Annotated in this window: 53 protein-coding genes, 3 pseudogenes and 1 riboswitch (1 of these 57 running past the window's edge); of the genes and pseudogenes, 32 read left to right on the top strand and 24 right to left on the bottom strand. The window is 56.2% G+C overall.

Annotated features, from left to right (window positions below; all coding sequences use genetic code 11):
- Together ACUTJJ_RS06135 and ACUTJJ_RS06130 are read left to right on the top strand one after the other, a co-directional pair.
- Positions 1-360 (top strand): annotated as a pseudogene (locus ACUTJJ_RS06135) (recombinase family protein) (its annotated part extends 260 nt beyond the left edge of the window); the annotation flags it as partial.
- Between the two features lie 298 nt (positions 361-658).
- Positions 659-1459 carry a HipA family kinase gene (locus tag ACUTJJ_RS06130; RefSeq protein WP_445541639.1) on the top strand — a complete coding sequence of 267 codons (801 nt, stop codon included), beginning with the start codon at positions 659-661 and terminating at the stop codon, positions 1457-1459.
- A gap of 438 nt (positions 1460-1897) precedes the next feature.
- Here ACUTJJ_RS06130 and ACUTJJ_RS06125 read toward each other — a convergent pair whose 3' ends face one another.
- From ACUTJJ_RS06125 to repA, 5 genes are all read right to left on the bottom strand, one after another.
- On the bottom strand, positions 1898-2752 hold the full coding sequence (locus ACUTJJ_RS06125; protein ID WP_445541638.1) for an HNH endonuclease: 855 nt from the start codon (positions 2750-2752) through the stop codon (positions 1898-1900).
- Positions 2752-4314, bottom strand: coding sequence for an ATP-dependent nuclease (locus tag ACUTJJ_RS06120; RefSeq protein WP_445541637.1), 1563 nt, complete (start codon positions 4312-4314; stop codon positions 2752-2754). Before ACUTJJ_RS06120 ends, ACUTJJ_RS06125 begins: the two co-directional genes overlap by 1 nt.
- A 259-nt stretch (positions 4315-4573) precedes the next feature.
- Positions 4574-5788: a plasmid replication protein RepC gene (repC, locus tag ACUTJJ_RS06115; protein ID WP_445541636.1), complete on the bottom strand. Its 1215-nt coding sequence runs from the start codon at positions 5786-5788 to the stop codon at positions 4574-4576.
- A gap of 154 nt (positions 5789-5942) precedes the next feature.
- Positions 5943-6929, bottom strand: a complete 987-nt coding sequence (repB, locus tag ACUTJJ_RS06110; protein ID WP_445541635.1) for a plasmid partitioning protein RepB — start codon at positions 6927-6929, stop codon at positions 5943-5945.
- Between the two features lie 74 nt (positions 6930-7003).
- Positions 7004-8191: a plasmid partitioning protein RepA gene (gene repA / locus ACUTJJ_RS06105; protein ID WP_445541634.1), complete on the bottom strand. Its 1188-nt coding sequence runs from the start codon at positions 8189-8191 to the stop codon at positions 7004-7006.
- 367 nt (positions 8192-8558) lie between these two features.
- On the opposite strand from repA, the gene ACUTJJ_RS06100 reads away from it, so the two are divergent.
- The 12 genes from ACUTJJ_RS06100 to trbI are packed head-to-tail and all read left to right on the top strand — an operon-like array spanning position 8559 to position 18872.
- Positions 8559-9197: an acyl-homoserine-lactone synthase gene (locus tag ACUTJJ_RS06100; RefSeq protein WP_445541633.1), complete on the top strand. Its 639-nt coding sequence runs from the start codon at positions 8559-8561 to the stop codon at positions 9195-9197.
- Positions 9169-10164, top strand: coding sequence for a P-type conjugative transfer ATPase TrbB (trbB, locus tag ACUTJJ_RS06095; protein ID WP_445541632.1), 996 nt, complete (start codon positions 9169-9171; stop codon positions 10162-10164). Before ACUTJJ_RS06100 ends, trbB begins: the two co-directional genes overlap by 29 nt.
- Positions 10154-10564: a conjugal transfer pilin TrbC gene (gene trbC, locus ACUTJJ_RS06090; protein ID WP_111841035.1), complete on the top strand. Its 411-nt coding sequence runs from the start codon at positions 10154-10156 to the stop codon at positions 10562-10564. Before trbB ends, trbC begins: the two co-directional genes overlap by 11 nt.
- The gene (locus tag ACUTJJ_RS06085) at positions 10557-10856 is read left to right on the top strand and encodes a conjugal transfer protein TrbD (protein ID WP_113081752.1); all 300 of its coding nucleotides are present in this window, start codon (positions 10557-10559) and stop codon (positions 10854-10856) included. Before trbC ends, ACUTJJ_RS06085 begins: the two co-directional genes overlap by 8 nt.
- Positions 10857-10866: 10 nt before the next feature.
- Positions 10867-13329, top strand: coding sequence for a conjugal transfer protein TrbE (locus ACUTJJ_RS06080; RefSeq protein WP_445541631.1), 2463 nt, complete (start codon positions 10867-10869; stop codon positions 13327-13329).
- Complete coding sequence (gene trbJ / locus ACUTJJ_RS06075) at positions 13301-14110, top strand: P-type conjugative transfer protein TrbJ (protein WP_144578878.1); 810 nt, start codon at positions 13301-13303, stop codon at positions 14108-14110. The genes ACUTJJ_RS06080 and trbJ overlap by 29 nt, the downstream gene beginning before the upstream one ends.
- Positions 14107-14340 carry an entry exclusion protein TrbK gene (trbK, locus tag ACUTJJ_RS06070; RefSeq protein WP_445541630.1) on the top strand — a complete coding sequence of 78 codons (234 nt, stop codon included), beginning with the start codon at positions 14107-14109 and terminating at the stop codon, positions 14338-14340. The genes trbJ and trbK overlap by 4 nt, the downstream gene beginning before the upstream one ends.
- The gene (gene trbL, locus ACUTJJ_RS06065; protein WP_445541629.1) at positions 14334-15524 is read left to right on the top strand and encodes a P-type conjugative transfer protein TrbL; all 1191 of its coding nucleotides are present in this window, start codon (positions 14334-14336) and stop codon (positions 15522-15524) included. The genes trbK and trbL overlap by 7 nt, the downstream gene beginning before the upstream one ends.
- A gap of 15 nt (positions 15525-15539) precedes the next feature.
- A complete protein-coding gene (locus ACUTJJ_RS06060) occupies positions 15540-16202 on the top strand; it encodes a conjugal transfer protein TrbF (protein WP_445541628.1) in 663 nt (220 codons plus the stop codon).
- Between the two features lie 17 nt (positions 16203-16219).
- Positions 16220-17074, top strand: a complete 855-nt coding sequence (gene trbG, locus ACUTJJ_RS06055) for a P-type conjugative transfer protein TrbG (RefSeq protein WP_445541627.1) — start codon at positions 16220-16222, stop codon at positions 17072-17074.
- Positions 17074-17553 carry a conjugal transfer protein TrbH gene (gene trbH / locus ACUTJJ_RS06050; RefSeq protein WP_445541626.1) on the top strand — a complete coding sequence of 160 codons (480 nt, stop codon included), beginning with the start codon at positions 17074-17076 and terminating at the stop codon, positions 17551-17553. The genes trbG and trbH overlap by 1 nt, the downstream gene beginning before the upstream one ends.
- Before the next feature lie 11 nt (positions 17554-17564).
- Positions 17565-18872, top strand: a complete 1308-nt coding sequence (gene trbI / locus ACUTJJ_RS06045; protein WP_445541625.1) for an IncP-type conjugal transfer protein TrbI — start codon at positions 17565-17567, stop codon at positions 18870-18872.
- A gap of 24 nt (positions 18873-18896) precedes the next feature.
- Here trbI and ACUTJJ_RS06040 read toward each other — a convergent pair whose 3' ends face one another.
- A complete protein-coding gene (locus ACUTJJ_RS06040; RefSeq protein ID WP_445541624.1) occupies positions 18897-19238 on the bottom strand; it encodes a cupin domain-containing protein in 342 nt (113 codons plus the stop codon).
- A 290-nt stretch (positions 19239-19528) separates the two neighbouring features.
- Entirely contained in the window at positions 19529-20737 is a 1209-nt protein-coding gene (locus ACUTJJ_RS06035; RefSeq protein WP_445541623.1) for a citrate synthase family protein, read from the bottom strand.
- Between ACUTJJ_RS06035 and ACUTJJ_RS06030 the strand changes: the two genes are divergently transcribed.
- From ACUTJJ_RS06030 to ACUTJJ_RS06005, 6 genes and pseudogenes are all read left to right on the top strand, one after another.
- Complete coding sequence (locus ACUTJJ_RS06030) at positions 20737-22284, top strand: CoA transferase (RefSeq protein WP_445541622.1); 1548 nt, start codon at positions 20737-20739, stop codon at positions 22282-22284. The genes ACUTJJ_RS06035 and ACUTJJ_RS06030 overlap by 1 nt on opposite strands.
- Positions 22281-23051 (top strand): SDR family NAD(P)-dependent oxidoreductase, encoded by a 771-nt coding sequence (locus ACUTJJ_RS06025; RefSeq protein ID WP_445541621.1) that lies wholly within the window; start codon positions 22281-22283, stop codon positions 23049-23051. Before ACUTJJ_RS06030 ends, ACUTJJ_RS06025 begins: the two co-directional genes overlap by 4 nt.
- A gap of 280 nt (positions 23052-23331) precedes the next feature.
- A riboswitch (TPP riboswitch) is annotated at positions 23332-23428 on the top strand.
- 50 nt (positions 23429-23478) lie between these two features.
- Positions 23479-24279 carry a hydroxyethylthiazole kinase gene (thiM, locus tag ACUTJJ_RS06020; protein WP_445541620.1) on the top strand — a complete coding sequence of 267 codons (801 nt, stop codon included), beginning with the start codon at positions 23479-23481 and terminating at the stop codon, positions 24277-24279.
- Positions 24276-24911 (top strand): thiamine phosphate synthase, encoded by a 636-nt coding sequence (gene thiE, locus ACUTJJ_RS06015; protein ID WP_445541619.1) that lies wholly within the window; start codon positions 24276-24278, stop codon positions 24909-24911. Before thiM ends, thiE begins: the two co-directional genes overlap by 4 nt.
- 47 nt (positions 24912-24958) lie before the next feature.
- Positions 24959-25157, top strand: a pseudogene (locus ACUTJJ_RS06010) (bifunctional hydroxymethylpyrimidine kinase/phosphomethylpyrimidine kinase); the annotation flags it as partial.
- 23 nt (positions 25158-25180) lie between these two features.
- Positions 25181-25945, top strand: coding sequence for a 3-oxoacyl-ACP reductase (locus ACUTJJ_RS06005; RefSeq protein ID WP_445541618.1), 765 nt, complete (start codon positions 25181-25183; stop codon positions 25943-25945).
- Positions 25946-26051: 106 nt separating this feature from the next.
- On the opposite strand, the gene ACUTJJ_RS06000 is transcribed toward ACUTJJ_RS06005, so the two are convergent.
- Entirely contained in the window at positions 26052-26744 is a 693-nt protein-coding gene (locus ACUTJJ_RS06000; RefSeq protein ID WP_445541617.1) for an alpha/beta fold hydrolase, read from the bottom strand.
- A gap of 268 nt (positions 26745-27012) precedes the next feature.
- On the opposite strand from ACUTJJ_RS06000, the gene ACUTJJ_RS05995 reads away from it, so the two are divergent.
- Complete coding sequence (locus ACUTJJ_RS05995; RefSeq protein WP_445541616.1) at positions 27013-27885, top strand: LysR family transcriptional regulator; 873 nt, start codon at positions 27013-27015, stop codon at positions 27883-27885.
- A 965-nt stretch (positions 27886-28850) separates the two neighbouring features.
- Here the strand turns inward: ACUTJJ_RS05995 and ACUTJJ_RS05990 are convergent.
- The 3 genes from ACUTJJ_RS05990 to ACUTJJ_RS05980 form a co-directional block, all read right to left on the bottom strand.
- Entirely contained in the window at positions 28851-29342 is a 492-nt protein-coding gene (locus tag ACUTJJ_RS05990) for a YcxB family protein (protein ID WP_445541615.1), read from the bottom strand.
- 225 nt (positions 29343-29567) lie between these two features.
- Complete coding sequence (locus ACUTJJ_RS05985) at positions 29568-30170, bottom strand: VOC family protein (protein WP_445541614.1); 603 nt, start codon at positions 30168-30170, stop codon at positions 29568-29570.
- A 308-nt stretch (positions 30171-30478) separates the two neighbouring features.
- Complete coding sequence (locus ACUTJJ_RS05980) at positions 30479-30967, bottom strand: MarR family winged helix-turn-helix transcriptional regulator (RefSeq protein WP_445541613.1); 489 nt, start codon at positions 30965-30967, stop codon at positions 30479-30481.
- Between the two features lie 100 nt (positions 30968-31067).
- Here ACUTJJ_RS05980 and ACUTJJ_RS05975 point away from each other — a divergent pair, with 100 nt between their 5' ends.
- Positions 31068-32237: an MFS transporter gene (locus tag ACUTJJ_RS05975; RefSeq protein WP_445541612.1), complete on the top strand. Its 1170-nt coding sequence runs from the start codon at positions 31068-31070 to the stop codon at positions 32235-32237.
- Positions 32238-32320: 83 nt separating this feature from the next.
- Positions 32321-32776 (top strand): GNAT family N-acetyltransferase, encoded by a 456-nt coding sequence (locus tag ACUTJJ_RS05970; RefSeq protein ID WP_445541611.1) that lies wholly within the window; start codon positions 32321-32323, stop codon positions 32774-32776.
- Positions 32777-33481: 705 nt separating this feature from the next.
- Here ACUTJJ_RS05970 and ACUTJJ_RS05965 read toward each other — a convergent pair.
- Entirely contained in the window at positions 33482-34417 is a 936-nt protein-coding gene (locus ACUTJJ_RS05965) for a LysR family transcriptional regulator (protein WP_445541610.1), read from the bottom strand.
- 52 nt (positions 34418-34469) lie between these two features.
- Between ACUTJJ_RS05965 and ACUTJJ_RS05960 the strand changes: the two genes are divergently transcribed.
- The 5 genes and pseudogenes from ACUTJJ_RS05960 (at position 34470) to ACUTJJ_RS05940 (ending at position 38121) form a co-directional block, all read left to right on the top strand.
- Entirely contained in the window at positions 34470-34904 is a 435-nt protein-coding gene (locus tag ACUTJJ_RS05960) for a VOC family protein (protein ID WP_445541609.1), read from the top strand.
- Between the two features lie 86 nt (positions 34905-34990).
- Positions 34991-35428, top strand: a complete 438-nt coding sequence (locus ACUTJJ_RS05955; protein ID WP_445541608.1) for an acetyltransferase — start codon at positions 34991-34993, stop codon at positions 35426-35428.
- A 244-nt stretch (positions 35429-35672) separates the two neighbouring features.
- On the top strand, positions 35673-36551 hold the full coding sequence (gene bla, locus ACUTJJ_RS05950) for a class A beta-lactamase (protein WP_445541607.1): 879 nt from the start codon (positions 35673-35675) through the stop codon (positions 36549-36551).
- Between the two features lie 153 nt (positions 36552-36704).
- Positions 36705-36880 (top strand): annotated as a pseudogene (locus ACUTJJ_RS05945) (IS3 family transposase); the annotation flags it as partial.
- A gap of 416 nt (positions 36881-37296) precedes the next feature.
- Positions 37297-38121, top strand: a complete 825-nt coding sequence (locus ACUTJJ_RS05940) for an alpha/beta fold hydrolase (protein ID WP_445541606.1) — start codon at positions 37297-37299, stop codon at positions 38119-38121.
- Positions 38122-38694: 573 nt separating this feature from the next.
- Here the strand turns inward: ACUTJJ_RS05940 and maiA are convergent.
- The 3 genes from maiA to ACUTJJ_RS05925 form a co-directional block, all read right to left on the bottom strand.
- Entirely contained in the window at positions 38695-39336 is a 642-nt protein-coding gene (gene maiA / locus ACUTJJ_RS05935; RefSeq protein WP_445541653.1) for a maleylacetoacetate isomerase, read from the bottom strand.
- A gap of 68 nt (positions 39337-39404) precedes the next feature.
- Positions 39405-40394 carry a pyruvate dehydrogenase (acetyl-transferring) E1 component subunit alpha gene (gene pdhA, locus ACUTJJ_RS05930; RefSeq protein WP_367187369.1) on the bottom strand — a complete coding sequence of 330 codons (990 nt, stop codon included), beginning with the start codon at positions 40392-40394 and terminating at the stop codon, positions 39405-39407.
- A 42-nt stretch (positions 40395-40436) separates the two neighbouring features.
- Positions 40437-40754: a DMT family transporter gene (locus tag ACUTJJ_RS05925; protein WP_445541605.1), complete on the bottom strand. Its 318-nt coding sequence runs from the start codon at positions 40752-40754 to the stop codon at positions 40437-40439.
- 328 nt (positions 40755-41082) lie between these two features.
- Between ACUTJJ_RS05925 and ACUTJJ_RS05920 the strand changes: the two genes are divergently transcribed.
- The gene (locus tag ACUTJJ_RS05920; protein WP_445541604.1) at positions 41083-42054 is read left to right on the top strand and encodes a LysR family transcriptional regulator; all 972 of its coding nucleotides are present in this window, start codon (positions 41083-41085) and stop codon (positions 42052-42054) included.
- Here ACUTJJ_RS05920 and gstA read toward each other — a convergent pair.
- Positions 42043-42660, bottom strand: coding sequence for a glutathione transferase GstA (gstA, locus tag ACUTJJ_RS05915; RefSeq protein WP_445541603.1), 618 nt, complete (start codon positions 42658-42660; stop codon positions 42043-42045). The two genes, ACUTJJ_RS05920 and gstA, sit on opposite strands and share 12 nt — an antisense overlap.
- Positions 42661-42947: 287 nt before the next feature.
- Positions 42948-44021, bottom strand: a complete 1074-nt coding sequence (locus ACUTJJ_RS05910; protein WP_445541602.1) for a DJ-1/PfpI family protein — start codon at positions 44019-44021, stop codon at positions 42948-42950.
- A 122-nt stretch (positions 44022-44143) separates the two neighbouring features.
- Between ACUTJJ_RS05910 and ACUTJJ_RS05905 the strand changes: the two genes are divergently transcribed.
- Complete coding sequence (locus ACUTJJ_RS05905) at positions 44144-45103, top strand: GlxA family transcriptional regulator (protein ID WP_445541601.1); 960 nt, start codon at positions 44144-44146, stop codon at positions 45101-45103.
- A 132-nt stretch (positions 45104-45235) separates the two neighbouring features.
- On the opposite strand, the gene ACUTJJ_RS05900 is transcribed toward ACUTJJ_RS05905, so the two are convergent.
- From ACUTJJ_RS05900 to ACUTJJ_RS05870, 7 genes are all read right to left on the bottom strand, one after another.
- A complete protein-coding gene (locus tag ACUTJJ_RS05900) occupies positions 45236-45517 on the bottom strand; it encodes a hypothetical protein (protein WP_445541600.1) in 282 nt (93 codons plus the stop codon).
- A 333-nt stretch (positions 45518-45850) separates the two neighbouring features.
- Entirely contained in the window at positions 45851-49951 is a 4101-nt protein-coding gene (locus tag ACUTJJ_RS05895) for a putative Ig domain-containing protein (RefSeq protein WP_445541599.1), read from the bottom strand.
- 17 nt (positions 49952-49968) lie between these two features.
- Positions 49969-50832 carry a diaminopimelate epimerase gene (gene dapF / locus ACUTJJ_RS05890; RefSeq protein WP_445541598.1) on the bottom strand — a complete coding sequence of 288 codons (864 nt, stop codon included), beginning with the start codon at positions 50830-50832 and terminating at the stop codon, positions 49969-49971.
- Positions 50822-51622 carry an alpha/beta fold hydrolase gene (locus ACUTJJ_RS05885; protein WP_445541597.1) on the bottom strand — a complete coding sequence of 267 codons (801 nt, stop codon included), beginning with the start codon at positions 51620-51622 and terminating at the stop codon, positions 50822-50824. Before ACUTJJ_RS05885 ends, dapF begins: the two co-directional genes overlap by 11 nt.
- Positions 51623-51660: 38 nt before the next feature.
- The gene (locus tag ACUTJJ_RS05880; RefSeq protein ID WP_445541596.1) at positions 51661-52536 is read right to left on the bottom strand and encodes an NAD(P)-dependent oxidoreductase; all 876 of its coding nucleotides are present in this window, start codon (positions 52534-52536) and stop codon (positions 51661-51663) included.
- Positions 52537-52682: 146 nt separating this feature from the next.
- A complete protein-coding gene (locus ACUTJJ_RS05875; protein WP_445541595.1) occupies positions 52683-53828 on the bottom strand; it encodes a M20 aminoacylase family protein in 1146 nt (381 codons plus the stop codon).
- Positions 53829-54055: 227 nt separating this feature from the next.
- Entirely contained in the window at positions 54056-55153 is a 1098-nt protein-coding gene (locus ACUTJJ_RS05870) for a CapA family protein (protein ID WP_445541594.1), read from the bottom strand.
- A 209-nt stretch (positions 55154-55362) separates the two neighbouring features.
- Between ACUTJJ_RS05870 and ACUTJJ_RS05865 the strand changes: the two genes are divergently transcribed.
- A complete protein-coding gene (locus tag ACUTJJ_RS05865) occupies positions 55363-56706 on the top strand; it encodes an MFS transporter (protein WP_445541593.1) in 1344 nt (447 codons plus the stop codon).
- 160 nt (positions 56707-56866) lie between these two features.
- Positions 56867-57559 carry a GntR family transcriptional regulator gene (locus ACUTJJ_RS05860; protein WP_445541592.1) on the top strand — a complete coding sequence of 231 codons (693 nt, stop codon included), beginning with the start codon at positions 56867-56869 and terminating at the stop codon, positions 57557-57559.
- The last annotated feature ends 112 nt before the right edge of the window (positions 57560-57671 follow it).

Raw genomic sequence — 57671 nt, 5'->3', positions numbered from 1 at the left:
CTGCCGATAGTGCGGCAACTCCGGCCACAGCACAGCTGGGACAATGTCGTCCGGGTGCTCACTCGTCGCGGCGATGACTGGACGGTGGAACGCCTGCGCCGCACGGTGCATCGGATGGTCCGCGAGAAGCTGGCCGAGCCCGAGCTTTTGGCCCGCTCGCCCCGCCGTGCCCAAGAAGATCGTCTGATGAAGATCGTGGCGGCAATTGCCATTGCGGATCCTAGTTTGTCGCTACGCGACATTGCCGCGCAATTGGATCAGATGGGAGAGCGGCCGGCGCGAGGTGGGCGCAAATGGCAGCCTTCCTCTGTTCGCCACCTGCTTGATGAGGCACATCGGTTCGGTCTCATTCGTCATTGAGAGCACGTAGCATCAACTCGCCGATTGCCCGGCTTCTTGTACGTCCTGTTTTTGCCTTATCTAGCGGTGAGCTAGTAACTGGTTATCGACAAGCTTTGCCACATGCCCTTTGGCTTGTTGGGGGGCGCCGCTTGGGCATTTCGTGCCGCAAAGCAGACCGGCCAGTCCATCGACTGACGCCTGTGGCGACATCCCGTAGTCGCAACGATGCTTAAGTCAGGTCTATAGCTAATTAACACTCATAATTTACATGCGCCGTTTAAAGGTGGCGCAAATCCCAAGCGGAAGGCTATTCACAATGACTATATGGACGATCTCCGAACTCCGAAGATCTCTGCAAAATCGAGATCACCGGCCGACCTCTTGCCAGACGTGGCTTGCAGATATTATTAACGGTGACGCGCACGTATCGGTCGCGCTGAAAGACATGCCCCGTGAAAGGATGATCGCCGAATTCTTCAGTGCAGCGGTTGCAGCACTTTTAGGGGTCCGCGTACCGAATAGCTATATCGCCGCCCCGCAGGCCGAATTGGCCCACAATTTTGAGAATGGTAGCCTGTCTAAGAATGATGGTGCCACTAGGCTTTTTTATGCCAGCCAGTATCTGGCACTCCCAAGTTTTGCAGATGACCCGCGACGGCTTCTTCCAAGTGACATGGAACGGGTAGCGAACCTTCCAACGTTTCAACAGGTAATTGTATTTGACCTTCTGATCGCAAACACTGATCGCCAAGACAGAAATCTTCTTGTTGACGGAGAGAGGTTTGTCCCCTTCGATCACGATCAAGCATTGTTCGGGCTTCATTGGACGATCGAGAGCCTTCAGGCTAAAAAGTTTTCACCAAATCAGTCGACATTGGACCTAAATCTGATGTGGTGTGGCCGGGAGGCTAGAGCCCAGTTGATCAATTTGGCTACCCAGTGGAAACAGATAGTGCTGGAGGGGCAAGCAAATTTCGCTGCATTTTCGACGGAAATTGACATTTCACCAATTGAACAAGAGGGGCTCATGGATTTTCTCGTAAGCCGTGCCGGTATATTGCCAACGCTTTTGGAGAGCCGCTTAAAGAGCCTACCCTATCGCGGTTACGGCAGTTGACCTAAGCGTTTGGCAGTGCAGAGCCACCACCACAGTGGGGCGCGGAGAATACGCCGAACTAGGGAGAGACCGGCGAATTGGGGAAATGGCGTGTCTTCCGGAATCAATGAGATGCAATCCATTTGATCAAGATCGCCGATACGCCTGGTCTGGGCCATATCCCGCGCCGCAAAAGCCGTGCTCGTGGAATATTGCGTCCGCTTCGCCCTCGAAAGCTGCTTAATGTCGCTCACCATGATACTCCCCACAGCCGCCACCGTGTCGCCAATTTGTTGCTTGCCTGGTGAAAAGCCGAGGTGGATGGCGGTTTCGATCTGACCGACCCTCCCAATGTTGACCCGACGATCGCTGAAGGCATGGCGACGATTTTTTGTTCATCGCTCGCTGGCGGCCACAGTCCGAGTATCCCGGCTAAAGAGAGCTCCCGCTTAATAAGCCTCATTTACCAAGGCGAAAACCGCCTTCGCAAAACCAGTCGCTGTTATGCAGCGCGTCATAGAGTGCCGTTTGCCATGAATTTGGCATATCGTCGCTTCTTGATTCCCATTGGTGCCGCAGCTCACGCTTGACCGCGGCAGCACCGTTCGCGCTGGCTTCATGAACTCTGATGAGATTGCGTCTGATCCCACTCATTTCTCTCGCGGCTTGCTGAGTGTATAGGCGGCCAAGGCCTAACGCCTTGAACTGATCTGAAAGGCGATCGTTCAACGCGTCGGACCATTGCTGCTGACGCTCGGCCCGAAATAATACGGCACAAACTTGCTGCTCCACCACGCGAGCGCGCAGCCAGATCGCTGACGATAGGTCATCGTAATAAGGGTGCAAAACTGAATCGGACGCTGAGGTGGGAGCGGCTGTTAACTTCGCCTTGTTGCAATCCTTGCAGCTACCCACGAGATTATTCGGGGTTACCGCAAGCGCTGGAAACAGCGTCTTAGGCAGCACGTGATCCAAGGTAGAAACATCCCGATGATCGCAATAGGGACATCTTCCATCCCTCGGGAGGAGCTGGAGCGCCGAGTAGATCGAGCGGCCCGGCCCCGTTTTTCCAGCAAATCGGCTATCATAAAGAGCGACCATTTCATCTTTGCTGACCTGCCCATCAACGTTGTCCGCCTGTGCGATCAAGTGTAGCTCTTCCGCCGTTGCACGATCATTTAGCTCTGCGGAGCCGTCCACGACCGTCTGTCGTATTCCAGCGAAGCGGGCTTTGAGCGCCTTGTTCTTAACTTTAGAAATGCAGGTGTCGAACGTGTCGCCGGGGTCGAAATTGGGTTTCTCTACCGACCACATCAATTCACATCCTCAGCGCCCGCTTGATCTCGCTCTGCGATCAAGCTTGCAATCAACGCACGGCCCTCTGTTCCAATCTTATCGTCAAATTTGCCGAGCACATCGTCGAAGTCATCGTTGGGACCGATTGCTTCTTGGAGCAGGCGCTGGAACCCCGACCGCGTCACTTCCAGGCCAAATACCTCGTGGGTAAGCACACCTACATGCTCGGCAAATGTCTCTTGCAATGGACGCTCAGCGACCGCAGCTCCACCGTGGCGCCGCAGCTTCCAGACACATTCTTTTGGTACCTCTTGAAGAACAACAGGCGAATGGGTCGCTATTATCGCGACGCCATTTCGGTTCACGAGCAAATCCGAGATCGCTCTGATCAAGGCTGATAAGAGTGGTGGATGGAGGTGCGCTTCGGGCTCATCCATCAAAACTAACGTGCGTTCCTCAACCTTCTCGACGAGCTTTGTTATCGTAAGCAGCACAATCTTGTGGCCAGAACTCAACCGGCGAAATCGCCGTCCAGCTTCCCGGCCGAAATCATCGTCGTTCTGGTCAAGAAGGTTAGCGATCTCCGCCTCCTCAAAGATCGGATCACTCTCCAAAGTACGTAACGCGGTCCGCCAGCGGACCCGACGTTGACCGACTGCGCAGACTTTGGCGCTTGCAATGAATTCCTTCGCTAACTCCCGCGGCTGCTGGGTGATGGTGACCCATTCGCCATTCGCATCTTTGACCCGCTTGCGGAGCCCGACATTTGTATATTGCACACCCTTAAGGCTATTCCGGCTTTCATCGATCATTGCGAAGTCATCGAACGCGCTGAAGGTCACTGAGAGCACACCGGCAAAAGGACTCTCGAAATCAAGTCCGATCACATCATCCGGATCTGAAAACTCTCCGTCAGTTGCGACATCTCCGTTTGGTCGGACGAGCGCACGGGACATGGCGTTGAGGTAGAATGATTTTCCTACACCGTTTCTGCCGACGATCACCTGGACGTTCGTTGGCGGCTTTGACAGAGGGCTGACTTCGAAATCCAGCTCGACGGGTGCGAAACTGGGGTCGAGTTGGGCAGGGGATCGATAGTGAAACCGGTATTTCGTTAGGCTAACTCCCCCGGACAGGATACGCCGAAATTGTTGGGAAACTGTCCGTCGTGCCACCGAGCGCATCAATGATCGCCCTGTGACCCTTTCAGCCGAAGCGCGCGCAAAAAGATCTTCGTCCCGGACGACATCATTGAGCGCCGCCAAGATGCCATCCGAGACCTTTTCTCCCAACGCCAGGATCGTCTCGTAGTAAGATACGTCCTGACCGAGCGAAAAGAACTCAGGCCCAAGCTGCGTGAAAGTATCAGGCAAGGCAGGACGTACTTGATCGCTTGCCATGTTGAATTGGCCTATCTTAATGCCTCCGATCGGATGCTCGGTGCCTTCAGCGTCGAAATAGGTCAATGAGTAAAGGGTCTTGAACTCCCACCAGTCGTTCCAGTTGTCGGTCCAAAGATAGGCGATATCGTTCCCTTCATCGGGGACGGACTGCGAGGTGGCCAAAACCTTGAATTCCAAACGTATCCCTCCGGAGGCATCGCGAATGTCCGCGGCCAAGAGTTTGTTATGATTACCACATCATCGTAAACTGGAAACTATAGCCAAGAAAATTGCGTCGACCATTCAGAGCCCGAAATGAGGGCCGATCGCGGATAAGGAAAATCGCATTATCCCATTGTATTTTCTTCGCAAAATAGATGTTTGTACCGCTGACAATTAATCCACCTAGGGGTAATGATCCGGGAGCTGGCAACGCTATTCATGGCGCGGCCGTCTCCTACGCCGAACGCCTCGCCTTCGTCTCCTGTCCTCTGAGCAGGGCCATCAGCATCGGGCCGAGCGAAAACTCGCCTTTCTCACTTCGCTTCGTCAAGTCTCGCAGATATCCGCCCGGCGACGTGATGTGCCCAGCTCGTTCAAGGACACAAGCCATGGCCACCGCCGCGTTCTCAGGTCCCATGATGTCACACGCGTCCTGATAAGCTGACGGACTTACCCCAAGCATGGTGCGGACGACCACAGCCGCGGCCATCAGCTCACGCCAATGCGAGATCGTCCCCCCAATCGCATAGTCAGAAATCTGCGGACAAGCCCGAAGAACCATACCCAACGGGAAAGCCTTTGTCGGCTCGGCAGGCCCTCTCGGCTTTTGCACCGCCCCCTCCCCCTGCTCTTTTTCGGAGCTAGGTTCAAATTCAATTAGGGATTCGGTTTTTGAATTCTGTATGTGCTGCCGGTTTTCGCTATCATTGGCGCCGGATTTTTGAGGAATGAGCTGAAGCTCCAGCATGTTAACCGCTTCTTTACTCAGCAGCGTCAGTTCGTCGAGGCAAGCCTCCAGAGATGCGGCTGTCTTTGCGGTCTTGAGGCGCGCAATGGCAGACACCAAGGCGTCTTCGACCGACTGCCAATTCCCCGCCGCACCTTCTTCCATTGCTGCTGAGATGAGTTTGCGGATGTCACGACGCGTGATCGTGATGCGCTCTTTGATGATGCGTAGCCGCCGGCTCTCCTCGGCAACCTGGTGAGCCATCACCGCAAGTTCTTCCGCGCGGGCAAGAAGCGGCGCAAGGCTGAACCCGTATGCAGTTTCTATTCCACCATCGTTGCCTTTGCGAGCGTAACGCTTGCCGTTCGGACTGTCGTTGCGCTGGATAAGTCCAGCCTCGACGAGAAGGGCCAAGTTTTCACGCAGGGTGGTGCCTGCAATACCATTGGCACGGATAGCCAGCTGCGCATTTGAAGGGAAGACAATGAGATTGCTTTCCTCGCGCAGCTCCTGTTCGGGGTAAAACGTCAGCAAGGCGTTTAAGACAGCAAGCGCACGATCTCGGAGACCGAGCAGCGCTCTCGCCTCGCAAGCGCTCCGATAAACCTTCCACTTGTCGACGGATTTTCCCGCCTTGATCTTCGCCGTTGCCAGTTGACCTTTCACCAAGGCAAGCGTCATCGGCCGCCGCCCGAACGGCGTCGTCACATTTCCTGTCTGCATTTTCCTCTCACCTTTCGAAAGGCAAAGGAAATCCGCTCACCAAACTGGCGCCAAAGACTCTTGACTGCGATTCATGGAAATGCGATTCTCAGGCTGCTTAGACATGAGGAAGGCTTCCACGACGGCGACGTTTGGGGGCCTTTTTCTTTTGCCGCTACTTTTCCTCTGCTCTGGTTGATGTCAGGAACTCTTGATGCAAGCGGTCTAGGTTATCGGCAATGAACCGCCCAAACCTGCCGGCGTCGTTCGCTTTGAGGGCGATAGAATAGCTCTTCCCGCTTCCTTTGAATTCCGCACGCACGCTTGAGTCCTCAGCTTGCCATTCGCTAGCCTTGGTGGGACGTTTTGCGGGTTTCGTGGCATTTTTGATCTCGGCCAAAAGTCTCTCGAACCGGGCATCGGATTCCAGCGACGAAAATGCCTCATCACCAATGAACGTTCGTGCAAGTTCGAGCGTCGACGGCTTCTCGATCAATTGAGCGAATTCGGTCCAGCGATTGCGGCCGACAGACTTTGCTGCACCAATCGCATTTGCGATGTCCGCTGGAACGCGACTCGCTACCGACAGCATTCGCGTCAACATCGGCGCATCAACGGAAAGCGCTACCTGAATTACGGGTTTTTCGTGTGAAAGTTCCAGTAGCCTCTGCGCAAACATTGCGCGCTCGATAAAGGAGAGGTTTTCACGGGCTGAGTTTTCCTGCCCCTGAGCAATGATATGATCCGCGTCGGACAACTGTTTTACGACAGCGCGGACTGGGCGACCGAGTTCCTTTGCGGCGCGCGCTCGGCGATGTCCAAAGACGATCTGATAGCGGCCATCGGCAGTCGGGTGAGGGCGCACCATTATCGGTGTGTCCTGCCCGCGCTCCCGGATACCCTCGACAAGCTCGCCATAGGCAAGGTCGTCTGCTCCAATTCGATCGGAGACGAAGGAAGAATCCAAGAGTTCAGGATTGAGATCGATGATCGTCTCGCCGGTAATCTGCTGTTCGGCCTGCGCGACTTTCTCGCGCAGTTCGCTCAACGAGCTAATCATCGATCGTGACGCCCCATGCGTCGCGTAGCCAGGCGTTGCGCGCCGTTCGGTGCCAGAATTTGCCGGCGACGTTATGTTTGCGAAAACATCTTTACGTGCCATTGGATGACGCCTCAGTTTTGATCAAACCGCTGTTTTCACTTTGGAAAATCATAATTTGTACCGCTGACAATCTACTAAGCATGGCGTCTCCCCCATGCCTTCTGCAGGAGTTCGATGACTTCGTTGTTCACGGCATCCATCGATTCCCGCGCACGGTCGTATGTAGACGCTGTAAACTGCGCGCGCTCGACCTCATACAGGCTCTGCTTCGTCAAGCCTGCGTCCGATACAGCAGTCGACTTGACCATATGGTTTTTCATCATCTGCTGCGCAAACATCGACTGCATAAAGCCGACCATCTGCTGTTGCGGGATATCGGTGGGCTCGTAGCGAGTCACAAGATAGCGGAACCAGTCGAGCGACACGTCGACGCCTACGCTCTCGACACTCTTGAGGATCTCGCCAAGCATCAACAGGAACTGGGACATCGACATGATGTCGAGCATCTGGGGATGCACAGTAATGAGGACCGATGTTGCTGCCGTCAGTGCTGTCAGCGTTAGATAGCCGAGCTGGGGAGGGCAGTCGACCACGACGACGTCATATTGGTCATCGACCTCGGCCAAAGCATCACCGATGCGGGTGTAGAAAAGTTTGCCTGCTGTCGAATCCTTGCGCTGCATAGCAATCGGAGTGTCATACTCGTATTCTTGCAGTTCGAGGTTGGCTGGCACCACATCCAGATTTGGAAAGTTCGTGGGCTGGATGACGTCTTTGATCGACTTGCGCTGATCGTCGTAACGCAGTGCCTCGTAGAAAGACTTTTTCTCGTCCAGCTCTGGCTGGATGCCATAGAGCGCTGTCAGGGAGGCTTGGGGGTCGAGATCAACGGCAAGCACGCGATAGCCCTTTAGCGCCAGGAACTGTGCAAGGTGAGCGGACGTCGTGGTCTTGCCCGAGCCGCCCTTGAAGTTAACGACCGCGATGACCTGTAGTTTTTCATGAGCCTGGCGATGTGGAACACGATCAAGAAGTTGGCGGAGCTCGTTGACCTGGGCGGCAGTATAGTAGCGGCGGCCAGTCGAAGTGGTAGTCGGCTCCACGCCTTTCCCCTGGAGGTGGAGCTTCTTCAAATAACTCTGCGAGACGCCGACAAAATCGGCGACTTCCGCCAGCGAAAATTGGCGAAGAGTCTTTTGCGCGTTCGGCGGGAATTTCTCCTGCCTCAGCATGTCGAGCTTCGAGGATATATCCCCGCCCTGTGCGAGGATGGTATCCGCGAAACTCGTCACTTTCTCCAGAGCGGCCATTTTCACGTTCATTAAGCTATTCGCCTTTAGTCACGATAATTTTCAGGATTTGATCCAATTATCGTGACAATTGCCCGATTCCCGAACCGTGGCAAGGAAAATAAGGTTAACAATGGGTTAACAAGTTCGCCCCGACAGGCCCACCTCTGCCGAATCCGCGAAGTGTTACTTAGAGTTAGCCAGAAATGACCCAAGAGGTAAACACGGGGGAAACTGCAGATCTGCAGAAAATACGGCCGGGTTTTGCACACCCAAGCTGGCTCGATCTACCCGCTCAGCGACCCGACTCACCAGAATCACCCTCTGCAGATCTGCAGATAGCCAACCGTGGATTGAGGTGATCTTCATCCCGCCTGACGAAGTTCAAGCGGAGATAAGAATGCAGGTTCTTGCAATCTCGCCCGACCGATATGTCGAGCATCAAAATCTTCTCAAGCAGATGCATCAGCGGCGCGCCAACGTCTTTGCCGGGCGGCTCGAATGGGACGTCACCATCACGGATGGTGGCGAGAGGGATCAGTACGACGATCTGAACCCGACCTACATCCTCGCCACCTTCGGCGGAAATAACGTCGTCGGCTGCGCGCGCCTCCTTCCCGCGGCCGGCCCAACCATGCTGGAACGGACCTTCCCGCAGCTGCTCGCCGATGGTTCGCTCCATGCGACCAGTGCGATGATCGAGAGCTCCCGCTTCTGCGTCGATACGACCTTGCCCGCCGGCAGGGGAGGGAACCAGCTCCACCATGCAACACTGACCCTGTTCGCCGGAATCATCGAATGGTCGATGGCGAACGGCTACGACAAGATCGTTACCGCCACCGACCTGCGCTTTGAGCGCATCCTGAACCGGGCGGGATGGCCGATGACGCGACTGGGTGAACCCGTGGCAATTGGCAACACCAACGCAATTGCCGGCACACTCCCAGCGGACGAGAAGAGCTTCGAACGGGTTCGCCCACCGCACTATCGGTCCGCTGTGACTTGTGCTGATGCCTATTCCGAGAGGAGCGCAGCGTGAACCAGCTCGTTCCCATCCAAGGCTTGTCCGCAAACTGCAGGACGCGCTTGGCGACAAGCTGTGCGTCGCGCTCGACGATGCCTCAGTCGTCGAGATCATGCTCAATCCGGACGGCCGGTTGTTCATCGAACGTCTCGGTCATGGCTTGGCTCCGGCCGGCGCCATGAGTTCTGCCGCCGCGGAAGTCGTTATCGGCAGTGTCGCCCATGCCCTGCAGTCGGAAGCGGACGACGAACGCCCGATCATTTCCGGCGAACTGCCGATCGGTGGCCATCGCTTCGAAGGGCTGCTTCCGCCCGTCGTCTCCAGCCCTGCCTTCACGATCCGTCGTCGCGCCTCGCGTCTTATCCCACTCAACGACTACGTAACCTCGAAGGTGATGACAGAAGCCCAGGCGTCAGCCATCCGCAGTGCAATCGACGCCCGCATGAACATCGTCATTTCCGGGGGCACTGGCTCCGGCAAGACGACGCTCGCCAACGCAATTATCGCCGAAATCGTCTCGGCGGCGCCAGACGATCGCATGGTGATCCTTGAGGATACCGCCGAGATCCAGTGTGCGGCGGAAAACGCAGTTTCCTTGCATACCAGCGATACGGTCGACATGGCACGATTGCTTAAGAGCACCATGAGACTGCGGCCCGACCGCATCATCGTCGGTGAGGTCCGCGACGGCGCAGCACTCACCCTCCTGAAAGCCTGGAATATCGGTCATCCCGGCGGCGTCACCACGATCCACTCCAACACCGCAATGTCGGCGCTGCGCCGGCTGGAACAACTGACCGCCGAGGCCAGCCAGCAACCAATGCAGGAGGTGATCGGCGAGGCGGTCGATCTCGTCGTCTCCATCGAGCGGACGGGCAAGGGGAGGCGGGTCCGAGAGGTGATCCACATCGAGGGATACCGCAACAATCACTACCAGACCGAACACTATGCCCAGATCGACGAGGATAGCCATGTCGCGTAAGACTTATCCCATTGTCGCAGCGCTTATGTTTGCTGCGGTCTCCTTCAGCCTTTCGGAACCTGCATTGGCGTCCTCGGGTGGAGGCGGCCTTCCGTGGGAATCACCTCTGCAGCAGATCCAGCAGTCGATTACCGGTCCTGTGGCAGGATTCATAGCGCTTGCCGCGGTCGCGATCGCCGGAGCCATGCTGATCTTCGGCGGCGAACTCAACGATTTTGCTCGTCGCCTTTGCTATGTCGCCCTGGTCGGCGGCGTTCTTCTCGGCGCCACCCAGATCGTCGCTCTCTTCGGTGCAACCGGGGCGTCGATCGGCGGGCACCACGCCGAGGCCGGGGCTGCTCCCATCGTCTCTGCGCCTGTGACGACGCCGCCAGCAGCAGGGGAGGGGGCTCGTGGCTGAAGCCGGTTCCAACCTTATCCGATCGCGGGTGCATCGGGCACTGTCGCGCCCCAACCTGTTGATGGGCGCCGATCGCGAGCTGGTCCTGGTGACGGCGCTCGCCGCCGTCATCCTGATCTTCGTGGTTCTGACCTGGTATGCGGCGCTGTTCGGCGTTGCGGTCTGGCTGCTCGCGGTCGCAGCCCTCCGCATGATGGCCAAGGCCGACCCGCTGATGCGGAGGGTCTACATCAGACATATCTCCTACAAGACCTTCTACCGCGCGACGTCGTCGCCGTGGCGCCGGTATTGAGGGGTACGACATGGTTGCCCTCAAATCCTTCCGCCATTCCGGACCGTCCTTTGCCGATCTCGTTCCCTATGCCGGGTTGGTCGATAACGGCGTCATTCTTCTGAAGGACGGATCGCTGATGGCCGGCTGGTATTTTGCCGGGCCTGACAGCGAAAGCTCGACCGACGTTGAGCGAAACGAGGTGTCGCGACAGATCAATGCCATCCTGTCGCGCCTCGGGTCAGGTTGGATGATCCAGGTTGAGGCTGTCAGAGTGCCGACCGGCGATTATCCAATCGAGGAAGCCAGCCATTTCCTCGATCCCGTCACCCGAGCCATCGATGCGGAGCGACGGGGGCACTTCCAGAAGGAGAGGGGACATTACGAAAGCCGTCACGCCCTCATCCTGACCTGGCGCCCACCGGAGCCGAGGAGGTCCGGGCTGACGCGGTATGTCTATTCCGATGCTGGCAGCCGATCCGCCACGTATGCCGACAGGGCGCTTGAAACCTTCCTCACCTCCATCCGTGAGGTCGAACAGTATCTCGGCAATGTCGTGGCGATCCAGCGGATGATGACACACGAAACGCCGGAGCGTGGCGGCTATCGTGTCGCCCGCTACGACGAGCTCTTCCAGTTCATCCGTTTCTGCATCACCGGGGAGAACCATCCGGTGCGTCTGCCAGAGATCCCCATGTATCTCGACTGGCTGGTGACGGCCGAACTGCAGCACGGTTTGACGCCACTCGTTGAGAACCGGTTTCTCGGCGTGGTGGCAATCGATGGCCTACCGGCGGAAAGCTGGCCCGGAATCCTCAACAGCCTTGACCTAATGCCGCTGACCTATCGCTGGTCGTCCCGGTTCGTATTCCTCGACGCCGAGGACGCCCGCGCGAGGCTCGAGCGCACGCGCAAGAAATGGCAACAAAAGGTGCGGCCATTCTTCGATCAGCTCTTCCAAACCCAATCCCGATCGCTCGACCAGGATGCCATGCTGATGGTGGCGGAAACCGAGGACGCAATCGCTGAGGCCTCATCGCAACTGGTGGCCTATGGCTACTATACGCCCGTGATCGTTCTCTTCGACGAGGACCAACGGAGCCTGCAGGAGAAGTGTGAGGCAGTCCGGCGCTTGATCCAGGCCGAAGGTTTTGGTGCTCGCATCGAGACAATCAACGCGACCGACGCGTTTCTCGGCAGCTTGCCGGGTGTCTCCTACGCCAATATCCGCGAGCCGCTGATCAACACGCGCAATCTCGCCGACCTCATCCCGCTCAATTCGGTCTGGTCGGGAAGCGCGATAGCTCCTTGCCCGTATTATCCGCCAGCCTCGCCTCCGCTGATGCAGGTCGCAAGCGGATCGACACCCTTCCGTCTGAACCTGCATGTCGACGATGTCGGCCACACGCTGATTTTCGGGCCCACGGGGTCGGGTAAATCAACGCTGCTCTCATTGCTCGCGGCTCAGTTCCGCCGCTACGCCGAGGCGCAGATCTTCGCCTTCGACAAAGGGGGCTCGATGCTGCCGCTGACACTCGGTATCGACGGCGATCATTATCTGATCGGCGGCGATGCACCGGAGGAGGGGGAGGGAAGAGCACTGTCCTTCTGCCCTCTGGCCGATCTCTCGTCAGATGCCGACCGCGCCTGGGCATCAGGGTGGATCGAGATGCTGGTCGCCCTGCAGGGCGTGACAATCACACCGGACTACCGCAACGCTATCTCCCGACAGGTCGGACTGATGGCCGAGTCGCGCGGTCGCTCGCTCTCCGACTTCGTCTCCGGCGTCCAGATGCGCGAAATCAAGGACGCCCTGCATCACTACACCGTCGACGGCCCGATGGGACAGCTTCTCGATGCCGAAGAAGACGGTCTGGCGCTCGGTGCCTTCCAGTGCTTCGAGATCGAGGAACTGATGAACATGGGCGAGCGCAATCTTGTGCCTGTTCTGACCTATCTCTTCCGACGCATCGAAAAACGCCTCAGCGGTGCGCCCAGCCTCATCATCCTCGACGAGGCCTGGCTGATGCTCGGCCACCCGGTGTTCCGGGACAAGATCCGGGAATGGCTGAAGGTGCTGCGCAAGGCCAACTGTGCCGTGGTGCTCGCCACGCAGTCAATCTCTGATGCCGAGCGGTCCGGGATTATCGACGTGCTGAAGGAATCCTGCCCGACCAAGATCTTCCTGCCGAACGGTGCTGCACGGGAGCCGGGCACGCGCGAATTCTACGAGCGCATCGGCTTCAACGAGCGGCAGATCGAGATCGTCGCGACCGCGATCCCCAAGCGAGACTATTACGTCGTGTCGCCAGAGGGCCGCCGCCTGTTCGACATGGCGCTCGGCCCCGTCGCGCTCGCCTTTGTCGGAGCGTCCGGAAAGGAAGACCTGAAGCGCATCCGCGCCCTTCATCTCGAACATGGGGCCAGCTGGCCTCTCCATTGGCTCCAGCAAAGGGGGATCGCCCATGCCGACACGCTCTTCCCAACCCAATAGGACATTGCACACCGCGCTTGGTGCGGTCCTCATGCTCTCGTCCGCTCTCCCGCTTCCGGCGCAAGCCGGCGGTGTCACAGGACAGGCGACCGAATGGACCCAGCTTGCCAACAATGCCGAATTGATCTCGCTCGTCGGCAAGTCGGCTGAGCAGGTGAACAACCAGATCACCCAGATCTCGCAACTGGCTGAACAGATCCAGAACCAGCTCAACATCTACAGGAACATGCTGCAGAACACCGCGCAGCTTCCAAACCACATATGGGGCCAGGTCGAACGGGATCTGAAGAACCTCCAGAACGTCGTCAACCAGGGACAGGGCGTCGCTTTCTCCATGAGCAATGTCGACGATGTGCTCAAGCAGCGCTTCCAGAGCTTCGCCGACATGAAGAGCAACCTGCCTGACGGCGCGAGCTTCTCCACGACCTATCAGAACTGGTCCGACACCAATCGCGACACGATTGCCGGCACGTTGAAGGCCGCCAATCTGACGGCCGAACAGTTCTCCAGTGAGGAAAGCACCATGTCGCAGCTCAGGACCGTGTCGGAATCGGCCGATGGCCAGATGAAGGCGCTGCAGGTCGGCCATGAGATCGCAGCGCAGCAGGTCGCCCAGATGCAGAAACTGCGTGGTCTGGTCTCCCAGCAGATGACAATGATGGGGACCTGGTACCAGTCCGAGCAGGCGCAGAAGGATCTGGCGCAAGCACGGCGTGAACAGTTCTTCAGCGGAACCGAGCGTGACATCAGGGGCGGCCAGACCATGGAGCCGCGCTGGTGAGCCCGCGTCTGTTCCTCTTTATTGCCCTCGTCGCGATCGGTTCCGCGGCCGGTGCGAGCGCCATCACCTGGATCATCGTCCAGCCGCAGGCCACGCCAATCTCCGGATCGGGCACAGCCGCAATCAACTCGTCCTCCGATGAAGAACAGCGCCGACATCGCGAACAGTTCTTCGGCGGAAATTCCGACCGTGACATCCGCGGCCGTCAGGAGATGAAACCGCGATGGTAGCTGCTCCTTCTTCCCGCACACTCGAACGGGCGTTTATCGCGACTGCAGTCGTCCTGCTGGCGACCACGCCCGCGCTGGCACAGCAGGGCCAGGTTCTCACCACACTCGAAAATTCTGTCGTCACCGCCGCCAAGGGCTGGGAGACGACCGTGATGAACGCGGCGCGGTCACTCTTCTGGATCCTGGCTGGTATCGAGGTCGGTATCGCTGCAGTCTGGCTAGGGATCAATGCCGCTTCGCTCGACAGCTGGTTCGCTGAGCTCGTCAAGCGGATCATGTTTATCGGCCTGTTCGCCTTCATTCTCGATCAGGGCCCGGCATTCGCAAAAGCCGTCGTCGACAGCCTCTACCAGATCGGCGCCGGTGGCGGCTCGGCTTCGCCTGCCAATATCTTCGACGCCGGCATTCGTGTCGCGACCAAGATGTCGGAACAGGCGAAGTTCGGCCTCTGGGAGGATAATGCACTGGCGATCGCCGCCGTCTTCGCCATGGTCGTCGTTGTGGTGTCTTTCTCGCTGGTGGCAGCGATTTTCGTCTCCGTCATGGTCGAGATGTATGTTGGCCTGCTAGCAGGCATGATCATGCTTGGGCTTGGCGGCTCCTCCCATACCAAGAACTTCGCGATCAAGTATCTGGTGTATGCCTTCTCCGTCGGCATGAAGCTGATGGCACTTGTCATGATCGCCAAGATCGGCTCGGATATCCTGCTCGGTCTGGCAGAGGCGCCAACGGCGACCTCGGAGCAGTTCATCACGACGCTTGCAATTGCCGGCATCTCGGTCGTTGTCTTTGTCATCGCCATGTATGTACCTCCCATCCTGCAGGGCGTGGTCCAGGGTGCATCGGTCGGCGGCGGCATGGAGGCCATTCGCCATGGCGGGCAGGCGGGATCCGCAGCGCTCGGCGCCGGGTTTCTTACGATCGGCGCGGCAAACAGAGGGTTTGGAGCCGCCAGTGCCGCGAGGGCAGGAGGCTCATCTCTGGCCAGTGCGGCGTTGCGCGGCATGCAGGCGGGGGTTGGCGGAGCGGCAGGTGCGGTCGGTTCAGCTGCCAAAGAGAAGGCGATCGGATCGCCTGGCGCCTATGCCGGATCGATGCTCGGTCTTGCCAACGCCAAACTCGATCAACCCTCCGGCCGGCCCGGCACACCGCCTCCGCCACCGCCGATCAATGACAGCAAGTGACGGGAGGCTGAAAGAATGGCCGGACAGAATATCCCAGATAATCCGTATATAGCGGCGCGCAACGAATGGAACGAGCGTTATGGGTCGTACGTCAAGGCGGCCGCAGCCTGGCGCGTCGTCGGCATTGCCGGTATGACCATGGCCGTCATTGGCTTCGGCTATGCGCTCTACCAGAGCACGCAGGTCAAGCTGATCCCCTATATCGTCGAAGTCGACAAGCTCGGCACATCAGTCAATGCCGGCTTCCCGCAGCAGATCGAGTATGCCGATCCCCGCGTGGTGCGCGCGACACTCGGCAGTTTCGTTTCGAACTTCCGATCGGTCACGCCGGACGCGGTCGTGCAGAAGCAGTATATCGACCGGACCTACGGGCTGCTCCGCACCTCCGATCCCGCGACGGAAAAGGTCAACGCCTGGTTCCGTTCGAATTCGCCCTTCGAGAAGGCGAAGAGCGCGACGGTGGCGATCGAGGTCAACAACATCGTCGCTCTGTCGAACCAGAGCTACCAGATCGACTGGACCGAGTTCGAGCGGGATCGCCGCGGCAAGGAGACCGCCACCCGCCGCTTCCGCGGGATCGCCACGGTGACACTGACGCCACCCCAGGACGAGGGGGTCATCCGTCTTAATCCCATCGGTCTCTATCTCAGAGACTTCGACTGGACCGCGCAGCTTTGAAAGGCATGGCTCCCAACATGAACATACGACACTTCAGAATGCGAGCCGCCCTGACTGCGAGCGCAGCGATACTGATGATTTTCCCAGCCATGGCTCTCTCCACCTCTCAGGCACAAGCCGCCGATGGCGTCACCGCCAACGAGGCGAAGGGAATGGGCATTTCGACACAGTGGCGTGGCGGCCGCGGGCTCGTGACGAAAGGCGCGGACGGCAAAGTCATCTTCCTTTATGGCGAGGTACAGCCATCCGTCGTCTGCTCACCGCTTCAGGTTTGCGACATCGAGCTTCAGGGTGGCGAGGTCGTTCGCGACGTGCTGGTCGGAGATACCGTGCGCTGGAAAGTCGAGCCCGCAACCTCGGGTGCCGCGGGAGGGCAGGCGATCCATCTGATCGTCAAGCCGTCGGAGCCGGGTCTGGTCACGTCGATGGTGGTGACGACGTCGCGGCGGACCTATCATATCCAGCTCAAGTCACATGCAACGCAGTATATGGCGCGTGTCGGGTTCGAATATCCCGAGGAGGTCTCGGCAAAGCTTGCCGATGTCAACGCGCGGCTGGAAGCCAGCACCATTCCCGGCGCCGGCGTTCCGGCGGAGCAATTAAGCTTTGCCTATTCCGTCTCGGGCAGTGCCGGCTGGCGGCCGACGCGAGTCTATTCCGATGGGCAGAAAACCTACATCCAGTTTCCACGCTCGATCTCCGGTCAGGATGCACCGGTTCTCTTCGTCGTCTCCGGCGGCCAGAACCGCATCGTCAACTATCGCATGAAGAGCAACATGATGGTGGTCGATTACAATATCGATCGTGCCGTCCTCGTCTCGGGCGTCGGCTGGAAGCAGCAGAAGGTGACGATCAGCAGGGGAGGGCGGTGATGCGGAATCTCCTTCGCCACACCGCGAACAGCCTCGGCCCCATCCGCTGCCTCGCCATAGGCAGTGGCCTCGCCATCCTCCTTTCCGGTTGCCAGTCAATGGAAACCGGCGGTCTCGCCACGAGCGCTGCACCTCCAGAGATCTCCGGACCGGCGGCCGGTGCAATCGCCGGCGACATGGTCAGCCGTCTCGCCGAGCAGATCGGACAGGGGAAGGCAACCGTTGCGCTCAAACAGGATGGTTCTCCCTTCGGCCAGGCACTTGAAGCAGCGCTGAAGGGATGGGGCTACGCCGTTGTTACCGACCAGAAGATGGATAGCGGGACTGCCGTCGTTCCGCTCGCCTATGTCATCGTGCCCTATGACGGCCAGGTGCTCGCACGGCTCTCAACGAGCAGCGTCGAACTCGGCCGCGCCTACACAGTGACGACATCGGGTGCGACACCGGCAAGCGCCCTGTCCCTCATGCGGCGCGGGTGAGGGAGGATATCATGGTGCAGTCTCTCAAACTCGGTGGTGCGCAAAACAATCAGGCCGCATCCGGCATAAAGCGGGTAAACCGCGTGCCGGTAATCCTTGTCATTGTGCTGTTGATTGCCTTTCTCGGCATCATCTTCTTTGGGCTCGCCTCACGCGGGCTCTACTTCGGCAACGATAGCGGCCCGGAAACGAGCTCAGGCAATCCGGCCTCGACCTATGCCGACCAGATCAAGCGCGGCGTCACCGACGGCATCATTGGCGAGCCACAGCAGCAGGAAACGTTTCAGCCGACGCCGATCGAGACGAAACAGGCCGAGGAGAAGGCGGCAAATCCCTTTACGCTGCAGCCGGAACAGAGACAGGAGCAACGGCGCGGGCAGGAACTGGAACCGGAGGAAGTTTGGCGGGCGCGTCTTGCTCGTGAGCAACAGGAACAGATTCTTCGCGAGCAGCAGCGCCAGCGGATGGCCCGAATGCAGGCGCGAGACACCGCCTACGACGCGCCGCTTGCCATCGATCGCGGCAAGCTGGAAGCGCGGTCGGAAAGAGATGAGGGCGCGGGGGGCCGGACGACGACAGCCGCCGCGAGCGCAAACGCCTCCGACCTTTATGCCGCGGCCCTACGCGCTGGTCTCGGCGGCCAGAATGTCGATCCGAACGGACAAAGCGCCAAGGAAAATTTCTTCAACGCAGACCTAAAGGATCTCGGCTACCTGCCAAACCGCGTCGTGCCACAGCAGTCCCTGTACGAACTGAAACGAGGCTCGGTCATTCCGGCGACGTTGATAACAGGGATCAATTCAGACCTACCGGGGCGTATCACCGCACAGGTCAGCCAGAATGTCTATGACAGCGCGACCGGGCATCGGCTGCTGATCCCGCAGGGCACGAAACTGTTCGGTCGCTATGACAGCAAAGTCTCATTCGGGCAGAGCAGGGTGCTCGTCGTCTGGTCCGATATCATCTTTCCGAACGGCTCGACATTGCAGATCGGCGGCATGGCCGGCGCGGATGCGGAAGGCTATGGTGGGTTCAAGGACAAGGTGAACAACCAATATCTGAAAACCTTCGGCTCAGCTGTTATGATTGCGCTCATCGGGACGGGCATTGATATGGCCGTGCCGCAGAGCTCAACGCTTGCCACGCAGGATACGGCATCTGACGCGGCACGGCGCAATTTTGCCGAGACTTTCGGACGCGTTGCGGACCGGACGATCCAGCGGAACATGGAGGTGCAGCCGACGCTGCAGATCCGGCCAGGCTACAAATTCAATGTCCTCGTCGATCAGGACATTGTTTTCCCGGGTCAGTACCATTGATAAGTAAACGCCCCAGTTACCACTTTATTCGAGATCAACACGATCGCCGCGCGTCGTGGGGCTGGAAATGACAAGAAAGTGTACATCTGCATCGCTATCGTTACGCGCCTGATGACGCCCCAAAGGAGGAATTTCGATACCGGACATACTTGGTATAGAATGGTAGGTTCCGTCGAGCTCCATAGTCAATTCTCCAGATAAAACGTAGAAGAATTGTCTGGCGACGTTGTGGTAGTGTCTTTTTTCAGCTGTAGCTGGCGGCATCCTCTCTTGGATAACCATCATTTCCGGGCGAGGCGAAAGGATCCAGCCATCGCACTCCGAGCCCCAATTGTAATGTTCTGCATTGTCAATATTTCGCTTCATCGTTCTCTCCCGAGAGGTTCCCTAAAGTCGCTCAGAAATCGCGACAAATCCGAGTTGGCACCAACTTCATCATGGCTACAGAAACGACGCCGATCTAGCGAGATCTCCACAATGGTGACAAGAGATAAGCTGGACGCCGCATCGCCTTGTCCTATAGTCCCGCTTTCCTATGTGTCGTCGGTAATCATTTACAATGATGTGCCAAATAGGGTGCTAAAGGATCTAAAGCCAAATTAGGTCAGCTTCAACTGTCCGCAAAGCTGGCGCTTACCCTTGCAGGTCTACGTTTCTTACCGAGGCACTCCATAATGGGGATCTACGTCAGATGGTATATGCCCCGTGTAAGCCGCGCGTGGCCGAATGATGTCGGGATTGCGTCGCTGTTCCAGACCATGTGCAATCCAGCCGATCGAGCGGCCCAAGGCAAACACGCCGAAAGCCGCACCGAGCGGTAACCGAAGGTGGCGCCGTAGGGCTACCAGCGCAAAATCTATGGAAGGTCGGGCCCCCGTTAAATCGTGTCCATGATGTATGAGTTCCTGGCAATCGCGGTCGAGGGGTGCCATGGACGCCAGTAGATCTGCCGCGCGAACATCTCCGGAAGGATACAATCGATGGCCGAAACCGGGAATGTCGTCGCCTCGTGCTAATCGCTGGCGTATCTTCGTACCCATTTCATCACCTACGACCTCGTCCCAAAGCGCTTCACCGCGAGCGGTGGTCGCCCCATGGCGGCCGCCCGTCAATGCGGCCAATCCCCCGATGATGCCGGCCCTCAGGCTTGCTCCGGTCGATACAACGCAACGCGCCGTGAAACTTGATGCGTTCAATTCATGGTCAGCACAAAGAACGAGGGCCCTGCGAATGAGGTCCGCCCCGCGGCTATCGATGCCCCAGACGTCTGCGCATTGCTGATGAAGTGGCTTTGCATTCGGCTCCGTGCCCAGCAAGCATCCAGCCAGGATGCGCACAAGATCAATACTACCTTCCGCCAGGCGTTGCTGCGATGTCTGCCACAGCGCAGTTCTGGCATCGTCACTTGCCAGCGTGAAGAGTGGCAACAGCACCTCTTCCGCACGCCGTCCCCGGAAGTTATCCATCACGACCAAAAGAGAACTGTCAGAAGAGGGCGCGGAACGGTCGAACGCAGAGATATCACATTGCCAGAGGTGAGCCGCCGCCTCTTCGACGCTGTGCGTACGGGCTATCTCCAATGCATCGAGGCCACGATAGTAAAGGCGCTCGTTCTCGATAAGGGTGATCGCCGACTCCAGAACAGGAAGGCCAAAACTCAGCGTTGCTTTCGCCACTTCCCTTGGCTTACGGCCCTTTTCCTTCCTGTCTCTGAGGCGCTCAACATCTGTGGCAAGATAGCGGCTTTCACGCTGGCCGGGCCCGTTTTCCGCGTGAAGCAAGCCTCGGCTGACATAGGCATAAAGTGTCTGCAGAGACACCCGCAAATAGGCTGCCGCCTCCCTGGAGGACATGTAACGAGGCATTGCAGACCCTCAAAGTTATATTGACAAGATTAATCAACGTTGACAATTATTCTAGCGTGGCGATGGATGCAATATCTTCCATTTGGGAGGCTGCCATGCCTGACAATTTTGCTTTTGGGCCAAACCCAACCTCAGATAAACCGTCTCCGAACAAGCTTCTACAAACGTCGTGGACGTCCATCGGGGGTGACCCCGATGAATTGAAACACATCAAATTTTCAGGAATTGGTGTGCTTCCGTCAGCGTTCCACGTCACCGAACTGGCAGCTGCAACGATCGGGGTTGCCAGTCTTGCGGTAGCGGAGTTGTCTGCTGTCGCATCGGGCGCTCTTCCGACGGTCGGGATCGACCGGCGACTTGCGTCCTATTGGTTTCTGACATCCCTCCGCCCGCAGGATTGGTCATTGCCACCGCAATGGGACCCGATCGCTGGTGATTATCAGGCCGCTGACGGCTGGATCCGGCTGCACACGAATGCGCCCCACCACCGCGACGTCGTCCTGTCCGTTCTCGGAACACCTATCGATAAAAGCTCAGTCGAGCAGGCTGTGGAGAAATGGAACGCGGCCGATCTTGAGGCCGCGATCGTCGAACGTGGTGGGTGTGCAGCATCAATGCGTACACAACAGGCATGGGCTGAACACCCGCAAGGGCTAGCCGTGAACGCCGAGCCACTGATACACCTTGCGTGGACAACTGCCGCCACCCCAGCGCACTGGACCCCGATGGCGGAACGCCCACTTCAGGGCATCCGCGTGCTTGATCTGACACGCATCCTCGCCGGTCCTGTTGCAACACGCTTCCTGGCAGCCTTTGGTGCCGATGTTTTGCGGATCGATCCCTTTGGATGGGAGGAGCCCGGGACGGTCCCAGAAGTTGTCCTTGGCAAACGCTGCGCGCGACTTGACCTGAAGACCGCAGAAGGGCGCGACCGACTTTCCCATTTGATCGCCGGGGCCGACGTGATCGTCCATGGCTACCGACCGGGGGCGCTGGCAGACCTCGGCTTCGATCCGGCACAGCGTCGGGCAATCAATCCCAACTTGATCGACGTCTGCCTTGACGCCTATGGCTGGACAGGTCCGTGGAAAGGACGACGCGGCTTCGACAGTCTCATTCAGATGAGTACCGGGATCGCCGATACTGGCATGCGTTTGATGGGTCGTGATCGCCCGACGCCGTTGCCCGGACAATCCATCGACCACGGGACAGGTTACTTGATGGCCGCCGCGGTAGTTCGAGGCCTGACCGAAAGACTGCGCACCGGGCGCGTCCTCGAAGCCCGCGCATCGCTGGCACGCACCGCACAATTGCTGGTGTCCGCTGGCCACCAATCCGCCGATACGACGGCGTTCTTGCCAGAACAGCAGGAAGACTTGTCGGATGCAATCGAGCGCACCGGTTGGGGACCGGCGCGGCGTTTGCGACCGCCTGCTGCAATTGATGGCGTCACAATGGGCTGGGATCTTCCCGCCCCGAAACTGGGATCATCGCCGCCGGTCTGGCTGAACACCAAATCGACCTCATCCACGGAGCTTACATCATGACCAAAACAGTTGTTATCAGCGGCGGCGGCAGCGGTATCGGTTTGGCGACGGCGCGATATTTTGCGGAACGCGGTGCGCAAGTGGCCATCATTGGCCGAAGGAAGTCCGTTTTGGAGGATGCCGCAGCTGCAATTGCGCGCGAGTTTCCGCAGGCACCGAATGTCTTGGTGATTGCGGGTGATCTTGGAAACGCGCCGGAGGTTGAGGCCATTAAAGCTGATCTATCGGACCGGCTTACGACCCTTGACGTGCTGGTCAACGCTGCGGGCGGTCACGTGCTGCGTCAATTTCCGGCTGAAACCTATGCTGACGGATTGGCGGGTGTGGCCCGCCGCTGGAACGACAATTTCCGCAACAACACGCTTGCCGCTGTCCTTCTCACAGAAGCTCTTTTGCCACAATTGCGGTCTCCGGGAGGACGCATCATTCTCCTGAGCTCGATCGCGGCCTATCGCGGCTCAGGAAATGGCTGCTACGGTGGTGCCAAGGCAGCCCTGCATCCTTACTGTTTCGATCTTGCCAAGTCGCTGGGCGGCAAAGGCATCACGGTCAACGCAATTGCGCCCGGCTATGTGTCCGAGACGGGCTTCTTTGGTACAGCTCTGTCTGATGCGCTGCATCAGGCCAAGATTGCCGAAACGATGAACGGCCGGGCCGGCATCCCCGCAGATATCGCTCATACGATTGGGTGGCTTGCCTCTGCTGAGGCTGCACATATCACTGGGCAGATCATTCAGGTCAACGGGGGCGCAGAGCGTGGACGCTAGCCTCGGTTTTCCACGACACATGAAGTCAACGCACTTAAATGCACAGCCTTGCACACAAGGATATGCTCGCTAACCTTGCAAAGAAATAGCGCAGGATTTTTCCTGAGGAGATCTAACCCGATCCTATTTATAGCTTCCTCGCTGGGAAATCCGAGTCGTCGGAATCATACTTCAATCATGAAGAAGCAACATAAACCAGCTTGCAATAACTCGCTGAGTCCCAGCCGGGCTGGCTGCTTTTTAAAGTGACAATCGTTCGGTTCTCTGCAACAACGAACACATTGAGAGACAGGGGCGTTCGTCGAAAGGCGGGCTGAGAAGTACCCTTGGAACCTGAACCAGATAATGCTGGCGGAGGGAGTCGCTCGGGATCTTCGCAGGCTTTTGCGTTCCGCTCCCGCGTCTTGCTCCGTTCGAAAGGAGCAACATGCAGCAGACCTCGCCCGGAAGCCTACTGACGGCGCTACGCGCCGATCCGCCGCTCGTCCAGAACATCACCAATTTCGTGGCAATGAACATCGCCGCCAATGTGCTGCTCGCCGCCGGGGCTTCTCCCGCCATGGTCCATGCCGAGGAAGAAGCGAGCGAGTTCGCAGGCATCGCCCGCGCATTGACTATCAACATCGGCACGCTGTCAGCAGGCTGGATGAAAGGCATGCGCAGCGCCGCAGATGCCGCCAACCGTGCTGGAAAGCCCTGGGTGCTCGATCCTGTGGCGCACTATGCGACGAGTTTCCGACGCCAGGCGGTCGATGCGCTACTGGCCCATCGCCCGACTATCATTCGCGGCAACGCTTCCGAGATCATTGCCTTGGCCGGTGGCACCAGTCGCGGGCAAGGCGTCGATAGCCGCGATCCGGTAGAGCAAGCGCAGTCCTCTGCCCGCATCCTCGCGAAAGCACACGGGGCGGTCGTCGCTGCCACTGGCGAGATCGATTTCGTTACCGATGGCGAGCGGGCCTTCGTTGTCGAAGGTGGGTCGCGTTTCATGCCTGCAGTCACGGCGCTGGGATGCTCACTCACCTGCCTCGTTGGTGCTTTAGCGGCGGTTTTCCCGACCGATCCGCTTGTGTCCTCTGTCGCGGCGCTCACCATCTTCGCAGTGGCAGGCGAAAACGCGGCGCGCCAAGCGGATGGCCCGGGCTCCTTTGCGTGGCGTTTCCTTGACGCGCTTTCCGCCCTTGATGGCCCGACGCTCGACAGACAGGCAAGGATTCGTGCGGCATGAAAAGCTTCGACCTCTCGCTCTATCTCGTTCTCGATCCTGATCTCTGCGCCGAAGTCGGCATGGTAGAGACGGCCCGCGCCGCGGTAGCCGGTGGCGCAACGATCGTGCAATTGCGCGACAAGCACGCCGACACGGCGGCGATAATCGAAACCGGCCACGCGCTGAAGGCAGCGCTGGCGGGCACCGGCGCATTACTCATAGTTAACGATGACGTCGAGGCGGCGATCACTATCCGCGCCGACGGTCTGCACATCGGTCAGGAGGACATGGATGCGCGCAGAGCCCGCAGACTGATCGGCCCTTCCATGATCCTTGGCCTCTCCGTCGAGACGGAAACGCTGTCTGCCGCAGTGGACGTCGATCTCGTCGACTACGCCGGCATCGGTCCTGTCTTCGGAACGCCGACCAAGCCTGATCACAAGCAGCCAATCGGCTTAGACGGATTGGCCAGGTTAATTTCAATATGCCCGGTCCCGTCGGTGGCGATCGGAGGCCTGAAAGCCGGGCATGTTGATGAGGTGTTTAGAGCGGGCGCCCAAGGGCTTGCAGTCGTTTCGGCCATATGTGGCAGGCCGGATCCACGCGCAGAGGCTGCGCTTATCGCGGAACGAATCAGAAAGGTCAAAGGGTGATATGCGACATTCTTTCGATCGCCGGCTCTGACCCATCCAGCACGGTCTGGTTCGAGGCAGCGAGAGTTCAGGCAGTTAATACGCGCGTCACTGGCTGCACCCTCTCCAGCGCGCTCGCCGTCGAACTCGCCAACGGGGGGGCAACTCAGCCAAGCGATGGCGGCTGCCAAAGCCTATGTCGCCAAGGTGGGTACGCTCCACATCGGTTCCGGCCATAGGCCGAGGCAACATTTTCATGCGCTATAGCGCAATCAGGAAGGATGAAAGGCATGACACTTGATATCAGTAAGCAGACGGTCATCGTAACCGGCGCCGGACGTGGCCTTGGCGCGGCGATTGCCGAAGCTCTCGCACGTGAAGGCGCAAAAGTGGCTATCAATTATCGCACCAGCCGAATGGAAGCCGAAGCGCTGGCGGACCGTCTCGGCGATCGAACACGCGCCTTCCAGGCCGATATTCGGGATACAGACGCCGTCAACCGATTGGTTGCCGAGGTGACTGATGGGTTCGGTGCACCAACAACGGTCGTGCACAATGCACTGACCGATTTCAGCTTCAATGGAGATGCGCGGCCTAAGCTCAGCGATCTCTTATGGCAGGACATGGCGGGGCAACTCGATACCGCCCTAAAGGGCGCGCTTAACCTGATACAGGCGGTGCGAGCCGGCATGGCAGCATCTGGCTTTGGTCGAATCGTGACGATTGGCACGAACTTATTCCAGAATCCTGTTGTCCCCTACCACGATTACACCGCCGCTAAAGCCGCGCTCCTTTCGCTCACCCGCACCGCCGCGGCCGAACTCGGGCCAGACGGTATCACAGTAAACATGGTCTCTGGTGGTCTGCTTCGGACGACAACAGCGAGCAGTGCGACTCCAGAGGAAGTGTTCGACCTGGTCGCAGCCAGCACGCCGCTGCGCCGTGTTACCACGCCGGAAGAGGCGGCAGATGCCGTGCTATTTTTTGTCAGTCCGTGGGGGAGGGCCGTGACGGGCCAAAACCTCATTGTCGATGGTGGCCTTGTGTTCGGCTGAAGCAAGGCAAAGGGCCAGCGGAGCAAAAGTCGACCGCGGACCGGCGATAGCAATCGAGTTACGGGCGGTTAGCACTGGCACCCAAATTTGAAATTACGCATGTTTTTTAGTGCGATAATTTGGAAAGCCACTCCAAGATAGTTGCTGTCAGCAACCTCGGAGCTTCCAGTGGCACCATGTGGCCCGCTCCCTCGATGACGGCAAGCGTGGACCCTGGTATTCCTCGGTGAAGCTCGATTGCTTCCGCTCTTGATCGGAGTCTATCCTGCTCACCAGCGATTACGAGGCAAGGACATTTTAGCTTTGCTAGTTCGCCGCGCTCATCATGTCGGACGAGAAGCGACTGCCGCTCAAAGGCAGCATAACCGATGCGCCGGCTCATTGCTTGGATCAATGAGACAAGGTCATCGCGACCTGTATTATCGGGATGCAGCGACGAGTTTATCGCTGCTCTGCTTAGGCCTTTAAAGGTCTCAGGTGCGTTATGCTGCGTAATAGGTTCTTTTCGATTTACTCGCAGGTCGCCATCCCCGCGTGACGAGGTTGCGATCAAAATCAACGCCTTCACGCGCTCTGGAACCTGCCGCGCGATTTCGCGGGCGATGTAGCCTCCCAGCGAAAAACCAATCAAAATGAACTCAGAAGGGGTACTCGCTATGGCGCGCCGCGCCATGGCAGCGATGGAATTATCTTGAGTAAGATCCGCATGAACAATGGGGCCGTAGGGGGCTAGATCTGGCTCAACCTCGCGCCAAAGTGCGGCGTCCAGCATGTAACCTGGGATCATCAGTAGTGCCATTTTCGCATCTCCCAACCGCACCTTTAAGAGTATATTCTGGTCGAGTTCGTTCCGCGTCGGGACACTGCCCGTTTTTCCGCGAACGGAACCGTAATCAACGCAGCCAGCTATCTTTTGCCCCGCGAACAGGCAAAAATCCTCGGTCGTTCCAGCCGTTCGTTGATGGTTCCAAACGCAGCGGCATTAACGCTTTTCGAGGTTCCGGCGCCTATAGCAAATATTACAATATTTCGATAGATACTACATCCAACTTCAGGGAATCGGGTAGATGGTGCCTCAATTCGACATCGAAGCGTTGCGTATGATGATCATGGGCATCGAGTTGGGCAGTTTTGCGCGTGCTGCAGTTCAACTCGGCCGTTCACAGTCCGCTGTCAGCATGCAACTCAAACGCCTGGAAGATCAGGCTGGCCATCCGCTGTTTCAACGGAAGGGTCGCGGTCTCGCGCCAACCGAGGCAGGCGAAACACTTCTCGAGTATGCACGGCGGATCGTTGCTATGCACGATGAGGCAGCGGCGGCTTTGGGTGCGTCGGTAGCACCTCCAACAATACGGCTTGGCTTGCCGCAAGATTTTTTTGAAGATGTCATGCCCGCTACCCTTACGGCATTTGCCAATAACCGCCCAAATTCCCATGTCGCAGTTCGTGCGGGTCGAAATTACGCACTCGAGGAAGAGGTGAAGGCAGGTCAACTGGACGTTGCTATTGCCTTCTGCGAAGCACGTCGCCCTGCGACTGGAGAACTTTTGGCAACAATGCCGATATTCTGGTTAGCCAAAGATGAGAACATCGACGTTATTAGAGGTCCGCGAGGCGATTTGCCTCTTGTCCTCTACGAACATCCCTGCCTGTTTCGACAAGCTGCACTTCGCGCGTTAGAGGACGCAAGGATCAAGTGGCGCCTTTCATTGACGACCCCAAGCTTGGCTGGAGTTTGGGGCGCTTTGAGGTTTGGATTGGGCATGACAGTTCGCACCGCCTACCGTGTGCCACCGGAAGTAAAAAAAGTTGTCGATGGTCTTCCGAGTTTGCCGGACCTCGAATTGAGAATGTTCAAACAAGATCATCCGACCGAAGCGGCGCAAGAACTGTCTGATATCCTTAAAACAGCTGTCCGAAATCTCGTCATCGATCATTGATTGAGGCGACTAAGATGGAAATGAAGAACGCGCAGTTGAAGTTTCACCTTGCGTGCCAATCAGCGTAGAAGCGCAACCGGAACTGGAATAAAGCGTTTTATGCAACCCAAGAACTTTTGTCGCGGGAGCACCGCGCTCAAACGAAGGAGGGTGCCCAAGCCCCTTTTTCGCTCGCTGTTAACGCTAGTGAATCTCCACTCGCCTCCATACTGATCGATGGCGGCCACACAGAGGCTCTGTTTGTCGATCCAACGTCTTGGGGAGGAATCGGGGCTGCGCTTGTGAGCCACGGACTTCCACTTCATCCTCAAATGACAACCGACGTCAATGAACAGAACGACCAAGCTGTTGGCTTCGTGGCATTCACGCGGATCGACCGCTCACCGAAAGAGGGCAAGGGTAGACGTTATCAACTCATTCACCCGGTTTACGGTCGCTGACCAATCCCGCATCGCATCACATATTTTGGACACCAACATCTATTAATGTAGTGATCGTCCCACGCTGCGTAAAATTCGCATGCTCGGGCTTGCAATGATGGTATCGAATAGGCCTGCTCCGACTGTCGCCATTTGCAGATTTCCAAAGATGCCGATCATCTTCCGCCCTATCGGAAGGCTCAGATCATGAGCCGTCAGGGCATTGATCTTGACCCACGCCCGCCGACTGGGTCGGCAGCCCATGTTTTGTTCCTCAATTCGGAACGGCGCGTGGAATGTCGTTTCGAGGGAGATTGAATCACAAAGCGTCAAGACGATTAAACCCAATTATGGGACACGGCGTAGTAAGCGCATGAAACCAGTCCAGATCTTTAATTCTAATTGAACGAATAACGAGATAGGAAGCGACCCCGCTCTGAAAATTTCTTGCTCCATGAAGGTGCAGAGTTTGGTGAGAGTGCTTGTTCGTCTGGCATCTTTTTCAGCACCCGCAGTCTTTGCCGCCGTCACGAGGTTACTATCTTATCAGCCATACGCCGAAAGCCTGTCCGCTGCGAATTGATACGCTGCTTCAAATTCAGAATCCGTATTGAAGCCGCGCCGAGGAAAAATGATCGCTTCACGCCTCGATATCGCCATGATCAAATAATTGCCTTCATGAATAATACGTTTGACGGCACGCCACGGAAATTTCACTTTGGCGACTTCCGACTGGCTCTCAACACCCCCCTCGCTCATGGTTAAGGTCAGTGTCGCACCTGCAGAAGCGATCTGCCGGAAGTAAAAGAAGGATATTCCAGCAGCGAGCCAATGATTAAAAAAAGAAAGCAGGATGGACACTGCTATGATGGCGAGGAAGATCCAGAAGTAGAAGCTGCTGGCATAAAGAAATGTTGCCATGAGCTTTGGATTGACGATATCTGTGAGTAGACCGATCAAGTACCATAGGGAAAATAGCCAAAGGACGAACGCCAAGCTATTCCTTGCCAGAGACCGCTTCGTCAGAACACGTGTCATAGCCGCATAGTCTCGCGCATTCATGGTATAAGTTATCTGATACAAGCCACCACCTGCTCGATGTAAAACATCTCTCTACATGCTCGAACTTAACCTACCGCTCGTGGGAGCCGCGGCCGAGCCATAATTGAAAACGAGCACGTCGAGATGAAATGGATTTTGGTAAGCCAAACAAGCTCTGTTCGTTAAAGCCTGCCATCAAACATGTAGTCAGTATAGGTGAAGCTATTGTGGGCTGCATATCGGCTCCTCAGGCGATCCTTTCATGTCGGAGCAAAGCTCGACCAGAGCGCCGTTCAGGTCGCGGACATGGCCGGCAACCTGGCCCAAAGGCCTGATCGTTGGCGGCGTCAGTGGGTTTGCCCCTGCCGCGACCGCTCTGTCCCATGAGGTTTGCGGATCGTCGCAGATCAACGCTATCTCCACCGCTTGGGCCAGATCAACTGCACGCAAGAGCCGAATAGCCACCCCGTTCATCTCGGCCATCTTTTCGCCGGCGAAGGCTAAGGTGGTGTCGCCGGTTTCCATCTCAGCATAGAGACCACTTTCGTGCAGAAATCGAAGCGTCACGCCGAAGGCCACCTCGTAAAAGGCGACCGTTGCTGGAACATCTGGAACATAGAGAATGGTATAGCCGAATCTGAGGGTCACAGGGATGTCCTTTTTCATCTCGCCGGACCATGCCAGCGGCGGCGACTCCACCCAAAAGTTCTGTATAGCGTGAGGGCTGCGGGCTGACCGGGCTGTGTCAAGGCCCGGTTCCAGATGGTATCCAAATTGCGATCCTTTTGCCGGGGTCTGGCGTGCTTTGAGATTTGGCTTGGGCATGACGGTTCGTACTGCGCACCAAACACCTTCTGGCATCCGCAAGATCGATGGAGGCTGCCGAGCCTGCCAGCCTTCGAATTGAGATTGCAAAACAAGATAATACAAGTGAACTGGCTCAGGAACTAGCCGATCTCCTGAAAACCATCTTCCGAGATCTGGTCTTCGATCCCGATGGATCGTCAACAGGTTTCCAACCACAGTTAGGCGTGATCCGAAACTCCGGGCAGGAAAGTCTCGTAAGTTACTCTGACAAGTTAAGAGGTACCCATGGGTAGTCTTCCCGCGCCGCTTTTCCCAACCCCCACTGTTCAATTCTGAACATGCCCAAGAAGCTTTTCCAGCAAAGCCGAGAGCTCTGCACGTTCACTCTTGGTAAGTCCTGCCAGCACCGCTTCCTGATTGACAACGTGTGCTTCCACTGCCCGATCTATCAAAGCCAAACCCTGAGGGGTAAGTGCAACCAAGGTGCCACGCTTGTCGCTTGGGTTGGGCTGACGCTGCACCAACTGAGCCTTTTCCAACCGATCTATTCTGTTTGTCATGCTACCCGATGAAATCATCGCCGCTTCATAAAGGTCGGTTGGTGTTAGCGCATACGGTGCTCCACTCCGACGCAGGGTTGCTAACACATCGAATTCGCCAGGCTGAAGGCCGAACGCGGCAAATACAGGATTGAGCCGTTCTCGCGTAATGACGAGCGCTGCCTCGCCCAAGCGCCCGAGGAGTATCATCGCGCCGGTATCCAAGTCGGGCCGCTCACGAGCCCACTGATCGGCAGCTTTTGAAGCACGGTCCATGCACAACCTATCTTGACATCAAGATACATATCTTTATGTCAAGATTCATATCGGCGGTAACTTGCAACCGCAAGCGAAGATTTTACCAGGAGCCATTTTTATGATCGGTCGTCGCCATCGCTGGGTGTTTCCGGCTTCGGTTCTGCTCGTCGGACTCAATTTAAGGCCTTCCATCGCGGTCATCGGACCCTTGCTTGATACGATACAGCATGCAACGGATCTCTCGGATTTGGCCGCCAGTTTACTCACAACGCTGCCCGTAGGGTTGATGGGCGCTGTTCTCTTCGCAATCCGCCCGCTCCGTGCTGCTGTCAGCGACAAGACGGCGATCGCGACGGGACTCCTCGTTCTTCTCTTTAGCCACGCCGTCCGCTTCTTCCTACCCAGTGCTTCAATCTTGCTGATGACCGCAATTTGCGGGGGTATCGGGATAGCGTTGGTGCAGGCGGTCATGCCTGCGGTCATCCGTCGTCAAGCGAAGCGCGATGCGGCGGGAATGATGGGCCTTTATTCAACAGCGATAATGGCGGGGGCCCTTATATCGGCAATGGCTGGGCCATGGCTCGCCGTGACGCTGAACTGGAGGGCAGCTTTGGGAATATGGGTCGCACCCGCTGCGATAGCACTGCTGATTTGGCGACATGCGCTTGGTCCTGAAACAGTCGTGCATCGGGTCTGCGACAAACCGTTACATCTCTATAGAGAGCCACGCGCCTGGCTCCTGTTGACATTTTTCGGCTTAGGTACGGGGGCATACACGCTGGTGCTTGCCTGGCTGCCGCCTTTTTACACCCAGATGGGCTGGTCGGCACAAAGGGCAGGTGGCCTTCTGGGAGCCGTGACGGTTGCGGAGGTGATCGCGGGGCTCACCGTGTCCTCGGCAATTAATTTCCTGCCAGACAGACGTCCTGCTTTGTTGGCCGCGATCGGAGCTCTTTTTTTAGGAATGCTAGGGCTTGCGATTTCACCGCAAACATTTGCCTGGCCAGCAGCAGTTTCGGCGGGTGTAGGGATTGGAGCCTTGTTCCCTCTCTCGATTATCGTAGCAATGGATCATGGCGATGAGGCTGACGAAGCTGCCACCATCGCGGCATTTGTACAGGGAGGGGGCTATGTTTTGGCAGCGGTGATGCCGTTAGTGGCTGGATTGTTACGACAGTTACTCGCTGACCTGTCACTCGTCTGGTGGCTGATGATGCTCCTTTGTGCGGTACTTTGCCTTATCGCAATGAGCCTTGACCCATGCCGGCGCATCTCCTGTCCTACATGAGATGCGGGGTCAAGAGATACTTGAGCGGCGAAATCCGCTCTGCAAACTGCCGTGCCAGAAAATGATGACAGGAGCCGCAAGCAATGATCATAAGACCCGCAGAACCTCGCGATTTGCCAGACCTGCGAAATCTATTTTTGAGATCTCGCCGAGCAGCTTTTTTTTGGGAGGTGCCTTCCACTTTTGTGCTGGAAGATTTCGATACCGAAACTAACGGCGAAGCAATAACGATTTCCGCCGATAATGACCGTCTTACAGGATTTATTTCGGTGTGGCAGCCAAGCAATTTTATCCACCATCTTCACGTCGATCCACGCTATGTGGGGCGCGGAATAGGGCGCTCGCTCCTGTCGTCTCTGCCTGGATGGAAGTCGGTTCGATACCAACTCAAATGTGTCTCCGCAAACAGAGGGGCCTTGGCATTCTACTTAGCAAACGGCTTCGTGGAAGTCGGACAAGGTAAAGCTGGTAATCATGAATATCGATTGCTTGAAACTGCTATCGGCACAGGTTCAATGGAAGCGTCTAAAGCTGGATGATCGATCAGACGGCCGAAGCTGATCTAAACGGGTCGTTCGCGGGAGTGGGCGTAGTCTTGAGCCAAACCTCACCCGCTTGCTTGAAATGAGTGGGCCGCGACATATCATCACTGACGGCAGACAGCCAAATTGGTGGAGATATTGGCAAGCACAGGCAGCGCCCGCTGGCTTTCCACCAACACCGGATTTCTGAGGGCATCGGTTATTTTGACGTAGCCCCTCGCTGCGGATGAACTTCCAGATCGTTTATGTTAGAACGGCAATGCCTCGCGAGGCGAGGTCCGCCTTCAGTCCATGCAGCGTCAAATGCGGATTTTGAGCAAGCCGTTCGGCAATGAGGCCACGATGGAGGTTCCAGAATGCGCTTGCAATGACTACACATCTTGTCGGGGCCAACCGATCCAGTCGCGCGGTAGTGTTGCGACCACTTAACCACTGAAGACGCCGCGACATTAAACCGTACGGCCACGGCCCAGATACTCTCTCGCTCACCGCGGCGGTAACAACACGCTCACGAAGATGATTTGAAACGGTGCGGTTATCCGATGCTTGCCTTCCATTCAGGCAGCATCATTGAATCAGAACAAAGCGGGCTCGGGAATGCAGGCCCATTCTGAAAAATCAGGAAATGCTCTAATACCTGTCTTACCCGCTCCAAGGATCATTCTACCTGAAGTCATGGTGGACAGATGAATGGCCTGGTGCTTATATCTGTCTAACGGCTATAGCAGCGATTTCCTCCCGCAGCCATCGATGCGCTGCATCCTTTTCACGGCGCCGGTGCCACGTCTGGACGAATGGAAATTTGCTAAGCTGGAAAGGCAGTTCGCCACATTGGAGGCTTCCACCGCTCAAACCTTCGATGCTGCGGCTTGCTGCGGTCAACACAAGATCGCTTTCACGAACGAGGTCGGGCGCAGCGGACCAGTGCGGAATTTGGACTGCTATGCGGCGCTTGTGGCCAAGACGAGAAAGCGCTTCATCGACCTCGCTGTTATCCTGCAGCGCAACACTCACTCGGATATGCGGACGCGCAAGATAATCTTTGAGAGATAATGCTTTGCTTCCAGCCGAGTGGTCGAAGAGGCAGGCGAATGTCTCTTCGAAAAGCACCACGTTTTTGAGATCCCTGACTTGCTCCAGCTTGGGGTAAACGCCAATGGCCATATCGATCTCCCCGTCCAAAAGCGCGGCGAGGGCGCGCTCTCGACCATACGACACGATAGACAGGTCCACTGACGGGGCCGACTTTCGGAGCCGTGAGACGAGAGCAGGAAGTAGGATTGCAGCTCCATAATCCGACAGGGAAAGGCGGAAATGGCTGTTACACTGCTCCATGTCGAATGAAGTTTGATTGACAAGGGAACGCATCAGCGCAAGGGCTTCGCCGAGCGGCTCTGCAAGTTGAAGCGCCCGCGCTGTGGGTTGCAGGCCACCTTCGGCTCTCACCAGCAGCGGATCGTCAAAAATATCTCTCAGCCGTGCCAGAGCATGACTAACCGCTGGCTGTGAACGGTTGAGCCGCAAAGCTGCGCGGGAGACATGGCGCTCCTCGAGGAGTGCCTCGAGAACAGGCAGCAGGCCCAAATCGGATGGATGAATATTATTCGAATCGTGCATAGCGAGAATATTGAATATCAATTTCCATTCAATTTTTCAATGATCCAGAATTGAGAGCAAAGGAGAATCGAACATGGTCCAGTCACCTGAAACTGATCTCGGCCTGTCTCACGTAGCAATCGTCGTGGGCGACCTTGATAAGAGCATCAACTTCTATCGGGAATTCGCCGGCCTTGAGGTGATTCATCGTCGAACAGCAGGCGGCGATATCCAAGAGGTCGCCTGGATGGCCGATGGCTTGCGTCCCTTCGCACTTGTCCTAGTTGCATCTAGGAAGTTAGATGATACACCACTCGGACCCTTCGGGCATATCGGCATCGCCTGTGCCACGCCGGACGATGTGTTGCGTCTTGCCGCTGAGGCTGAGCGCCGCGGTATCTTGCGGTCTGCCCCACGCGATAGCGGGTCGCCGGTCGGCCTCTGGACGTATATTTCCGACCCGGATGGCAACACACTAGAGCTGTCGTACGGGCAGGAAATCGCTTTTCGCGCCGGTTCGCAACGCTGACGGTCGCATTGTTACTCAATGGCTGCTTGCAGCGTTTTAGTGTTCGGCAACATTCACTTTTGCCGAGAAACAACAGAGGTGGTGTCGTGATCAAAATTAGATGGTCTAACCCTGATGACAACGAACGAGTGGTGGAAATTTGGCGGGCAGCGGTAGATGCGACCCATGACTTCCTTTCACCTCAGGATCGCCATGAAATTGAAGAGATGGTGCGTGACTTTCTACCCAAGGCTCCGCTCTGGATCGCGGTCAACGCTGACGACTACCCGCTAGCCTTTATGCTGATTGACAACGGCCACATGGAGGCGCTGTTCGTCGATCCACCGTGTCGAGGAACTGGAATTGGCGCAGCTCTGGTACGTCACGGACTATCACTTCATCCTGAAATGACAACCGACGTCAATGAACAGAATGGTCAAGCGATTGGCTTTTACGAAAAAATGGGATTTCGAAGTACGGGCCGGTCACCACTTGACGGGCAGGGAAGGCCTTATCCGCTCATACACTTGAAATACGGGGAATGACGTGGGTTCCCGCGTCTTTCCAGATGACCCTTTAAATTGAAGTTCCAGTTCACCAACCTATTGTCCCCTAAACGGTGACTCGCGTGTGCGCCGGCTCTCAAGCGCTTATACAAACCGATGGTGATCCTGATTATCCCGCCATTTCGCACTTGTAAGCGCGAGTGTCGTCGCGCAACAGAAAAATTTCCTTGTCTTAAGAGCGTCATTGCTGCCGTACGGTTCACCAAGCGAAAGCTCTCTATCCATGTTCATCACACGACGAACTTTATGTCTACCCCCCCTCGTTGCAGCATTTTGGTCGCTGGAGCGGAGCGCTTGGGCCGCAAACAGCAAAGCCATTGTTGAAATGCAGCTCAAAGAGCTCGAACTCGGCAGTGGTGGTCATCTTGGCGTCGCGGTCCTGGACACCGCGACCGGCCAGATAGTTGGGAACCGTCTTGATGAACGCTTCGCACTGTGCAGCACGTTCAAGGCTCTCGCTATCGCGTTCACACTCGCTCGCGTTGATCGTGGAGAGGAGAAATTGGATCGACGAATCTTCTTTGGGGAAAAGGATCTGGTTATTCCGTTCAAGGCGACCAAACCGCACATTACCGGTGGCATGACTATAGAAGAACTCTGCGAAGCGGCGGCGGTGGTCAGCGATAGCACCGCGGCAAACCTGCTTCTGTCCAGCTTCGGCGGACCTTCTGCATTGACCGCCTATCTGCGCTCAATCGGTGATCAAACGACTCGTATCGACAAGACCGAACTGGCTCTCAATATCGTCAAGCCCGGAGAAACACACGACACGACGTCGCCGCGCGCGATGGTGGGCACACTGCAACGCATCATACTGGGCTCCGCTCTGTCACCGAAGTCGCGGGCGTACCTGACAGGGTGGATGATGGCGTCCAGAGACGCGGCCGCACAGCGCTTGCGGGCTGGTTTGCCGGCGGGCTGGCGGATCGCGAACAAGCCCGGGACGTGGGAGGGAATAGCAACCAACGATATCGGGGTGATCTTCCCACCCAATCGTTCTCCGATCGTCGTCGCGGCCTATCTCGGCAAGGCACGTGGTTCCGTGGCTGATCAGGAAGCCGTTTTGGCCGAAGTAGCACGCATCGTTACGAGAAACGCATAATCGAAAGACAGAATGCCGGCGACCGTGGAACTTATGCCGTTGCCAATCCAGCCTCCAGCGCCCGCCTTAAGCCGGCACTGAAGGCTGGACAAAAACGAAGGACATGGGGCGTCGTTCGCTTGATTTGCTTTTAGCTTCCTAAATGCCGAGCGTTTCGGCCGCCTGAAACCAGAGCCCTTCTATCCACGAGACTGGAAGGCCATCACGATCGATCGTTCGTCGCCGAGGTGGACACCTACATCCGATAGTACGATGAGAGGCGCATCAAAATAATGTCGGGATCACTCAACCCGGTCGAGTATCGTAAAAGTCTCGGCCTGAACTTATGAAACGGTCCAATCTTTTATCCGCACCCCCACCGTCTCAGCTCTGCACGAAAACGAACAATCGCTCCTTGAACGGCGAAATATGTCTTGACGTCAAGACATACTATCTCTACGTAGAGATAAATGAGATTACCTCCTCGAAATCCGGACGAACGAGCGTACAATGTCTCCTTTTCTCAGCTGAACACCTGCCGCGCTCCCGCGCGGCATTGCCCGTATCGGCGCTATCGCAACTGCGGGCTTGAGAACGCCTTTGCAGGGTCGGGAAGGTATTGCTGTGGGGGGGCCCTTCACAGCCTTCCGAGCAATCTGTCGCGTTGTCATCTCTCGGTTGGAGCCTCGCCCCTTTTTGGGAGCGACATCTGCTTCCATCCTCACATCCATCTCGTATCTTCGAACTGGCCGAAAGGAGCAATATCATGGCTTATTATGAGTCACAGGGTCGCCGCAATTACTTCATGGAGTTCGGAAAGGGCAGGCCGGTTCTGCTGCTGCACGGCATCAGCAATTCCGGCCGAGCCTGGGGACCGCAAATTCCCGCACTTGTCGAAGCCGGCTATCGTACGATAGTTCCCGATCATGCCGGTCACGGTGCTTCTGCTCGACTGTCCAGCCCGTTCAGCGTCGCGGATATCGCCGACGACACACAACGTTTGCTCGCCTATCTGGGCGTCGATGATCTGGATGTCGTCGGCCTCTCGTTGGGCGGAATGGTCGCGCTAGAGCTCGCGCTTCGACAGCCATCCAGGATACGACGGCTCGTCGTGGCAAACAGTTTTTGTAAGACGGATACGCCCGAATTTAAAGCAATGGCCGAGGGATGGGCATCGGTTTTCGAACAAGCCAATGGTCCAGAAGCAAGGCTAGAACAGAACTGGCTTGTTTCGGTTTCACCGTCTTTTCAGGCAACGCCAGAGGGAATACGCACATACCAAGTTTGGCACGGTATCGCGGCGACCTCAGACGGTGGGTCTCTTGCTCAGGTCGCTCGCGGTATCACTACGTTCGATGTCTCATCTCGCCTTCGGGAACTTTCTATGCCTATCTTGTTCATTGCTGGAAGCATTGACAGAATGTCACCACCAGAGCTCAGTCATCACATGGCCATGCAGACCCCAAATAGCGAAGTAACCGTCATCCAGGGCGCAGCTCACATCTCAAACGCTGATTCGCCCGATCACTTTACGACGCGATTGCTCGCCTTCTTGCAAGCTGGCGATAAAGCTCAGCGCGCCGCTCTGTAAGTCTGATGAGAATTTCATCCGAACCGTAATGTTCCGAACGGATAATTCGGCGGGCGAACTAACGAACAACGCGGACGATGGCGGTGTGCTTCCGCCTCGTCCTGTTGACTCTTTTTCGGCAGTGCTTCGTCATTGGAACACTGTGGCTGGCACTGACAAACCTAGGAACAAAATGCGGCGTTCGTGTTTGTGCTGTGTCGAGGATATCCCGAAGGTCGAATATTCCTGGCTGACGTTTTTTTGGAGTACAGCTAGCATCTTCTCTTGAACAATGCCTTTGACAAGAGGCTTGAGAAGAACCGTAATGGCGCGTCAAGGCCGCATTTTGTACATCCGTAAGGCAACGGCATCTTTTGATTGACGCCGCCCAGGAGCTCATGGAAGCCTTGACGAAACCGTCGGCAAGTCACGGTCGTCCTTGCTTGACGGATTGGAGTGCATTTATTGCCCGGGCGAAGCGTGAAGAACGTCGCCGCGGCTGTTTGTTTCGGGAGTGTCGACGCATTTTCTTGATCGTTTATTCGTAAACAGGCATCTCGTCCCACGGACCGGAATAGCATCTGCATCCTTATCTTAAATCTCCCGGTAATCTGGATGCTGGAAGGGGTGAGCGGCAGCGAATTCCGGGAGGTCAAAACATCTTTTTCCCAGGGCTTCGACACGTGGAAACGCGCTAAGATCCTGTTTGTAGAGGTCCGCCGTCACGATCTGACCGGCGATGCATATGTCGGCAATCGATGGCGTTTCACCAAGTGCAAATGGCGTCGGAGGGCGACGGGTCAGAAGACGCTCGTAGGTCGCAATCCCTTCGGAGGCCCAGTGGCTGCACCAGGACTTTACCGTCGCATCGTTCGCGCCCAACTGTGTTGTCAGATATTTCCGCACGCGCGGCACGACAAGCGGATGAGCATCAGCCGCCGCTACAAGTGCAAGGGCTCGAGCATACGCACGCTCCTTTGCATCCGCGGGAACAAGCCGAGGCTCTGGCTGAATGTCATCGAGATACTCTATGATGGCCAGCGACTGAAACATGACATTCCCGTCGTGTACGAAAGCCGGCACGGCATGTCCCGCATTCACGTCAGTATAGTCAGGATCGAACTGCTTACCCGACAGGATATCGACCTCGATTTCCTCAACGGCAAGCTTTTTCAGGGCAAGCGCGACACGAACTCTAAATGCGGCGTTGGACCGCCAGAAGGTGTACAGTTGCATGCTCAAATGGGTAACTCCCTTTTTTCTTGATCTTAGGCGAAGTTGCGCCGAACTGGTTTGTCCGTGTTTCACAAGTAGACATCGGTATAGAGCTCGGCTGCGTCGGGCAGCGGACTGGTCTTTGCGAAATCGACCGACTCGGCGACGATTTCCTTAATCTCCTTCTCAATCAGCCTCATATCGTCATCGTTGGCATGCCCCTCTTCAAGGATGCGGGTGCGTGAACGATTGATCGGGTCGTTGTCGTTCTTGACCTTGTCGACCTCCTCGCGAGACCGGTACTTGGCTGGATCCGACATTGAATGGCCGCGATACCGGTAGGTCAGCATTTCGAGGATCATCGGCCCGTTACCTGCGCGCGCGTGTTCGACCGCCTTGGCGCCCGCCGCTCGAACGGCGCGAACATCCATGGCGTCTACCTGTACGCCCGGAATATTAAGGGAGAGGCCGCGCTCAGAAAGGTTGAGATTGGCAGAGGCGCGCTCTACGCTCGTGCCCATCCCGTAATGATTGTTCTCGATGATGTAGATTGCTGGCAACCCCCAAACCTTTGCCATGTTGAAGCTTTCATAGACCTGCCCCTGGTTCGACGCACCGTCGCCGAAATAGGTCAGACACACGCGGTCATTGCCGCGATATTTGTTCGCAAATGCCACGCCTGTACCGAGCGAAACCTGGGCGCCCACGATGCCGTGACCACCGTAGAAACCTTTTTCACGATCGAAGATGTGCATGGAGCCGCCTTTACCTTTCGAAGCGCCTGACATGCGACCTGTCAGTTCCGCCATCACGACTTTGGGGTCCATGCCCGCCATCAATGCGTGGCCATGGTCGCGATAGGCTGTGATGACCTGATCACCTTCACCTATCGTCATTTGCATGCCCACCACCACGGCCTCCTGCCCAATGTAAAGGTGACAAAACCCTGCGATCAAACCCTCGCCGTACATCTGGCCGCATCGTTCTTCGAAACGGCGGATCAGGAGCATATCGCGAAAGGCTTTCAACTCCTCCTGCTTGGAAAAAGCGAAATTAGGATCGGCGTTGAGCTTAGGCATGTTTCATTCCTTTATAGATAAACGTAAGTGGCAGTGCGTTGGTCAAGTGCGTGAAAGCTTGAGACCGAGGATCCCTGTGAGGGTAACTGCAAGCCAGAATAACCGGACCGCTGTAGCCGGTTCACGAAAGACAACGATACCGACGACCACCGACCCGACTGCGCCGATACCGGTCCAGACGGCATAGGCCGTACCGAGCGGCAGTGTTTGCAGCGACTTACCAAGGCAGAAGATAAAGGCTGCAAGAAATGCTAAGGAAAGGACGGACCAACCCGGACGGCTATAGCCAGAAGCCATCTTCACGCTGACGGCCCAACCGACATCAAGAATTCCCGAAATTATCAGCAAAAACCACGCCATGCTTGCCGCACTCCACCATTACTTGGATCACCGCCCGTTGAACGGGGCACTGCTTAAATCGTTGACAGCGGCATGATAGGGAGATTGAACCCGTGACGCTCCTTGTGGTTTGGCAAGCGAGCGTTGCCAAAAGGCAATGGAGCCTATCGCAGCTCATCTTCGGTTTTCATTTCGACAAGGACGGATTGCAAGATTGCAAGCAGACGCTTTCTCCAGCTCAGTTTATGATCCGCAGCCTTTAATGGCCATCCGGCAATGCGAAATCGAACTTGCCGTTTTGCAATCACAATAAATCCGAAAGCCCTGAATCCCTGCGAGGTGGCAAGGTGTGAAAGACTGGAACGAATTTAAAATCGTACTCGCGATCGGAAGAGCGGGTTCGCTTGTGGGCGCTGCAAAAGACTTGGGCAATGACCACTCTACCGTCTTCCGGTGGCTAAATGCGCTGGAAGAGCGTCGTGGCGTCAAGCTGTTTGACCGGACGACGAACCGCTACGTCCCAACGGATGCCGGTGCGCAGATGATCATGGCGGCCGAGCGGCTCGAAGCAGAAATAATGACCCTGGACCGATCCATCATTGGACAGGACGAGAGGCTCGTCGGCAAACTAAGAATAACGTCGTCAGAAACGCTTGCCTATCGCATCCTCAATGAAGTATTGGCCGATTTCCGCCGAGAGCATGACGGCATCGAACTGGAACTGCTCGTCGATAACAGGCAGCTCGATCTGCTGCGTCGAGAGGCCGACATCGCTATTCGCGCCACGCGCCCGCATGAGGGTGAGCTTTTCGGGCGCAAGATCGCATCGACGCCTTGGACCTTTTACGGCAGCAGTGGCTACCTCTCAGAACGGGGAAGAGCTGCCGATGTTGAATCCCTCTCAAGCCATGTTGTGATTGGTTGGGATAGTGGCGCGGTCGCTGCTGCATCGATTTGGCTGACTGAAAATATCTCACCGCGCGCTTTCGCATACCGTTCCAGCAGCCTTATCAACCAGCTGATGGCGGTAAAGGCAGGGCTGGGACTTGCACTCCTCCCCTGCTACCTCGGCGACCCAGAACCCGATATCGAACGCGTCCAGGAGCCATTACCCGAACTTACTCGCGAACTTTGGCTTATAACGCACAGGGACCTGCGCAACACGGCGCGGGTCCGCGCTTTTCTTGATCACGTCGGTAGCGGTCTGATCGCACGGCGAGCTGTCTTGGAAGGAAAACGTGAGCGTGCCCTGGACGAAGCCAAGGCACCCGACGTCAGAGAGGCAGATGCCTCGCCCAGGACAAACGCCCTAAATGGCTAAGCCCTCCGCAGCCATCGCGCGGCGCACAGCCGGTCTATCGGCGATCGCCGACAGGTATCGAGATAGATGGGCCCACGGACCGAGGTCGATATTACGTCCCTTGGACCAATTCATGATGGTGAAACAATAGGCGTCAGCGATGCTGAAGCGGTTGCCGACAAGAAAGGTCTCAGAGGCGAAATGCTTGTCCAAGATGTTAAACCGCTCGCGCAGCTTCTGCCTCGCGACATTTGCCGCATCCTCACCATATTCCGGGTGGAACAGCCAGGGGCTGAAGATCTTGTGAAGCTCGGAACTGATGAAGGTCAACCATTCGTGGAGACGATAGTGGTCGAAACTCTCCGGCGCAGGCTTCAGCATCGCCTCCGGCTTTTTATCGGCGAGGAAGTGCAGGATGGCGATACCCTCCGTTAGTGTGCGGCCATCATCCAGCTCCAGTACCGGCACCACGCCCTTCTCGTTCACCCGCTTGAGGTCACGACCATCATTAATAAGGTGCGGATCTTTGCGGATATCGACCTTCACCAATTCCAGCGGAATATCGGCTTCGGTGGCGACAATATGGGCGGCCATCGAGCATACGCCTGGCGCATAGTAGAGCTTCATAGCTTATCTCCTGTTCGATATGTTTAGGGGAAACATAGACTGCGATCAGAAGGAAAGGCGTTGAATGATTGCAAGCGTCGATTGTCACCCTGCAAAGGACACAAAAACTTCCTTGGACAACGTGCAGAAACACTGTCCCAGGACAACCGTCTCGCGGTGGGATTATTTTTTTTGGGTCCCTGTAAGCAAATCACAATCCAGTCGGTTAACGGCTTCCGGCTAATCGTTATCGAGGGCAGCGCCATCAATCGGCAATATCTGCGAATGTGGGGTTCGGCGGATGATTGCTATTCCGCGGCAGAATACTCAAGTTGTAGAGCTACAAGATCAGCAGTTTGGCGGCCGTAGCGCTCAGCGATTTTTGCTAGTGTGACACCGAGAGACGATGCCGAAATATCTGTCTTGTTCCAAGATGATCCGCGGTCGGCTACCTCTTTCGTTTTATCTGGCACGAGCACTATACCATGCCGGGAGATGACAAAGTTCTCTCTCGACGTCGCTATCACTTGCGAACGGTACGTTCTTGACCAGGCGTCGGCGCTGAGAGCGAGCGCAATCTCGTCAAAGCCATTTGTGACGGGAACAGACAGAGTCTCGTGCCCCCAAAATGAGAGATAATTTGCAATAACCAGCCCAACACGCCGTGCGGTCAGATGAAACGGCGCAGAGTCATGTGTCGCATTCCAATTTTGAAATCCGAAATCGTTTGCGATCACTTTCGCTTTCGCATCTCCCGCAATCGCCTCAACTAATGCCAAGCTTGCCGGGATGGACGCAGTGACGCCGGTGGTGGTCATCAAATTGTGGTCTACAATATATCGCTTGTCGCGAACCCACCGTGTCTGCGTAAACTTTCCTGCTATTTTGTCGAACGCGTACCAGTGTGTTGTGGCACTCCGTCCGTCTAACAAACCTGCCCGCGCGGCTATCCACGCGCCCTCGCAGATAGCGCTGACGAATGCTCCTTTTGTAGCCTGTTCGCGCACCCAGTTGATGATCACGTCGTTCCTGTCGTCATGCATCGCTGGCACAATGACAAGATCTGCTCCTTCAGGGTGAAATGTGTCGAATGCTTCGATCGTAGTATCTGCCTCAACGGTGAGAGCAGGCATCAGACTGACCGCGCCTGCTTCAGACGAAACGATCAGGACATCGGCGATGTTCGCGGCTTTTAGAATTCCATAGGGCACAACAAGATCTGTCGTTTCTGTCCCTGCTTTGTCCGCTACGATGGCAACAAGCGGGCGAGGGTGTCCAGCTTTTACCGGAGGCAACTGAATTTGATCGGCTACCGCTGCACTCGCATGCATCGAGAGCGTCATGAGCAGGAGCAGGAAGGTCTTTCGGAAAATACGGCGCATAATTTAATCCAGAATGGCAGAATTTCCGGCACCTTATTCCAGCAGGGCATCTGGCGAAAATGTCAAACTTATCGCATATTCCGCCAATGCAGGCACGTAACGAGACATTCAGGCGGATTGCCATGATCGGCTATGACGGAGTGCAAGCCATGGATGTGGTCGGCCCGATGGAGGTGTTCGCGACAGCGAACCTCTACAAGCCTGCGCACTTCCCACCTTACGAGCTTATCCTGGCGTCCCCGAAGGGCGGATCGATTAATTGTAGTTCGGCCGGTGGTATCCGTTTTGGCGACGCAATCGCACTCGACGCTCTGCCTGACGATATCGACACGATTATTATTTCAGGGGGGAGCGAAGACGGGCTGCGGAAGGTTATATTCGAAACCGATCTGATCAGATGGCTAACATCGCGCGCCCAGCGTGTCCGCCGACTGGCCAGCGTCTGCACGGGAGCATTCGTACTAGCGGCGGGTGGCTTTCTCGACGGAAAGCGCGCCACAACACACTGGAACTCAGTGGATTTGCTCAAAAAGTTAAGGCCTGAGATCGATGTAGAGCGAGATGCAATCTTCATAGCCGAACCGCCATTGTATACTTCCGCCGGGATCACAGCAGGAATCGACTTGTGTCTGGCATTTGTAGAGGACGATTGCGGTGCGCAAACAGCGCTTTCTGTATCTCGGCAGTTGGTTCTGTTTATGCGAAGGCCAGGCGGACAAGCTCAGTTCAACCCAGGACTTGCAACATCGCTTACAGCGGAACCGCGCATGCGCAGTTTAATGAGTGAAATTCTGGCAGATCCGACCGGCGACCTTTCGGGTCCTGTCCTCGCATCGCGGATCGGGATGTCGGAAAGGACTTTTTCACGCTCGTTCCGAAGAGAAACAGGCACGACGCCAGCCCAGTTTGTAGAAGATGCCAGGATCGACCGAGCAAAGATGTTGCTTGAGACGTCTGATTGGCCACTGGCTCGTATTGCCGAGCGTTCTGGTTTTGGCAGTTTCCACTCCTTACACCGCGTATTTCAAAAGCGGCTCGGAGTTACACCGGGTTTTTATAGGGATCGCTTCGGAATAAAGTGAGAAGCTATCGGGGCGCTTGCGCGAATGACCCTTTCCGTGAGACCGGTCGCTCAGATCATGTACTCCTGCTTGGCTGTCACGCAGCCTTACCACTTGGTCTCTCGCTCACCTGTTCAACTCTTCTCGTTGCATTTAAATGTGGGTGGCACTGGGTAGGAAAGCTGCGACATCCGACGCTTCGAAGTAATAAAGCAGCGCTTTCACGGTTGACTCTTTTCGGATGAAGGTCGCGGCGAGGCGGTGGTTGCCGTTATCGATGCGAACCGGCGATCGGTCCATTGCATCGACAGCAATTCGTATCCGATGTTCATCATCCGGGAGTCCGTTCTGAACGAAGAAGGCGATACGACGGATGTGGAAGTCGCGGCTGCTAGGGCCGTGAAGATTGTCTTTCACGCCGTCCCAGTGCTGCATTTCCAGATCACCTTGCTTGACAGCGCACCTTACATCGCTCTCTAGAATCGTCCCGCATCCCCACAGCGCGCGGCTTCATCACCTCTGTCATCGGCCGTCGCGCAGGAGCGAACTTGAGCCCCTAGCTGACGACTTCTAAGGACGCGGCAGTGAAGCGCGAATGACCGATGTGTGGTCATGATTTGCTATTCGGCAAGGTAATCCGTCATGTCCGCTGTTGGCGCATTTTTGCCATCCATGTCATGTGGCAATCTTCGGAGGTGCCGATCATAATTCTGCATGTATTTCCTCCAATGCGAGAATCTCTAGTTTTAGCACTGCCCGACTGACGACCTAAAAGCGGCCCGAGATCCCGGCTTTTGCGCCGAGTGATTTTTCGTCATTTGCTGCGAAATTAAAAAGTATCCCGGCATCAACACTCAGGCCGTTCAAAGTATTCAACGACAGGCCAGACGAGACTTGCCCAAAGGCACCAGAGCCATTGATTCCGGAGAAACCTCCAGTAAGTCCTAACTTCGGTGTGAGCTTCATCTCATTCTCGAGTGTAAACTGGCGAGCAATCTCAGCGCCGAGGCTGGCGCGCAGCTGCTTTTCAGTAAAGCCCTCAATTCCGATCTGATCGTTCTGCCCATTTGTCACGGAGTATTCCTCGACCGTTTCGGAGAAGTAGACGGTCCTCAGTTTCGGGGTCACTGTAGTTACCTCATCCAGATTCCATTGGCCGTTGATCGAAGTATCCAGCATCCAGCGGGTCGTATCGAAACTGCCGTCCCAAAATTGTTTGTCGATCTTGTTGGAAGAGCCGCCATAGAAGAGACTGGTATCCCAGAAAACGCCCTTGCCGATCTCGAAAGAGGCGTAAGGACCGGCGAGCCAACCGCTGCCGGTCAGCGTAGCGTCTTCATCCGTCGGATCTATCATATGTTCGTAGTGGAAGGAAAGGCCGATCAATATCTTCTCGGAGAGCAGGTAGTCGGTGCCAACCGAGACCATGGCAAAGCTGCCCCACTTGCTGCCGTTCACTTCCTTGTCATTATGGGCCAGGAAAGTGGAGTCAATCCAGATGTTAAAAGGCGATACCTCCCCGCTCGCAACGCCATCGTTTTTACGAGCAGCCTCTATCTGGGCAAGGCTGGTGGAGAAGCCGAGCGTCATACCCTGTTCTGATGGCATGATGCGGGTTGTCACGGGATCGGTGGACTTGGCGACCTGGCGGCGTTCGAGCAGGCCTGGGACCCTGATCGTTGAGGCGATCAGGTTTTGGCGAGCCTCGATGAAGTCATGGACGAGGCTATCGACATGAGTGGCTACCTTGGCCGGATCATAGCCGATATTATAGATCACGGTCGCGGTATTGGAAATGCCGAGCGCGCTTGTGAGCCGGAAGCCGACATGGACCTGGCCGGAATAAGCAGGGTTGGGATTGAATTTCAGATACCAGCCGGTCGGCGTTGGGCCGCCCGCTTGAGCGAATTCGCCGTTGACGATGCTGGCGGATCCAGCGTTGGCGGGCACAACGTAGGTTAGGTCGCCTGAGACGAAGGGCCCACCGGTCGCACCAGCCGCGAGATTGACATTGGCCGGCGTGGAACCAGCCGCAACATTAACGACCTTGTCATCGACAGTGACGGCACGCGACTTCACATGGAGCGTATAGCTGGCCGTCCCAGTCGCATTTTGCGCATCGCGCACCTGAAGTGTGAAGCCGTAATCGCCTTCCGTTCCCGCATTGAGCGAGCCGCTTAAGGCCCCGGTCGAGACGTTGAGGATCATTCCAGGCGGAAGGCTTCCCGATGCGATACTATAGGTAAGCGGAGACGTCCCACCTGCGACCGAGATCGGCGGGTTATAGGCTTCGCCGGCCATGGCTTCGATCAGAGGGCCGCCTGGCGGCAAGAAGGTAAAGGTCGCGACAGCCGTTGGATTGATTGTCAGACTATAGGCGGCCGTCGCAGATGCGGCATTCGCGTCCGTTGCGGCGATGGCGAAGTTATAGTTTCCGGCAGCAGTTGGTGTTCCAGTGATCGCACCCGTCGAAGCATTGAGTGTCAGGCCAGTGGGCAGTGTTCCGGTGCTGACGGCGTAATTGTACGGAGCCGCTCCACCGGAAGCCATAATCGCCTGGCTATAGGCCGTATTGGACGTTCCAGCCTGAAGTGTTCCTCCTGCTGGGGAGATGGCCAATGTAGGACCGGACACCGTGATCGCGACTGTCGCTGCGGCACTGGTGCCCGAAGCATTTGCAGCGGTGTAAGTGAAACTGTCAGAGCCTGAAAAACCTGCCGTCGGCGAGTAAATAATCGTCGTTCCAGTGGCAGTTGCCGTCCCATGGGTCGCCTGAGTAGCAACTGCCACCGAGGCCGCCGCGCCCCCGGTGATGTTCAGCGTGATCGGGTTGGCCGACGAGTTGGCCGAAACCGTCGCAGAGGCTGCACCAGCGACCGGTGCCTGATCGCCTATTACGATCGAGTAGCTTGTAGATCCGGTGGCATGGTTGGCGTCGGTCGCAGTGATCGTGAAGTTATAGGTGCCGGTGGTCGTCGGGGCACCGGATATTACACCGGTCATAGTGTTGAGCGTGAGCCCGGGCGGAACCGCACCGCTATAAGTATAGCTATAAGGGGCTGTTCCACCTGACGCGTCAACCGTCTGGGTGTAAACCGCTGCAACCGTGCCGGAGGCGAGCACTGCGGAGGAGGGAGTGAAGGTGAAGAGCGGAGCAGAAACTGTGATGGCGACTGTCGCCGCCGCACTGCTACCGCTGGAATTCGTTGCAGTGTAGGTAAGACTGTCAGAGCCAGAGTAGCCTGCCATCGGCGTATAGGTAATCGATGTGCCTGAAGCTACTGCTGTCCCGTGGGTTGCTTGCGCAGCAACCGCGACCGACGAGGCGCTACCACCCGTTATGTTGAGCGTAATGGCTGTGGCACCTGCGTTACCAGCAACTGTTGCGCTGACCGGGTTCGCGACAGGTGCCTGAAGGGCTACACGAGGCGTAACAGAATTTGATGCAGCAGATGTCGATCCGTTTCCAACATTGTTAGTGGCCGCGACTGTGAAACTATAAGCAGTGTCGTTGGTCAATCCGGCGATGGTGATCGGGCTTCCCAGGCCGGTCGCGGTGAAGCCGCCCGGGCTGGATGTGACAGTGTAGCTCGTGATCGTCGTGCCGCCAATGTTACTTGGAGCGGTGAACGTGACCGTCGCCTGTCCATCACCTGCCGTCGCGGTTCCGATCGTCGGTGCGCCGGGGATAACAGCATTGACCGAAAAGCTCTGAGACACTGTCGGGGCAGGGAGGTTGGCAACGTTCCCAGCCTGGTCTGCATCAATCGTGCAGGTTCCGATGCTGACGAATGTCAAAGCTCCGCCATTAGTAATGGTACAAACGGCGGTGGTGGACGAGATAAAAATCGGCGTCAGCCCGGAAGACGCTGTCGCGGTTAGCGTCGGCATTTCCCCGAAATTCTGCGCTCCCGGATTGGGGAACGTGATCATTTGTGCGGCCTTGGGTGTAATCGAGTTCGATGCCGATGAAGCTGGACCGGTCCCTGCGCTATTGGTTGCAGTGACGGTGAATGAGTAGATTGTTCCGTTCGTCAATCCGATGAGCGTGATCGGGCTGACGCTTCCGCTTGCGGTTGCTCCACCTGGACTGGCGGTAACGGTGTAGCCGACAATAGTCGCGCCACCATTGCCGGAGGGTGCCGTAAAGGAGACGGTAGCTTGCCCATCGCTGGCGGTCGCCGTACCGACGGTTGGCGCGCCAGGAAGAACGGCGTTGACGGAGAAGGACTGCGAAACTGTTGGAGCGGCGCTATAGGTATTATCACCCGCCTGGTTGGCACTGATTGTGCAAGTTCCAGTGCCCGTGAAAGTGAGTGCGCCTCCGCTGGAGATAGTGCAGACGCCTGTCGTAGACGAGCTGAAAGCAACAGTAAGGCCAGATGTGGCAGCCGCCGTAAGAGTGGGCGTGGTGCCGAAACTCTGAGTGCCTGGATTGTTGAAGGCGAGCGACTGGCTCGCCAGAGCGCCGGTAACCGTCAAAGTTGCGGATCTTGACACAACAGCGACACCATCGCTCCCTGTAACAACGACACGTACGATCATACCGTCCATACTTGAGTCCGCTGGAACAGAAACCGTTGGACTGCGCTCCCCCGTCGTGCCTGGCATATCGTTAGCGGAGATTGGGCTCCAGGCGGGCTCTTCGTAGGTGTATTGCCAACTGTAGCTCACGGCGTCGACAGCGTTCACGCTGAACGTTGCTGTCTGACCATCAGAAACCCTCACGTTGCCAGGGGATGAGGTTATCGACGCCCTCGAAGCTGCGAAGACACCGCTGGCTGCAAAGGCTGCAACCAGGCATGTGAGTAAGAATACGAAAGAAGTTTTAATACCTTTTCTCGCATTACGAATTGAGATTTGCTGCACGTAGGCCCCCGCCATAATTATCTCAAAGCCGACGATGCATGCTGGTCGTCTCGGGCTGATAGTGTCGGAAGGATGTCGTTGGTGGCACAACACCATGTTCCGCGAAACAAAGGCGCTGCAGGGCCGGACAGGAGCACTTGTCCGCCCTGCACCCACTCGACAAGGACGGATCCGCCGTCGCATTCGACCTCGACATGCGTATCCAGAAAGCCGCGCCGAATACCGTTGACGACTGCTCCAAATGAGCAGGAGCCAGATCCAAGTGGAATGCCGCCGCCTCGCTCCCAGATACGCAGCCAAATCTTCGAACGGCTGCCCACTCGCACGAAATGAACGTTGGTCCGTTGGGGAAACAGCGGATGGCGTTCGATCTCGCTGCCAAGTCGCCCAACTAGGTCGTCATCAAGATCATCCACGAAATAGGTGCAGTGGGGATTCCCCATACTACAGGCGCTGGGGTCAGCTTGAAGAGGCAGCACAAGCGTGTCCATGTTGCTTAATGGCACGTCCCGCCAATCCAGTAACGGCTCTTCCATGGTGACCGAAATAAGATTGCTGCTGTCTCTCGTGCAGGTCAGGAGGCCATGATTGGTTCGGACTGTGACCGAAGAAACGTCAGCTTCCTGCATGAGTTTGAGAGCAACCCCACGCGTGGCGCTCCCGCAGGCGTTGAGTGACGAACCATCTGAATTGAAGAACTGGGTTTGCGCAGCTGCATGGTCGCAATCTGAAATCGTGGCAAGCTGGTTAAAGCCGATACCCCTATTTCGGTTTCCCATGCGCGCTACGACAGTCCGATCAATGTGCACGGGTTGGTGACGCCAATCAACGATGGCGAAATCATCACCATTCGCGTGCATCTTTTCAGAGTTAAGCTCCATCTGCGTCCCCAGAATTGTGGACCGCTTGAACGATAGCTTGGGCTAGAAGTTCTGGAGCGTGGACATGGGCAAGATGACCTTGCCCCAAGAGACGCGTCTGCACCGCGTGTGGGATGGCCGAGGAGAAGCGCTCAAATGCGGTACCATAGGGCGCGCGGCCGCTGTTCTGTTCACCCAATATCAGTGTGATAGGGCAATTGATCGAGGCGTAAGCGGCATAACTCGGCTCAAATAAATCAATTGCAGACAGTTCACTGCCGAGTGGCTGTGCAAGCCGACATAGATCCGGCCATACAGGCGTTTGCCGAAGCGCGTCAACATAATCCTGATCAAACCCGGATACGTCGCGGTTGATGATTTCGACGGCCCGATCGGTGTCACCTTGTGCGAGAGTGTAAAGGATGGGTTGGATTGTCTGCGGTGCAAATGGTCTCGATACTGGCTCGTAAGCGGTAAGTGAGCGGATCGGCAAACCCTTGGCCGCGGCCTCAAGCGCGATGAGACCACCATAGCTCCAGCCGAAAAGATGAACGGGCTCTCCTACGGATTTCACAACCGACGCCAAATCTTCTATCTCAGTCCTTACGTCGTAGTTCTCACCAATGGGACGGCTGGGCGCGCGCCCGCGCCTGTTGACGATAAAGATCGAACAAGCCGTAACGAGAGCATCAGCAACTGATATCCATGATTGCGCATCCGCCATCACACCTGGAACAATTACCAGCGGGACACCGTTGGATGGGCTGTCGAAAGTCACTATTCCATTTCTATCTGTAGCTTCGTATTTCACGTGAATTCCTTGCGTGTAAGAAGTTCTCGTTGGGGCTATCAACTGGATCCGCCACGCAGGAGAGCTGTCCGCCCTTCAATTGCTCGAATAACGGCGATCATGTCGTCATCACCTAATCCGATCGCCTCGGTTTCCGCATAAAGTGCGAGTGACGCCTGCATGAGCGGCAACGAGGTCGCCGTTTCACCCGCAGCGTCCATGACCAATCGGCTGTTCTTTAAGACGTCGGTGATGGCAGCCTGACGCGTGAAGTCGCCGCGAACCAGTTTCGAAATCTTGATGCGTGACACATCGCTCGCCATTGGACCCTCATCAAGGATGGCGGCAAACTGCGTGGGGTCCAGATTGTGCGATTTTGCAAAATGCGTTGCCTCTGCAAGTCCCGTCACAAGCGTGATCAAAAAGACGTTCACGGCAAGCTTCATCCGCAACGCGCCAGGAATCGCCCCGCACTCGAAAACCTGCCGGCACATGGGCGCTAGTAAAGGGCTGATTGCGGCAACATCATCGGGCTCACCGGCGAGCATCGCCACAAGTTGTCCAGATTCCGCTGGCTTGCGTGAGCCCGATACCGGAGCCTCAACAAAAGTTCCACCGGATGTTCTGATGTCATTGCTTAGGGCGAGCGAGTAGCCAGGAGGCATCGTTCCCATCGAAACGACGGTTTTTCCTTCAACACGCGATGCAAAGTCTGGTCCGCCACGGTCGAGTACCTCGTCCGTCGCTGTCTCGTTGGCAAGCATCAGGATAATCGTCTGGCAGTGTGCAAAGACGCTAGCCGCATCAGACGCGACCTCGGCACCTGCAGCGACGACCTCATCGGTCCGGCTTTGCGATCGATTCCAGACCATGAGAGGCGTCCCCCCCCTGAGGAGGTTCAGTGCCATTGGCGTTCCCATGGTGCCAAGGCCCATGAAGCCGATCTTGTTTAACGCACTCATGATTGATCTCACCTTGTCGCGCTTAGCCGTAGCGCAGAGATATTCTTAAGAATATCAAATTAATCGATAATCTCACTTCACAAAAACTGATTTGTTATATTGGTGATGTCGATAAAATTTCAGGCCGCACTCGAAGCCTTCATAAGTGCGCACCAGAATCGTATCCCGGTCGAAATGATGGCATCGTTAAAGTCATAGGTAGGATTGTGAAGGGGCGCACTATCGCCATTTCCAACGAACAGGAATGCCCCCGGCCTTTTTTGGAGAAAATACGCGAAATCTTCCGACGCGAGTTGCGGTGCAGTTTCGGCGTCCACGGATTCAGTACCAACCAACTCTCTTGCGACGGACGCGGCAACCTCTGTCTGTGCGGAAGTGTTGACGGTCACAGGATATTGGCGAGTGTAGTCCACCTTAATATTAACATTATGTGATAAACCCACTGCTTGAGCGACTGTGTGGAGACGCGTCTGAACCGCTTCGCGTGTTGTCTCCCCAAGTGCGCGCACTGTTCCTCTAAGTATCGCGTCACTGGGAAGGATGTTTTCAGCGGTGCCGGAATTGAAGCAGCTTACGGACAGTACGGCTGCTTCGAGCGGATTGACGTTGCGTGCTACGATCTGTTGCAAGGACTGCACGAGCGAAGCGCCCGCAAGTATGATATCATCTGATAGGTGAGGCGCCGCCGCATGCCCCCCAAGCGCATGTAGACGGACAGAGAAGGTGTCCGACGCGGCCATAATAGCTCCACTACGAAAACCGAAGCTTCCTGAAGAGATGCCTGGCATGTTGTGCAACCCATAAATTTCATCGATTTTGAAACGATCAAGCACGCCGTCGTCAATCATCGCTTTGGCTCCGGCGCCACCTTCCTCTGCCGGCTGGAACAATAAAACGGCTGTGCCTGCAAAATCACGATCAGCCGAAAGTTTACGCGCTGCTCCTAGGAGTATCGCGGTATGCCCATCATGGCCACAGGCATGCATCCGACCAGGATGGTTTGATTGATAGTTATGATTTGTTAATTCTGTAATTGGCAATGCGTCCATATCAGCTCTCAGCCCCACGGATTTACCATTTTTCTTGCGGCCTTTGATAGTCGCAACGACGCCACTTTTTCCAACGCCAGTGGTGATACTGTCGACACCAAATTCGCGTAGGCGCTCAACCACGAAACTTGAGGTTAAAGGGAGGTCGTAAAGGAGCTCCGGGATACGGTGCAGCTTGCGACGCCAAGTGATTGCATCGGCTGAAGAGTCTTCCATCGAATAACATCCAGTAAAAGGTTGCGAGCGCTACGCGCTCTACAATCAGTGGAACGTTGCTTAGATTGGGTTGCGGTTGTCGGAGACGCCATTCTTCGGGTCCTCGTCTCGATGAGCTGCGGAGATACGAGGGAGAAACGCAGAGCCACCCCTATTCACTACAAATAGCAAACGTTGGCCGTTTCTTACGGCCAACGTAGCGGCAACTCTCAGCCCGAAGTCGCTATTTATTGCGGCGATTCAAATTGGCAAACCAGCCTTGATCCGTCGACGGACATTCCTGTCCCGAGGGTAGCCGAGAGTCGCTGGAAATCCAGCAATGCGGGGGCCGCCTCCTCTGCGTCCTCTATAAGGATTGGCATCCCATCCGAATTGCATTGTGTAACCCGGAATTCGATCTCTTCAATGTGCCCTTGCTCTATAGAGATTGAGCAAACCATCGACCATGGATCGATTTGGGAAAAGATATCTTTTTGGACCGATGTAGCATTTGCCCAGTCCTGCTGCGCGATATGATTGCCTAGACTGTATAGGATCGGTTTCCCCCGATAGGTTTCGATCCCCGCAGGGCTATGGGGATGGTTGCCAAGAACCATGTCGGCACCTGCGTCGATAATAGCGCGTCCTAGGGGTTGTTGATATTCCGCTCTAGGATTGCCGCGTCCATATCCCCAGTGGACGCTCACTATCATAACGTCCACAGACGGTCGCAGATTTTCGATTTGCGCAATGAGATTATCGACATCTTCCTGGACAGCGCGACTTCGCATTTTCATTGGGGCTCCCGGCTCAGTTGCCAATAGCACGGGATGAATCTCCGGCCATTGCTCGACACGTAGTGGCGAGATGCCGGGGCGGTCCACAAGCGCCGCGTAATCCGGAGGCAATAAGCAGGAAACCGCTAAAATTCCAACCCTGGTTCCCGCTATTTCAACGAGCCGCGGAGCTTGTGCGGCGGCAAGATCATTTCCGCCGCCGACCGTGGTTATGCCCGCACGATCCAAGTGCGAGAGAGTATCTTGGAAAGCTGCGATGCCAAAATCTCGAGTGTGATTGGTCGCGACGGTCATGAGATTGAAGCCGGCACGCGCCAAATCGTCAGCAACGGATGGATCCACCAAGTAAGCGATGGGAGAGTCGGTCCGATGGCCAGTGTTCGAGAACTGCACCTCGCAGGAGCCCCACACCAAATCGCCAGAACGCAGGTAATCCATTGTTTTTTCGTAGTCGGGATACACCGGAATGCCGTCACGATAGAGCCGATTCCTAACTACAATGTCACCGGCGGCCGAAAAACGCAGCCTTGAAACCATCTTGTCACCCATTAAATATTTTTATGATGTATTATCATTTGCCTACTTTACGCGATAAATCAACATAAAATTGGACTTTTTTTATCTTTCTCTCGATTCCAGACGTCAGCCACCAAAATTTATTGATCTAAAATATTTTATTGATATATTTTTTATGCGGGCGGGAACATTGACGATCGTCAAGCACGCCTTCTCAGCTTAAAAAAGGGGATTATCGAAAAATGAGCATCGACCTTCATGCGGACGCGACAGCGTCCGCGCAACGAAATTTGGACCAGACCTACCGGAAAGTCTTTTGGCGACTGGTTCCCATACTGATGGTACTCTGGGTTTTGGCTTGGATTGATCGCGTTAACGTCAGCTTCGCAAAGCTACAAATGATGCAGGAATTGCAGTTCAGTGATGCGGTCTACGGTTTTGGAGCAGGCATATTTTACATTGGCTATCTGCTCTTTGAAGTGCCAAGCAACCTGCTCCTTCAAAAGATTGGTGCGCGTAAAACGATAGCCCGCATCGCGATAGGTTGGGGGGTTATCTGCATGCTGATGGCACACGCTTCAAGCCCAGCGATGTTCTATACACTACGTTTTTTGCTGGGAGCGTTCGAGGCAGGCTTTTTCCCAGGCGTGATCATGTACCTGACGCTCTGGTTTCCCTCAGAACGCCGCGCGAAAGTTTTCGGAATTTTCATGTCCTCCGTTGCACTCTCAGGGGTCATCGGAGGACCGCTTGCGGGATCAATTATGTCGCACTTGCATGGATATCTGGGCAATTCAGGTTGGCAATGGCTATTCCTTCTTGAAGGTTTTCCCACTGTGCTGATCGGCTTCTTCGTATTAAAATATCTTACTGACAAAGTGGAGGATGCAAGTTGGCTCACGTCGGAGCAGCGAGTAGACTTGCGTGAGGATCTTGACCGGGACAGCAAAAAGATGGGGAAACGCCAGCATTCTCTCATACTTGCTCTTCGCGACAGGCGCCTTTGGATTTTCACGGCAGTCTATTTTCTGGTTATTATCATGAACGCGACAGCGGCTTTCTGGGGGCCGACAATCGTTCGGGAGGCTGGCTTTAGTGATATTGCCACCATTGGCTGGGTGATTTCAGGGATATCGCTCTTTGGCTCTGCGGCAATGATCTTCAATGGTCTGATGGCAGATAGGACGCAACGTCCGCTCGCCCAATGCGCCGGCTCTATAGTTGTTGGCGGCCTCGCCTTTATCGTGCTCTCTATGCCCGTTTACGCCAGCACACCTTTGACCATCGTGACCTTCGCGTTTGCCTTAGCTGGTGCATACGGTGCGATCCCGGTATTCTGGCAGATGCCAAACAAGTTGTTTTCTGGCACAGCTGCCGCTGCAGGAATTGCTATTATCAACTCATTCGGCAATTTGGGGGGCTTTCTTGCGCCATACGGTCTCGGTCTTCTGAAGACTGAGACGGGTAGCGTCACGCTAGGACTTCTGACGGTGGGCATCCTTGGATTATTCGCCGCGGTTTTGTTAGCACTCGTTGTCCGTCGGTTCATGCAGTCCGAAATTGATAACATCTCGCGCAGGGTATGAGCCGAAATCCGGCGCCGCCTTTTCAGGAGGCAGCGCCATTCTCGGGAGTTGACTTTATCGCCGCGGCCTAGTGACTCTACATGGATCAGTTAGCCTTGCAAAAAATGTTCACAACGATCAATAGCTCGCTCTGCAAAACTGTCATTTGTCCGGAGCCTTCATGAAAAGATCTGTCTCTGCACCTAAACAATCTTTAGGCGATCGCGTTTACAGTGACCTGCGTGCTGCCATTACGCTTGGAGAGATACGTCAAGGGATCGTGTTCAACGAAGCTGACCTTATAGCGCGCTACAAGGTCAGTTCATCGCCACTACGAGAAGCTTTAACCCGTCTGCGACAGGACGGATTAGTCAGGGTTATCGCAAGACGTGGTTACGCGGTTACCGAACTCAGCCTCAAAGACTTCCACGAACTCGTTCAAATGCGGCTAATCATCGAAGGTGCAGCAGCCGAACTGGCTGCGCCCCGCATATCTGATGAGCACATAGTTGAGATGAGGCGTATCTCCAAAATTAAGCTCATTGCCGGCGACACGTCGAGTTACCGCAACTTCATGCAAGCCAATCAACATTTTCATGAAAAGATCGCTGAGATTGCGGACAACGCCCGCTTACTCCGCGCCACCAGTCAAATATTTGATGAAATGCAGCGCTTGCTCTTTTCAGACATCAGGTCTGGAGACAGCGATGAACTGGATCACGACCACGATGAGATCATCGAAGCGCTAGCGATGCGTGATGGCCGCAAAGCGCGCAATGCGATCATAAACCACGTAAAACAGTCTCGCGATCGCGTCATTGGGCGGATGATGCGTCAACACAAGGATTTCGCTGAGAGCGACATTTTTGGTTAGGTCCACGTGGACGTTCAACGTGCCCAGTCCCAAACTGACTCGCGCTCGTTCAACTGCTGTGAGAGGCGTCGTTAGCCGCTGCGCATAAAATCGTTCTGTGAGCGTCTGCAAG

This window comes from Agrobacterium sp. DKPNP3, assembly GCF_052686535.1.
Note: the sequence above shows the minus strand (reverse complement) of the source record. Positions and strands in the feature narration are given on the sequence as shown.

Excerpts from the sequence above, each read along its gene's own strand:
- thiM (WP_445541620.1), top strand. The coding sequence starts at position 23,479 with ATGCAGCAGACCTCGCCCGGAAGCCTACTGACGGCGCTACGCGCCGAT.
- ACUTJJ_RS06000 (WP_445541617.1), bottom strand. The coding sequence starts at position 26,744 with ATGGCACTACTGATGATCCCAGGTTACATGCTGGACGCCGCACTTTGG.
- ACUTJJ_RS06125 (WP_445541638.1), bottom strand. The coding sequence starts at position 2,752 with ATGTGGTCGGTAGAGAAACCCAATTTCGACCCCGGCGACACGTTCGAC.
- ACUTJJ_RS05865 (WP_445541593.1), top strand. The coding sequence starts at position 55,363 with ATGAGCATCGACCTTCATGCGGACGCGACAGCGTCCGCGCAACGAAAT.
- ACUTJJ_RS05990 (WP_445541615.1), bottom strand. The coding sequence starts at position 29,342 with ATGACACGTGTTCTGACGAAGCGGTCTCTGGCAAGGAATAGCTTGGCG.
- ACUTJJ_RS05960 (WP_445541609.1), top strand. The coding sequence starts at position 34,470 with ATGGTCCAGTCACCTGAAACTGATCTCGGCCTGTCTCACGTAGCAATC.
- repB (WP_445541635.1), bottom strand. The coding sequence starts at position 6,929 with ATGGCACGTAAAGATGTTTTCGCAAACATAACGTCGCCGGCAAATTCT.
- ACUTJJ_RS05970 (WP_445541611.1), top strand. The coding sequence starts at position 32,321 with ATGATCATAAGACCCGCAGAACCTCGCGATTTGCCAGACCTGCGAAAT.
- trbB (WP_445541632.1), top strand. The coding sequence starts at position 9,169 with ATGCCTATTCCGAGAGGAGCGCAGCGTGAACCAGCTCGTTCCCATCCA.
- ACUTJJ_RS05860 (WP_445541592.1), top strand. The coding sequence starts at position 56,867 with ATGAAAAGATCTGTCTCTGCACCTAAACAATCTTTAGGCGATCGCGTT.
- ACUTJJ_RS06005 (WP_445541618.1), top strand. The coding sequence starts at position 25,181 with ATGACACTTGATATCAGTAAGCAGACGGTCATCGTAACCGGCGCCGGA.
- bla (WP_445541607.1), top strand. The coding sequence starts at position 35,673 with ATGTTCATCACACGACGAACTTTATGTCTACCCCCCCTCGTTGCAGCA.
- trbG (WP_445541627.1), top strand. The coding sequence starts at position 16,220 with ATGAACATACGACACTTCAGAATGCGAGCCGCCCTGACTGCGAGCGCA.
- ACUTJJ_RS05975 (WP_445541612.1), top strand. The coding sequence starts at position 31,068 with ATGATCGGTCGTCGCCATCGCTGGGTGTTTCCGGCTTCGGTTCTGCTC.
- ACUTJJ_RS05910 (WP_445541602.1), bottom strand. The coding sequence starts at position 44,021 with ATGCGCCGTATTTTCCGAAAGACCTTCCTGCTCCTGCTCATGACGCTC.
- ACUTJJ_RS05985 (WP_445541614.1), bottom strand. The coding sequence starts at position 30,170 with ATGCCCAAGCCAAATCTCAAAGCACGCCAGACCCCGGCAAAAGGATCG.
- ACUTJJ_RS05875 (WP_445541595.1), bottom strand. The coding sequence starts at position 53,828 with ATGGAAGACTCTTCAGCCGATGCAATCACTTGGCGTCGCAAGCTGCAC.
- ACUTJJ_RS06025 (WP_445541621.1), top strand. The coding sequence starts at position 22,281 with ATGACCAAAACAGTTGTTATCAGCGGCGGCGGCAGCGGTATCGGTTTG.
- trbC (WP_111841035.1), top strand. The coding sequence starts at position 10,154 with ATGTCGCGTAAGACTTATCCCATTGTCGCAGCGCTTATGTTTGCTGCG.
- ACUTJJ_RS05905 (WP_445541601.1), top strand. The coding sequence starts at position 44,144 with ATGATCGGCTATGACGGAGTGCAAGCCATGGATGTGGTCGGCCCGATG.
- dapF (WP_445541598.1), bottom strand. The coding sequence starts at position 50,832 with ATGGAGCTTAACTCTGAAAAGATGCACGCGAATGGTGATGATTTCGCC.
- maiA (WP_445541653.1), bottom strand. The coding sequence starts at position 39,336 with ATGCAACTGTACACCTTCTGGCGGTCCAACGCCGCATTTAGAGTTCGT.
- gstA (WP_445541603.1), bottom strand. The coding sequence starts at position 42,660 with ATGAAGCTCTACTATGCGCCAGGCGTATGCTCGATGGCCGCCCATATT.
- ACUTJJ_RS05995 (WP_445541616.1), top strand. The coding sequence starts at position 27,013 with ATGGTGCCTCAATTCGACATCGAAGCGTTGCGTATGATGATCATGGGC.
- ACUTJJ_RS06060 (WP_445541628.1), top strand. The coding sequence starts at position 15,540 with ATGGCCGGACAGAATATCCCAGATAATCCGTATATAGCGGCGCGCAAC.
- ACUTJJ_RS05880 (WP_445541596.1), bottom strand. The coding sequence starts at position 52,536 with ATGGGCCTTGGCACCATGGGAACGCCAATGGCACTGAACCTCCTCAGG.
- ACUTJJ_RS05870 (WP_445541594.1), bottom strand. The coding sequence starts at position 55,153 with ATGGGTGACAAGATGGTTTCAAGGCTGCGTTTTTCGGCCGCCGGTGAC.
- ACUTJJ_RS06100 (WP_445541633.1), top strand. The coding sequence starts at position 8,559 with ATGCAGGTTCTTGCAATCTCGCCCGACCGATATGTCGAGCATCAAAAT.
- pdhA (WP_367187369.1), bottom strand. The coding sequence starts at position 40,394 with ATGCCTAAGCTCAACGCCGATCCTAATTTCGCTTTTTCCAAGCAGGAG.
- ACUTJJ_RS06035 (WP_445541623.1), bottom strand. The coding sequence starts at position 20,737 with ATGCCTCGTTACATGTCCTCCAGGGAGGCGGCAGCCTATTTGCGGGTG.
- ACUTJJ_RS05925 (WP_445541605.1), bottom strand. The coding sequence starts at position 40,754 with ATGGCGTGGTTTTTGCTGATAATTTCGGGAATTCTTGATGTCGGTTGG.
- ACUTJJ_RS06040 (WP_445541624.1), bottom strand. The coding sequence starts at position 19,238 with ATGAAGCGAAATATTGACAATGCAGAACATTACAATTGGGGCTCGGAG.
- trbH (WP_445541626.1), top strand. The coding sequence starts at position 17,074 with ATGCGGAATCTCCTTCGCCACACCGCGAACAGCCTCGGCCCCATCCGC.
- ACUTJJ_RS06130 (WP_445541639.1), top strand. The coding sequence starts at position 659 with ATGACTATATGGACGATCTCCGAACTCCGAAGATCTCTGCAAAATCGA.
- ACUTJJ_RS05900 (WP_445541600.1), bottom strand. The coding sequence starts at position 45,517 with ATGCAGCACTGGGACGGCGTGAAAGACAATCTTCACGGCCCTAGCAGC.
- repC (WP_445541636.1), bottom strand. The coding sequence starts at position 5,788 with ATGCAGACAGGAAATGTGACGACGCCGTTCGGGCGGCGGCCGATGACG.
- ACUTJJ_RS05940 (WP_445541606.1), top strand. The coding sequence starts at position 37,297 with ATGGCTTATTATGAGTCACAGGGTCGCCGCAATTACTTCATGGAGTTC.
- ACUTJJ_RS06080 (WP_445541631.1), top strand. The coding sequence starts at position 10,867 with ATGGTTGCCCTCAAATCCTTCCGCCATTCCGGACCGTCCTTTGCCGAT.
- trbI (WP_445541625.1), top strand. The coding sequence starts at position 17,565 with ATGGTGCAGTCTCTCAAACTCGGTGGTGCGCAAAACAATCAGGCCGCA.
- trbL (WP_445541629.1), top strand. The coding sequence starts at position 14,334 with ATGGTAGCTGCTCCTTCTTCCCGCACACTCGAACGGGCGTTTATCGCG.
- trbJ (WP_144578878.1), top strand. The coding sequence starts at position 13,301 with ATGCCGACACGCTCTTCCCAACCCAATAGGACATTGCACACCGCGCTT.
- ACUTJJ_RS05980 (WP_445541613.1), bottom strand. The coding sequence starts at position 30,967 with ATGGACCGTGCTTCAAAAGCTGCCGATCAGTGGGCTCGTGAGCGGCCC.
- thiE (WP_445541619.1), top strand. The coding sequence starts at position 24,276 with ATGAAAAGCTTCGACCTCTCGCTCTATCTCGTTCTCGATCCTGATCTC.
- repA (WP_445541634.1), bottom strand. The coding sequence starts at position 8,191 with ATGAACGTGAAAATGGCCGCTCTGGAGAAAGTGACGAGTTTCGCGGAT.